A 54,601-nucleotide genomic window follows, 5' to 3' on the forward strand; every position below is an offset into this window, starting at 1 on the left:
CCAGCACCGCAAGCCAGATCATGCGCATCATCGCGCTGCTGCCGCCTGCCCGGCCGGGAATTGCAATTGCCTGTGGCTGCACGGATCTACTCCTTGTCACTTCTAATTCTTCTTGTCCGCCCCGGACCGGCGCAAACACCAGGGTAGCCGGGCAGAGTCTTATGGACCCAATGTAGGAACTTCCGCCCGCCCCGCAACAAATGTTGCAAGGAATAAAGCCGCTGTGACCGGGTTTTCAGCCCGCAACGGCACGCGCCCGTCCTGCTGCAGGCTATTCTAGCAGGGAAAGTCTGCATTTTCGCTGAAAATCTAGGGGGAAAACGGTGCCTTCAGACCCCAAAGCGGAACGCCAGCCAGACCAGGATCAGACCCAGCGCCAGCGCCGCCAGCCCGGCATTGCGGCGCTGCTCCTCGCTCAAGGCGCGCAGCATCTCCAGCAGGCGCTCCACAAGCGAAGGGGCCAGTGCGTACACCAGCCCCTCTGCAATCAGTACCAGCCCAAGGGCCAGGAGGATGAACCCCATTACTGCCCGGCCGGCTTGCCGTCCGAGGACTTCAGGTAGTTGAAGAACTCGTTATCCGGCGACAGCACCATGGTGGAATTCCCCGCCAGCAGCGAATTCGCATAGGCATTCAGGCTGCGGTAGAATTCAAAGAACTCCGGGTCCGCACCATAGGCCTGGGCAAAGATCGCGTTGCGTTCGGCATCCGATTCACCGCGGATGATCTCGGCTTCGCGCTGTGCTTCGGAAACCAGCTCAACCACGGTCCGGTCGGCCTGCGCCCGGATCCGCTGTGCGGCCTCATTGCCGCGGGCGCGTTCGTCGGTGGCTTCGCGCACACGCTCGGCCCGCATCCGCTCAAACGTCGCATCCAGGTTTTCCGACGGCAGGTCAGTGCGCTTCAGACGCACGTCGATGATCGCAATGCCCAAAGCGCGCGCATCGGCAATGGCGCCGTTGCGGATCCGCAGCATCAGCGCCGCCCGGTCCGAAGACAGGATGTCGTTGGAGCTGACCGAACCGAGGATCTCGCGGGTCTGCGCCCGCAGGATCGAATCCAGCCGGTTTTCCGCAGTCGCAATACCGCCGGCGCCAACCGCCTGACGGAACCGGTTCACGTCCACGATGCGATAGCGCGCAAAGGCGTCAACCACCAGGCGGCGGTCGTCCGACGGGGTGATTTCCAGCGGGTCAATGTCGCGGCTCAGGATGCGGTCGTCATAGCGCACCACTTCCTGGATCACCGGGATCTTGAACGCCAGGCCCGGATCTTCCTTGACCGAGACCACCCGGCCGAACTGCAGCACCAGCGCCTTTTCACGCTCGTCCACAATGAACACCGACGACAGCGCGGCAATCGCAGCGATCACCAGCACCGGCAGCAAAAGAGTTGTCTTACGCATCAGTTGCTTCCTCCGCGGCGCAGTTCATTCAGCGGCAGATAAGGCACGACGCCCTGGCCTTCGCCGGATTGCTCATCGAGGATGATCTTGTCGACCCGGCCCAGCACCTTTTCCATGGTTTCCAGGTACAGGCGCTTGCGGGTGACTTCCGGAGCCTTCTGGTATTCGGTCAGAACCGCGCTAAAGCGGCTTGCCTCACCCTGGGCTTCGTTGACAACGCGCGCACGGTAGCCTTCGGCCCGTTCCAGCAGCTCAGCCGCCTGGCCGCGGGCTTCAGCCAGCGCATTGTTGGCATAGGCGTCCGCTTCGTTCTGGCGCCGGTCGCGTTCCTGTTCAGCAGCCTGAACATCGCGGAAGGCGGCAATCACCGACGCAGGCGGATCCGCCTTGTCAAAGTTGACGCGGATGATGTTGATGCCGCTGTCATAGTCGTCCAGCGTGAACTGGATCAGCTCCTGCAGCCGCGAGGCGATCGAGCCACGGTCACGGTTCAGGATCGGCGCCAGTTCGGACTGGGCGATAATCTCGCGCATGGCCGATTCAGACACCGCCCGGATGGTGGTGCGGGCATCGCGCAGGTTGAACAGGAACTTCGCCGGATCGTTGATGTTCCAGACCACCTGGAAATCGATATCGACGATGTTTTCGTCGCCGGTCAGCATCAGCCCGGCTTCCGAACTGCGGCCGCCGCCGACACCGATGTCTTCGGTCTGTTCACGGGTGACCGGCAGGATTTCCTTGGTCACCAGCGGCCAGGGCGCAAAATTCAGGCCCGGCTGCCCGGTCGAGGAGTATTCGCCCAGGAACAGCTCAACCGACTGTTCTTCCGGCTTCACGGTATAGAAGCTGGCAAAGCCCCACAGCACGGCTGCAGCAACAACGGCCAGCCCCAGCGTGCCCTTGGTGAACAGCGGTCCGCCGCCGCCGGAGCCGCCGCCGCGGCCGCCCCGTCCGCCGGACCCGCCGCGCCCGCCCATCAGGACGCGCAGCTGCTCCTGGCCTTTCTTGACCAGCTCATCAATCTCGGGGATCTGGGGGTCCTCCGGCTTGCGGCCGCCGCCGCCGCCATTGTTGCCGCCGTTATTGCCCCGGTTGCCTCCTCCGCCGCCAGAGGAGCCACCGCCCCCCCATGGGCCACCGCTATTGCCCGCCATTTGTCTCCTATCCGTATGCTGCCGCCCATGATTTTTCACATTGGGCGGCATGAGGTCTAAATTATTGCCGGTCTGCCCGATCAGGTCGTGCACACCGGAGTCTTCAGCGTTACCAACTCTTCCGACATTGTCGGGTGGACCGCAACCGTACGGTCGAAATCTTCCTTGGTTGCACCCATCTTTACGGCAATTCCGGCCAGCTGGATCATCTCTCCGGCACCCGGCGCAACGATATGGCAGCCCAGCACCTTGCGCGTGGCCTTGGACACCACCAGCTTCATCAGCACCTTCTGGGCGCGGCCCGCAAAGGCCTGCTGCATCGGCTTGAAGGAGGTCGAATAAACCTCGATCGCTTCCTGCTTGGCCGCGTCTTCTTCGCTCAGGCCCACGGTGCCCATTTCCGGCTGGGTGAAGATCGCCGTCGGGATCAGTTCGTGGTCGGGGCTGGTCGGGTTGCCTTTGAACACAGTCTCGACAAAGGCCATGCCCTCGCGGATCGCCACCGGGGTCAGGTTCACCCTGTCGGTCACATCCCCGACAGCAAAGACAGATGGCACCGCAGTCTGGCTGTAGGCATCCACCGCGATGGCGCCGCCCTTGCCGCGTTCAACACCGATTTCCTCAAGCCCCAGATTATCCGCATTGGGCGCGCGGCCCGTGGCATACATCACCTTGTCGAACAGATGGGTGTTGCCGTGGGTATCGGTCACCCGGATCTTGCCGCCCTCTTGGCGCATTTCCGTGACATTAGTGTTCAGCTGCAGGTCCACCCCAGCCTCCACCATGCCTTCGGCGATCACGCCGCGTGCTTCCTCGTCAAACCCGCGCAGGATCTGCGGGCCGCGGTAGAATTGCGTGGTCTTAACCCCCAGCCCGTTCATGATGCCCGCAAATTCAGACGCGATATAACCGCCGCCGACAATCAGCAGGCTTTCGGGCAGCTTATCCAGGTGGAAAATCTCGTTCGAGGTGATCGCCAGCTCTGAGCCCGGAAATTCCGGCACCGTCGGCCAGCCGCCGGTGGCGACCAGAATATGCTTGGCAGTCTTGCGGGTGCCGTCGGCCAGCTCAACCGTGTGGGCATCGGCCAGCTTGGCGCGCTGGTCAAAGCTTTCAACACCGTTGTTTTTCAAGATACCCCGGTAGATGCCTTCCAACCGGTCCAGTTCGGCGTGCAATTTGCCCTTGAAACTGTCCCAGTTGAACGCACCTGGCTGGATGTCCCAACCGTAAGCCTGGGCATCCTTGGCCATGCCGGAATACTCAGAGGCAAACACCATCAGCTTCTTCGGCACGCAGCCCCGGATCACGCAGGTGCCGCCATAGCGGTCCTCTTCGGCCAGCGCGACCTTGGCACCTTCCTGTGCCGCAACACGCGCCGCCCGCACCCCGCCCGAGCCGCCGCCGATGACAAACAGATCGTAATCAAAGCTCATGAAATCCCGCCCTTTGCATTTCTTGATCAGGTGTATCCCATAACGGACCACCAAACGCCATATGCCCAAGTGGGCGTTCCTGCGGCGCATTCAACCTTTTGCATTGAATTTGCACAGGGTTGTGAGGCGAAAGGTCCCACACAGAAAGCGCAGGGCAGCGCCCGGCCTGCCGGCCGGGCGCAACTCAATCCTGCAGATCGGTGAACAGGTTGTCGTTCTCGACAAAGTCCAGCTTGTCCTTTTCAACCGTGCCTTCGTTGATGTCGCGCACCTCAACCCTTCCGTCGCCGAAACCGATCACCACGGTGTCGCAGATGTCGATGAACAGCCCGTTCTCGATCACGCCGGGGATCTGGTTCATCACCAGCGCCAGCTGGCGGGCATTGCCGATCCGTTTCAGGTGCAGGTCCAGAATGTAATTGCCCTCATCGGTCACAAACGGCGCATCGCCGTTCATCCGCAGCGTCGTGGTGCGTCCCATCACATCCATCGACACCAGGGTTTCCTCGATCAGCGCCTGGCTGCTCTGCCAGCCGAACGGCAGCACTTCAACCGGCAGCGGGAAGGCACCCAGGGTCTCAACCGACTTGCTGGCATCGGCAATCACCACCATCTGGTCCGAGGCGGTGGCCACGATCTTCTCCTGCAGATGGGCGCCGCCGCCGCCCTTGATCAGGTTCAGATCGGCGTCGAACTCATCGGCGCCGTCAATGGTCATATCCAGCCATTTGGCCTCGTCCAGCGACACCACATTGATGCCCACATCCCGCGCCAGCGCGGCAGTGCGGCTGGAGGTCGGCACCGCGGTGATCTTCAGCCCGTCGCGGCTCACCATCTCGCCCAGGCAGCGCACCAGCCAGGCCGCGGTGGAACCGGTGCCAAGGCCGACACGCATGCCATCCTCAACCATTTCAGCCGCTCGTTTGGCAGCAACGAATTTCGCCTTGTCGATGGGCGACAGCTCTCCGGTCATCAGGTGACTCCATGAATACGCATTTGCCGCGGTTATAGGCGGTTTGCCGCCTCTGTGCGAGGGGGCTTGCAGCGGATTCCGGGACTGCGGCTGGAAATGCGCCGCAGCCGGGCTATTGATTTTCAACTTGGGGGATCAAAACCATGCTGCAATTCGACGAGGAAACCGCCCGCGTGCTGGAAGACGCCTATCAGGGCGCCGATGTGTCGCAGCGGCGGAGGGCCAGTTTCGACGCGCTGACGCCCGAACCGGGCGACCGCATTCTGGATCTGGGCTGCGGCAACGGGCTGCTGACACAGGAATTGGCCCGCGCTGTCGGCCCCGCCGGCCACGTGACTGGCTTGGACACCAGCCCCGACATGCTGGCTGCCGCCCGCAACCGGCTGGAGGCGCGCGCCAATACAACCCTGACCGAGGGCGATGCGGCCCGGCTGCCGTTTGAACCGGCAAGCTTTGACAAAGCCGTTTCACTGCAAGTGTTCGAATATCTGACCGACCGCCGCCTGGCCCTGCGCGCCTTGCACAAGGTGCTGAAGCCCGGTGGGCTGCTGGTGGTTGGCGACATGCATTGGGACACCCTGGCCTGGCACAGCGACAATACCACCCGCATGAACCGGATGCTGGAGGCCTGGAGCCGCCACATGGCGGTGCGCGATTTGCCTGCAAAACTGCCCTCCGAGCTGCGCAGTTGCGGATTCGAAATGCAGCGGATGCAGCCGCTTGCAGTCTGCGACACCACCCTGCGCCCGGACGGGCTGGCGGCAATGATGATCCAGCTGATCCGCGCCTTTGCGGTGGATATCGGCGCCACCGACCAAGACGACGCCGCCGCCTGGGCACAGGAACAGCAGGAACTGGCCGCCGAGGGCAGATTCTTCATGTCGCTCACCCATTTTGTCTGCACCGCCCGGCGGCAATAGCCGCCTGAAGCGCAGGCAGGACACCGCCATCCGGCACCCCGGCAGCGAAACCTGCATCACAAAGGCGGGTTTCCTATTGGAAACGCCGGAAACGGACACATATTCCAGGCGTCCGCGTCATAATATTGCGTCATGAAACCCGAATACCGCCTGCACTACGCCCCCGACAATGCTTCACTGGTCATCCGGCTGGTGCTGGAGGAACTTGGCCTGCCGTTTGACGCCGTCCTCGTCGACCGCAAGGCAAAGGCGCAGCGCAGCGCCGAATACCTGGCGCTTAATCCGGGCGGGCTGATCCCGGTGCTGGAAACCCCAGATGGTGCGCTGTTTGAAACCGCCGCCATTCTGCTGTGGCTGTCCGGCCGGCACGGGGCGATGGCCCCGGCGGCAGGCACTGCGGACTACGCACCGTTCCTGAAATGGCTGTTCTTTGCCTCCAACACCCTGCATGCTGATCTGCGGATGCTGTTCTATCCGCAAAAATACATCGGCGATGACCCGGCCCGGCAGGCGCAGCTGCAGTCCGTCACCCGTCAGCGGCTGCACCGGCATCTGACCAGCCTGGACCATGCCGCCGCCGGCCGCCCCGCCTGGCTGGCAGCACCCCAGCCCTCGGTTCTGGACTATTACCTGGCCTGCCAGATGCGCTGGATGGCGCTGTATCCTGCCGATGCGGACAGGTCCTGGTTCCGCATCGCCGCATACCCCAGCCTGCAGCGCCTCTGCGCCGGGCTGGAGCACCGCACCGCCGTGACCACCGCGCGCGAGGCCGAGGGCCTCGGCGCCACCCCGTTCACATCCCCTGCCTATGCCAATCCCCAGAAGGATCAGCCACCTGATGTTCCTCTCCGTTTTCGACATGTTCAAAGTGGGCATCGGCCCGTCCTCCTCGCACACCATGGGGCCGATGGTCGCCGCTGCGCGCTTCCTCGATATGATGCGCGCCTCGCCGTTTGAATTCCACGGTCTGCGCGCCTCGCTGCACGGCTCGCTGGCCTTCACCGGCGTCGGCCACGCCACCGACCGCGCCACCATCCTCGGGCTTGGCGGTTTTGTCGCCCATGACTATGATGACGCCAAGGCCACGGCCTTCCTGGCGGAGCTGGACAAGACGCACACCATGCAGCCCGAAGGCCTGGGCGCGCTGCACTTTGATCCCAAGGCCGACATGATCTTTGACTATGATCACGCGCTGCCGGGCCATTCCAACGGCATGATCCTGATGGCCACCGACGCCCAGGGCGACGTGATCCTGAAACAGGTCTACTATTCGATCGGCGGCGGCTTTGTCGTGACTGAGGAAGAACTGGCCCAGGGCAAGGCGACCGACGAAGGCGATCCCGTCCCCTTCCCGTTCAAATCCGCGGCCGAGATGCTGGAGATGGCTAAATCCAGCGGCAAATCCATTGCCGGCATGAAACGCGCCAATGAAATCGCCCGCGGCTGCGAGGTCAGCCTCGCCAAAGGCACCGCCCGCATCTGGCAGGTGATGAACGACTGCATCAACCGCGGGCTGGAGCGCGACGGCATCCTGCCCGGCGGCCTCAAGGTCCGCCGCCGCGCCAAGGGCATCTATGACGCGCTGATGGCCGAACGCGGCATGAACCTGACCGCACCGCACACCATCAACGACTGGATGAGCGTCTATGCGATGGCGGTCAACGAAGAGAACGCCGCCGGCGGCCAGGTTGTGACCGCGCCGACCAATGGTGCTGCCGGCACCCTGCCGGCCGTGATCCGCTATTACCTCGACCATGTGCCCGGTGCGTCGGAAAGCCATGTCGAGGACTTTTTGCTGACCGCCGCCGCCATCGCCGGCCTGGTGAAATTCAACGCCTCCATTTCCGGCGCCGAGGCAGGCTGTCAGGCCGAGGTCGGCTCTGCAGCCGCGATGTCCGCCGCGGGCCTCTGCGCGGTGATGGGCGGCACCCCTGAACAGGTGGAAAACGCCGCCGAGATCGCGCTGGAGCATCACCTCGGGATGACCTGCGACCCCGTTAAGGGCCTGGTGCAGGTCCCCTGCATCGAGCGCAACGGGTTGGCGGCGATCAAGGCCGTCTCCGCCGCGTCCCTCGCCCTGCGCGGCGACGGCCAGCATTTTGTGCCGCTGGACGCCTGCATCGAGACCATGCGCCAGACCGGCGCCGACATGCACGACAAGTACAAGGAAACCTCGCTCGGCGGTCTGGCGGTGAACGTGCCGAACTGCTGACCCGGCGCTGGAAGCCCTCGCCCGAGCTTGAAAATCCATGGCGCCCCGCCTAGCGTGGCGCCATGACACAGGACCGGCCCCTCCTCGGCATTGCCCTGATGCTGGGCTTTTGCATGGTGATCCCGCTGGGGATGCCATCGCAAAACTGCTGACCAACCGGGTGCCGGTGGCCCAGATCGTCTTTATCCGGTTTGCCGCCCAGGCCGCAATCCTGCTGCCGGTGGCCCTGGCGATGCGGCTGCCGCTCAGCCTGTCGCGCCGGGTGGCACCGCTGCTGCTGCTGCGCACCCTGCTGCAGATGGGCGGCATCGCCGCGATGTTCACCGCCTTTCGCTACCTGCCCCTGGCTGATGCCGTGGCAATTGCCTTTGTGATGCCGTTCCTGATGCTGTTGCTGGGAAAATACGTGCTGAAGGAACAGGTCGGCCTGCGCCGCCTTGGCGCCTGCGTGGTGGGCTTTACCGGCACCCTGCTGGTGATTCAGCCCAGCTTTGCCGCGGTCGGCTGGAACGCGCTTTGGCCGCTGTTGGTGGCGGTGATCTTTGCCCTGTTCATGCTGGTCACCCGCAAGATCGCCAAGGAGACCGATCCCATTTCCCTACAGGCCGTAGCCGGCGCCATGGGCACGGTGCTGCTGGCGCCAGTGTTCCTGATCGGCGATGCCGCCGGCCTGCACGCCCTCTCCATCACCGCGCCGCCGCAGGACACCTGGGCGCTGCTGGCCGCCGCCGGCGCCCTGGGCACCGTCGCGCATCTGATGATGACCTGGAGCCTGCGGTTTGCCCCGACCTCCACCCTCGCCTCGATGCAATACCTGGAGATCCCGGTGGCCGTGTTCTTCGGCTGGCTGTTCTTCTATGAACTCCCGAACACCCTCGCGGCCTTTGGCATTCTACTGACCATCAGTGCCGGTCTCTATGCGGTGCTGCGCGAACGCAAGGCCGCCGAGATCGCAGAACGGATCAATCCCGCCTGACCGCCGCCGCCACCGCAGCCAGCAGCCGCCGCGGCACGATCACCAAGAGCCCCGGCCCCTCCGGCACCAGCCGCAGCGGCCCGGTGGCCCGGTTGGAGGTGCCGATCCGCCCCATCGGCGACATCCGCAAGCCATCAATGGGCCACTCCAGCCCTTCAGACCGCCCCTGCACCGCCCGCATCGGAAACAGCGAGATAACCTCCCCCGCCGCCGCCGGCAGTTCCACCGCATGGGTCAGGTGAAACATCACTTCGGTCTCACCAATCAGCACACAAGGGGTCTGATGCCCCTGCACCAGCGTATTGAACGCCGCCAGCTGGTGATCCACCCGCCCGCCTAAAAACCCCACCGCCAGCACCACCGGCGCCGCAATCCCCCGCAGCGCCTTGTCAAAATCGGTACTGTCCTGCTCGGCCACCGGATGCAGACACTCCGGCGGCAGACGATCCCGCACATCCTGCGGCAGCGAGTCAAAATCGCCGATCACCGCACTTGGAACATGCCCCGCCGCCAGCACCGCAGCGGCCCCGCCATCCGCCGCCACCAGCACTGGTGCCAGCGCCAGCGCCGCCGCCAGATCGTCAGACCCAAGCCCACCGCCGCCAACCAGGGTGATTGGTTCCAATTCCTCAACAATATGACGGTTCATGGGGTGCATTCCTGGCAGTTTTGGAAACAGGTCACATTCTGAACACAAAATGATACGATCAATTGCACGGATTCGAGCAAAATTGGTCCCTTCTGCCAATATGGTGAATGGCAACAAATGTGACGAAGACGAGCGAGCTGATGGTACATAACAACAAAGTCTTGACCGTATCCTATGGAACCTTTTCCTGCACTTTGGAAGGGTTTGAGGATTCCTTCGGCACCATGAAGGCGATTGCCGAGTATTTCCGCGACCTTGCGTCGGACGACAGGTATTTCGGGGCCGAGCCGCCGCAACCTGACGCCGACATGCTGGCACGCATCGCCCAACGCGAGATTGCCCGCCAGGTCGAGGCCCGCACCAGCGACGGAGGTATCCACCTGCGCGCCGCCACCCCGGCGCTTGGCACCGCTGCAGTTGAACCCCCTGCTCCGGCACAGGCTGCTCCGGCACAGACTGTCCCCGCACCGGCACCTGCCGCGGAACCGGCTGCAGAACAACCCGCCCCGGCAGAGGAACCTGCAGAAACTGCCGTGATCGAGGCCACCGCAGAAGCAACCGCAGCAGCAGAGACAATTGCTGCCGAAGCCTCCGATTCCGCCGCCGAGGCCGTTGCTGAGGGAGCCCAATCCGCACCAGCAGAGATTGAGGAAGCCGAAGCCGAAGCCGAAGCCGAAGCCGAAGCCGAAGCCGAAGCCGAAGCCGAAGCCGAAGCCGAAGCCGAAGCCGAAGCCGAGCCGAAGCCGAAGCCGAAGCCGAAGCCGAAGCCGAAGCCGAAGCCGAAGCCGAAGCCGAAGCCGAAGCCGAAGCCGAAGCCGAAGCCGAAGCCGAAGCCGAAGAAACCATCGCCGCTGTGCTGGAAACCGCAAGCGAAAATGCGCAGGCCGCAGAGGACAGCACCCCCGAAGTCGAACTGCTCGAAGTCAATGAAGCCGCTGCCGATGAGGTTACCTCCCCCAAGGAAGCAAAGGCCGAAGCCGCCCCGCGCACCGGAAAAGACGCCGGCGAAGACACCGTGCCGGCCGCAGACAGCATCGCCGCCAAACTGCAGCGCATCCGTGCTGTGGTGGCACAGACCCCGGACGAAGACTTCACCGAAGACGAGCATGCCGACGACGTTCTGGAAAGCGCCGCCGAGGACATCTCCAACGCGCTGCTGGACGATGACGCCGACGGCGCACAGGGCTTTGATGATGAAGACAACGATGCAATCGCCAAGGCACTGGACTGCCTGGACCTGAACACCGGGGCCGCCTCTGCAAGCGATGCCCCGGCACAAGACAGCGACAGCCTGTTTGCCGGCCTGCAGGATAAAGACAATGCGCCGACTGCTGCGGACGCCAGCGAAACCACAGACAGCCACGGCGCCGAAAACCTCCTGGCCGGCAACGCCGAAGACGAAGCTGCCGCTTCCAAACCTGCCCCCGCCCGTCCGGCGCGGGTGCGCATCACCAAGGTGAAACGCGCCGACTTTGACAAGGCCGTCGCGTCCGGCCGGCTGGAGGAATCCAAAGCCAGCGAAGATCCCGCGCCCGGGCAGCCGCCGCTGTCACAGGAAGACGAAGCCGACCTGATGCGCGAACTGGCTGAGGTGGAGGCCGAGATCCTGGCCGCGTCCGAAGATCAGGACGCCGGGGATTCTCCGGCCTTGTCCACGGCCCAGCCCCCCGCCCAGTCCACGGCCCAATCCGCAGCAGCCAGCCTGGCGGACAGCGATGTCTCCCGGCTGATGGCCGCCGCCGACGAAAAACTCGAGGACCCTGACACCGCCTCTTCCCGCGAGGCTTACAGCCAGCTGCGAGCCGCTGTCGCCGCCACCAAGGCCGAAGGCTCTGCCGGCGGCACCACCGGCAGCGATGGCGCCAAGCCTTACCGCGAAGACCTGGCCAGCGTGGTCCGCCCGCGCCGCCCGGAGTCCCGCCCGAACGCCTCGGAACGTCCGTCCGGCCCGGCCTCCCGCCCGGCCCCGCTGAAACTGGTGGCTGAACAGCGCATTGACGAAGGCAGCACACCGCAGCAGCCGGTGCGTCCGCGCCGGGTCTCGGCTGCGGTTCTGGGCGACGAGACCGAAGGCAACAGCGGTTTTGCCTCCTACGCCGCCGAACGCGGCGCCGCCGAACTGCATGAGCTGCTGGAAGCGGCCGCCGCCTACATGAGCTTTGTCGAAGGCCGCGACCATTTCTCGCGCCCGCAACTGATGAACAAGGTGCGCAGCGCCGGCAGCAGCGACTTCAACCGCGAAGACGGGCTGCGTTCTTTCGGCCAGCTCTTGCGCGACGGCAAGATCGAACGCTCCGGCAGCGGCCAGTTCACCGCCTCCGGCGACATCGGCTTCAAGCCCGGCAAACGCGCCGCAGGCTGAACGCCCCTGCGACCAAACCAAAAAAGGCGGCCATTGCGGGCCGCCTTTTCATTTTCCGAACCAGATCCTGCTTCATCTTTGCCGAAATACTCCGGGGTGAATGCGCCACAGGCGCAGAGGGGCAGCGCCCCTCTTCTATCACCCCTGCCCCTCACCTTATTCCTGTTCCGCGCCCGGATCTTCCTTGCCGACACCGCGGAACACAAACTTAAACGGCAGCACCCAGACAACCCCCAGCGCCACATAAATCAGCAGCTCCAGCCACAACGGCGGCCGGTCCAGCATATTCATCACCGTGACAGCAGCCACGATGTAAACCGGCATCCCGACCAGCAGGATCACCAGTGCCCAGCGCCGCCGGGCCTTATAGCTCAGGCCTTTTTCCTCAGCCATCAGTCGGCAAAGGGATCGGTCACCAGAATGGTGTCGTCCCGCTCCGGGCTGGTGGACAGCAATGCCACCGGGCAGTCAATCAGCTCTTCCACCCGTTTCACGTATTTGATCGCATTGGCCGGCAGGTCATTCCAGCTGCGCGCGCCTTCGGTGCTTTCGCTCCAGCCCGGCATTTCCTCGTAAACCGGCGTGCAGCGGGCCTGGCTGTCGGCAGCCGTCGGCAAGTAATCCAGGCGCTCGCCGTCCAGATCATAGCCTACACAGATCTTCAGGGTCTCGAACCCGTCCAGCACATCCAGCTTGGTCAGCGAAATACCGTTGATGCCGGAGGTGGCGCAGGTCTGGCGCACCAGACAGGCATCAAACCAGCCGCAACGGCGCTGGCGGCCGGTGGTGGTGCCGAACTCATGGCCGCGCTCACCCAGACGCTGGCCGTCCGCATCCGGCGTGCCATCGGCCTGCAACAGCTCAGTCGGGAACGGGCCTTCGCCAACCCGTGTGGTATAGGCCTTCACAATGCCCAGCACATAATCGATCGAGCCGGGGCCGATGCCCACACCGGTTGCCGCCTGGCCTGCAATCACATTCGACGAGGTCACAAACGGATAGGTGCCGAAATCAATGTCCAGCAACGCACCCTGCGCGCCTTCAAAAAGGATCCGCTTGCCCGCCTTGCGCTTCTCGTTCAGCACCTTCCAGACCGGCGCCGCATAGGGCAGAATCTTCGGTGCGATCTCTTTCAGCTGTTCAATCAGCGCGTCGCGGTCAACTGCGTCAACACCCAGCCCCTTGCGCAGCGGATCATGATGCTGCAGCGCCCGGTCAACGCGGGCAATCAGCGTCGCCTCATCCGCCAGATCGGCGACGCGGATCGCACGGCGGCCCACTTTATCTTCGTAACACGGGCCAATACCGCGGCCGGTAGTACCGATCTTGGTGCCTTTACTGGCCGCCTCTTCGCGCGCCCGGTCCAATTCGCCATGCAGCGGCAGGATCAGCGGCGTGTTTTCCGCGACCATCAGCGTTTCCGGGGTGATCTCAACACCCTGCGCCTGGACCGTGGCGATCTCTTTCATCAGGTGCCAGGGATCCAGCACCACACCGTTGCCAATGACCGACAGCTTGCCGCCGCGCACCACGCCCGAAGGCAGCGCGTGCAGCTTGTAGACCTTGCCGTCAATGACCAGCGTATGGCCGGCGTTATGGCCGCCCTGGAAGCGCGCGATCACGTCTGCACGCTCGCTCAGCCAATCCACGATCTTGCCTTTCCCTTCGTCGCCCCACTGGGCGCCGACTACGACGACATTGGCCATATCCGGTCCTTTACAGTCTTGGTTCAAACCCACGCTCATATAGCGATGCTGCGCCGGCAGGGGAACCGCAAATTCGCCGCAGTCAGACGCTAATTCACGGCGCGCGGCCCCCTCTCCGCCGCAAAACCCGTTCTCAGCCGGGCAGAGCCGGTCCGCGGGCTGGCGGCGGAACAGACCTGAAAGGCAGTTTACCGTGCCGGATCTGCAAAAGTTCGGTTGGCGGGCTTACCTGACAAAAGAGGCCGCCCGATGGGGCGGGCGGGCTCTGCCCGGCGGCGCTGCCATCCTTAACCGGATCAGCGCTCAGACCAATGAAAGAAGAAACCTGAACCGCCCGGACGGTCGGACGGCCCCGGCGGCCCAACTTGCTGCGCGGTCAATCGCTTAGCCGCACCGGTTCCCCATGCGGAGTCGCCAGATAGGCCGCTTCCCAGCGGCTGCGCATCACCTCGGCCTCCGCGCGCGATGCCGCCCCCTCCTCGGCCAGGAACATCTCCAGTGCCTCCAGCCAGGCGCGAAAATAATCCTCACCGCCATCCAGCTCACGGCTAAGGCCGTGGCGTCGCAAAGTGGCCGAGAACCGCACGACCCACGCGCCCCAGGTAAACCGCCCGGCTTCGTTCAGATGCACCGTCAGTGCAAAGACCTGCGCATGCCAAGGCTCGGCAAAGACCGGCTCCGGCGCGGCAACCTCAGAACACCCGCTCATAGTGGCTCCAGATAGCTTTGCCACAGGTCCAGCACCACCTCGTCCTCGGGATGTTCGGGATGCGCCCACAACATGCGCGCCGAAAACCGCACCGCATACAGCGGCTCCGGTGCTTCGCCCAATCCATGCGCGTTGCTGTCCGGCAGCACATGGGTGCCATGCAGCCGCAGGACATAGCCATGCGCCCCGGCGGCATATTGCGGCAGCCGCGTGTGGCCGCCATCGACCAGCGCGTTGTCAGCAGGGATTCGCACCCGCACCGCCTGCCCCGGATGAAACCGCGGCTTCGGCCCGCCCTCACGGGTGGCTGGACCGCCCTTGGCCAAGGCCCCTGCCACCGCATCCGCCTTCAGCGACCGCTCCGCCAGCGCATGCAGTCCGGCAGCACCCTGGCCCTGCAGGTCTTCGCGCGTCAGCACGCCTTTCTCCACCAGCAGATCCGCCAGCGCCGAGATCCATTTCTCGTAATAGGAAAACCGCGTGTAATCCTTCGGCGACAGCTTCTCCCGCGCATGGCGGGAGGTGTCGATATTCCACTGCCCCAGCGCGCCGCAGGCCAGCGTCACCGCCAGCGCCCGGGCATGCCAGTCCTCGGCAAAAACCGGCGCGTCCTCGGCTTCCGGCACTACCGGTCCGTCACCGAATCGCCCGCCCATGTCATGCACCCGGGTCATGCCGGCGCCTCCCCCGGCTGCCGTGCAAGGCCGGTGCCGATCATGCTGTCGCGGGTCACCAGCGCCGCCAGCTCCTCTGCGCTCAAACCCTCAGTGCCTTCAGGCCGCATCGGCAGCACCAGATAGCGGACCTCAGCCGTCGAGTCCCAGACCCGCACCGCGGTCCCCTCAGGCAGGGCCACGCCGAAATCCGCCAGAACTTTCCGCGGTTCGCGCACCGCGCGGGCGCGATAGGCGTCGGACTTATACCAGCCCGGCGGTATACCCAGCAAAGGCCACGGGTAGCAGCTGCACAGCGTACAAACGACCATATTGTGCTGCAGGGCCGTATTCTCCACCACCACCATATGCTCGCCCTGGCGGCCATAAAACCCAAGGTCCGCCAGCACCGGATCAGCATCCGCCAGCAGTGCTGCCTTGAACTCCGGATCGCTCCAGGCGCGCGCCACCACAAGGGCGCCGTTCTGCGGGCCGATCCTGTTTTGATAGGTATCAATGATCTCCTCCAGCGCGGCGGGATCAATCAGCCCCTTCTGAATGAGAATCGATTCCAGCGCCTTGACCCGCAAAGCAGGGTCGGGCGGCAAAAGGGCATGCGGGTGGTCGGGGTGATCATGAGGCATACCCCATGCTGCGCCGCTGCAGGGGGCCTGTCCAGTCATGTTTCATGATGCAAACATTCATGTTGCGTGACGTCCGGGACGGTTCGCGGCAAGGGCTGCAACTCCGCCCTTGCCCCCCGGTCAATCTTGCCTATTTACCGCCCGATACTCAGCCAACCGCCGCAGGGGCCCATGGAAAACGTTGTTCTCATCATCCATCTTCTTTTGGCTCTCGGCCTGATTGCAGTTGTTCTGCTGCAGCGCTCCGAAGGCGGCGGCCTTGGCATGGGCGGCGGCGGCGGCGGTGCTGTCTCCGGCCGCGCGGCAGCCACGGCGCTTAGCCGACTGACCTGGATCCTGGCCATCGCCTTTATCTGCACCTCGATCACCCTGACCATCATGGCCGCGCAGAAATCCGCAGGCGCCTCGGTCACTGATCGTCTGGCCGTGCCGCAGGCCGAAGAGCAGGGCGATGCTCCGGCAGCCCCGTTGGGCAGCGATCTTCTGCCGCCTTCTGAGGGCGACAACGCTCCGCTGGTTCCCAGCGCAGACTGACACACTACACCTTGAGAGGGTTTTAGGAACCGCAACAGCATCTTGCGGTTCCCTTGCGTTGTTTGCGCGAATCCTTTATATATGAAGTCCCGTGATGCTGCGGTTTTTGGGGTGATTCCAATCACCGCCGGGCAGCTGAAATCTGACTTCTCACGGGGCAGCCGAATACATATGGCGCGTTTTATCTTCATCACCGGCGGTGTTGTTTCATCCTTGGGCAAAGGCCTGGCTTCGGCTGCGCTTGGCGCCCTTCTGCAGGCGCGGGGCTACTCGGTCCGCCTGCGCAAGCTGGACCCCTATCTGAACGTCGATCCGGGCACCATGAGCCCGTTTGAACACGGCGAAGTCTTTGTCACCGACGATGGCGCCGAGACCGACCTGGACCTGGGCCATTACGAGCGGTTCACCGGGGTGCCCGCGCGCAAGACCGACTCGATCTCCTCGGGGCGGATCTACACCAACGTGCTGGAGAAAGAGCGCCGCGGCGATTACCTGGGCAAGACCATTCAGGTCATTCCCCACGTCACCAACGAGATCAAGGATTTCATCTCGATCGGCGAGGATGAAGTCGACTTCATGCTCTGTGAAATCGGCGGCACCGTCGGCGACATCGAAGGCCTGCCGTTCTTTGAAGCGATCCGCCAGTTCGCCCAGGACAAGCCGCGCGGCCAGTGCCTGTTTATGCATTTGACCCTGCTGCCCTATATCAAGGCCAGCGGCGAGCTGAAAACCAAGCCGACCCAGCACTCGGTCAAGGAGCTGCGCTCGATCGGCCTGGCGCCGGACATCCTGGTTTGCCGCTCTGAAGGCCCGATCCCGAAGAAAGAGCGCGAAAAGCTAGCGCTGTTCTGCAACGTGCGCCCGGATTCGGTGATTGCTGCGCAGGATCTGAAATCCATTTACGAGGCGCCGCTGGCCTATCACCGCGAAGGCATGGATCAGGCGGTTCTGGATGCATTCGGCATCTCCCCTGCTCCGAAACCGAACCTGGCCCGCTGGGAAGATGTGGCCGACCGCATCTATAACCCCGAAGGCGAAGTGAAGGTGGCCATTGTCGGCAAATACACCCAGCTGGAAGACGCCTATAAATCCATCGCCGAGGCGCTGACCCACGGCGGCATGTCGAACCGGGTGAAGGTGAAGATCGAATGGGTCGACGCCGAGCTGTTCGACAAGGAAGACGCCGCCCCCTATCTGCAGGGCTACCACGCGATCCTGGTCCCCGGCGGCTTTGGCGAGCGCGGCACCGAGGGCAAGATCAAGGCGGCGCAATATGCGCGCGAAAACGACGTCCCCTACCTGGGCATCTGCCTCGGCATGCAGATGGCGGTGATCGAAGCTGCGCGCAATGTGGCGGGCATCACCGAGGCGGGTTCGGAAGAGTTCGACCATGAGGCCGGCAAGAAACGGTTCGAACCGGTGGTCTATCACCTGAAGGAATGGGTGCAGGGCAACCACAAGATCAGCCGCAAGGCGGATGACGACAAGGGCGGCACCATGCGCCTGGGCGCCTATGACGCGGCGCTGACCGAAGGCTCCAAGGTCGCCGCCGCCTATGGCAGCACCCACATCGAGGAGCGCCACCGCCACCGCTATGAGGTGGACATCAAATACCGCGAAAAGCTGGAAGAATGCGGGCTGAACTTCTCGGGCATGTCGCCCGACGGCCGCCTGCCGGAGATCGTGGAATGGAAGGACCATCCGTGGTTCATCGGCGTGCAGTTCCACCCGGAGCTGAAATCCAAACCCTTTGCGCCGCACCCGCTGTTTGACGATTTCGTCCGCGCAGCCAAAGACACCTCGCGTCTGGTCTGAGCTGTTGTGCGGCAGGCGGGTGTCCTCCCGCCCGCTGCCTGGCTCACGGCACGTGAGCCGCACCCGTTGGGCCCGGCGCCGCTGCGCGGCGCAGGGAGAAACCGGAAAAAGGCGGGCCAATGGCCCGCCTTTTGCATTTTAACTGGTTGGTTTCAGGTTGGTTTCTGGCCGGATTCAGAACCCGTGCATCCGCTTGGCCCATTGATAAGCCACTACCAGCCCCTTCATCCGCGGCAGCATCACCAGCGAGGCCCCCACCGTGATCACCGACATGATGATCGCCAAGGTCCAGGGATCCGGACGCAACTGGGTATAAACAATGTGCAGCGCAAAGCCGAGAATGTGGCCAACCACCAGAATGGTCAGATAGGCCGGCCCGTCATCAGCGCGCTGATGGTGCAGCTCTTGGCCGCATTCGCTGCAGCTGTCGTTCACCTTGAGATAACTGTGCAAGAGCTTGCCCTCGCCGCAGTTCGGGCAGCGCAGCCGCAGCCCCTTCAGCAAGGCGGGTTTCATCTCCCGCTGGTCCTGTTGCAAAACATCCATCCCAGTCATCGCACGTCTCCTTGGGGTTTGCGGCCTGATACTGCGATTCCAGGATTGATTGCAATCAATTTGCAAACATGGATATTGCATTTATTGACGCAGTCAATCATTGAACCAAACAATCACCCCAGGAGATTCTGCCGATGAAGCAGTGGACCCCGGCCCGTCTGGCCAATGCAAAGCCCCGCTATCTGGAGTTGGCCGAGGCGATCAAATCCGACATCGACACCGGCGTGCTGGCGCCCGGCGACCGGCTGCCGCCGCAGCGGCGGGTGGCGCAGGATCTGGGGGTGGATTTCTCAACCGTGTCGCGCGGCTATGCCGAGGCGGTGCGGCGCGGCTATATCGAAAGCTTTGTGGGCCGCGGCACCTTTGTGAAGGCGCCGGACGCGCTGCCGGCACGCCCCGACCCGCGCCGGGCGCTGGAAGAAGACCCGATGATGAACATGCCGCCGGAGCCGGATGACCCGGCCTTGCTGGCGCGGATGCAAAAGGGGCTGGAGCATGTCTCGGCCAACCTGCTGCCGCTGTTGCGCTATCAATCGGTCACCGGCAGCCCGCAGGACCGGGCCATTGCGGCGGATTGGATGCAGGCAAACGGCCTGCCCTGCGCACCCGAGCGGCTGGCGGTCACGCCGGGTTCTCATGCCAGTCTTTATGCAATTCTGACGGTGCTGTGCGAGCCCGGTTCAACCGTGTTGTGCGAGGATGTGACCTATCCCGGGCTGCGCTCAATTGCGGCGCGGCTGGGGATCCGGCTGATCGGTCTGGCCGGCGACCGTGACGGCATCCTGCCGGAGGCGCTGGAAAAAGCGGTCACCGACCACTGGCCGGCGGCGCTGTACCTGAACCCGACGCTGCAGAACCCGACCACCCGCACCATGCCCAGCCACCGGCGTGAGGATGTGGCGGCCGTGCTGCAAAAACATGATCTGCCGCTGATCGAAGACGACGCCTATTGCTTCGTTGCCGAGGATGCTCCTGCCGCCATCAGCAGCCTGATCCCGGATTTGGGCTGGCATATTGCGGGCCTGTCCAAATGTTTCGGCGCCGGGTTGCGGCTGGCCTATACCACGGTGCCCAAACGCAGCCTGATGGGGCAGTTCTCACAAGCAATGCGGTCGATGCATGTGATGGTGTCGCCGCTGAACCTGGCACTTCTGGGCCGCTGGATTGAGGATGGCACCGCGGCGGAAATCCAGGGTTTCGTGCGCAAGGCCGCAGCGGTGCGGCAGGCGCTGGCGGCTGAGGTGCTGCAGGAATGCTTTACCATTGCGGATCCACTGGCCTTCAACCTGTGGCTTACCCTGCCCCGCGGCACTAGCCGGGCCGAGGTAATGGGCCGCATGGCAGGCCGCCAGATCGGCATCATGCCAAGCGATGCTTTCACCGTGACCGGCCTGCCCGAGGAAGCAGTAAGGGTCTGCCTGGGCGGCCCCATTGCATTGGGCGAATTGCACGAGGATCTGATTGCGCTGAATGACGCAGTCACCCGCAAGGACTGGCTGGGTTGAGCTGCGGCTGGTAGGATCCCGGCAGAAAACACGAGGCCGCCCATGATCCGCGCATTCCGCAATCTGATTGAACGGCAGCTGGCCAAGGCCCAGGCCGAAGGGCAGCTGCAAGGACTGGCGGGCCAAGGCAAACCCTTGCCCGACCGCAGCGGCGAGGCGCATGTGGATGCAGGCCTGGCGGCAGGAATGCGGATCATGGCGCAGGCCGGCGTGGTGCCGGAGGAGTTCACATTGAAGGAACAGCTGGCCGCGGCCCGCAAGGGTTATGCGGCTCTGACGGATGCGGCAGCACGCAAGGCGGCGATGGCGCGGATCTCGGATCTGGAAATGCGCTATAATATGGCGCGGGATGCGCGGAAATCCTTCTTCCGTTAGCGCAACACCCCGTTGTTTCCCGGCAGATTCGCGGTATAGACAGCGCCAAGACAGACCATTCCCAAGAAGAGTGACGCATCATGGCCAAAGACGCTTCCGTTCATCAGGAACAACTCGACCGTATCGCAGCCGGCAAAGGCTTCATTGCCGCGCTGGACCAATCCGGCGGCTCGACCCCGAAGGCGCTGGCGCTTTATGGCGTGACCGAGGACGCCTATTCCGGCGACGACGAGATGTTCGCCGAAATCCACAAGATGCGCACCCGCATCATCACCTCGCCGAGCTTTGGCAAGGAGCGTATCCTGGGTGCGATCCTGTTCGAGAAAACCATGGACGGCGAGATTGACGGCAAGCCGACCGCGGACTTCCTGTGGGGCAACTGCGGCGTGGTGCCGTTCCTGAAAGTGGACAAGGGCCTGGCCGATGAGGCCAATGGCGTGCAGATGATGAAGCCGATGCCGGAGTTGGACGCCCTGCTGGCGCGCGCCGGTGAGAAGGGCATCTTCGGCACCAAGATGCGCTCGGTCGTCAAGGAAGCCAATGCGACAGGCATCAAGGCGGTTGTCGCCCAGCAGTTCGAAGTGGGCCAGCAGATCGCGGCCGCCGGCCTGGTGCCGATCATCGAGCCGGAAGTGGACATCAACTCGGCCACCAAAGCCGAGGCCGAAGATGTCCTGAAGGCAGAGATCAAGGCACAACTGGACGCCCTGCCCGAAGGCACCAAAGTGGCGCTGAAGCTGACCATCCCGTCCAAGGCTGGCCTCTATGATGATCTGGCAGATCACGCCAATGTGGTGCGGGTTGTGGCGCTGTCGGGCGGCTATACCACCGATGACGCCTGCGCGCGCCTGTCGCAGAACGCCAAGATGATCGCCTCCTTCAGCCGCGCGCTGACCGAGGGGCTGAGCGTGTCGATGACCGATGCGGAATATGACGCTGCATTGGGCGCAAATATCGCCAAAATCTACGACGCGTCGCTCTAAGCCCGCCGCAGACCTGTTGAATAGAAAGCCGCGCCTGCACCGGGCGCGGCTTTTTCCTGGCCGGCTTTTAGGATCTACGGCCCAAAGGCCGGTATCACTGGACCCGCGTCGTTGGGCCGGTATCACCGGGGCCGGCAGGTCAGAGACCCGTGCGCCCGGCGCAGCAGACCGCTAGCACCAGCCCGGCGCCGCTGAGGAAGGGCAGCCAGAAAAACCGCAATGCAGTCAGGGTGAACCAGCCGGGCTGATCCTCGGCCGGCTGGCCTGCGCCGCCGAGCCAGGCCCAGAACACCAGCGCCGAGGCCGAGATCATCACCCCGCTGAAGGCGAGCAGCCAACGGGCCGAGCTAGGCATTGCGGCCTCCGCCGCCGGGGGCCTGCGGCTGGCGGCGAGCCATCCGCTCACGCTGCCTCGGTCAGCGACGGGTGCAGGCCGGTGCAGCTGACCTTGTTTTCATTGACCGCCAGGTAACGCTGCGCCTCCTCGCGGTTTCCAAAGCACAGGGCCTCGTCATAAAAATAGGTGATCCGGTCGCCGGTCCGGGACAGCAGGGCGCCGCTTTCGAACAGAATAAACCACTTCTTACGCACCAGTTGCATCAGCCTCACTCCTTTCTGAAGCCCGGCTGCAGCGCACTTCCTGCGCCAGCCGGTTCTACTGCATTTCATCAGGGTGCAAACACCCATCCGGCGCCCGTGCGAGCGTTCCGGCGGCAGGTTTCCAATTGATGGATTGGCCTGTTTTGCGCCCTGATGAAGGCAGAATTCGCCCGCAAATATTGCCAAATGGTTAACGGGCGTTTCTGTTGATTTTGCGCGGCATTTTTCTGCCGGCGGGCGGCGGTTTCCCGCTGGCATAGGCGGATTTTCGGAAAAATTGGCGAAAAACCGCTGTTGCAGTTTTCAAAGACCCGCCGGCGGCAAAGCGCCCGTTCCGGACGCTGCCTCCGGCGGGGATTTTTACAGCCGGAAGAAGCTGTTGGAATTCCGGTTCAGCACCACGCGGGCGGCGGCACGGGGCGGAGAAGAAGCCTCTCTGGCAGGGCTCAGCCGAAATCCGGCGGGCGCTTTTGCAGCTGCGCCGCGACGGCCTCCATCTGATCCGGCTTGCCGATCAGGTCCAGCTGTCCGGCGCTTTCGGCCAGCAGCACATCCGCCTGGGCGGCACCGCTTTCGGCATAAGCGATCATGCGCTTGGCAGCGCGGATGGCGGAGGGGCTTTTTGCTGCGATGACGGTGGCCAGTTCCTGGGCGCGGGTAAGCGGGCTGTCTGCCAGTTCGCTCACCAGCCCCCAGTCCAGCGCCTGCGGCGCGGCGATTTTTTCAGCCGTGTAAGTGAGCCGGCGCAAAACGTCCGAACGCAGCAGCCGCGGCAGCAGCGCCATGCCGCCCATGTCCGGGATCAGCCCCCATTTCATCTCCATCACCGACAGCTGCGCCTCGGGGTGGGCAATGCGGATGTCGGCACCCAGCGCGATCTGCAAGCCGCCGCCGAAACAGGCACCGTGAATGGCCGCGATCACCGGCACCGGCATCCGGCGCCAGACCATCGCCACCTCCTGGAACGCGTTGGCGTCGTGGTGGGTGCGCTCCATCACCAGGGTGCTGAGGTCACGCTGCGCAAATCCGGCCAAAGCGGCCATGTCGAGACCGGCGCAAAAGCTGTTGCCGCTACCTGCCAGCACCACAGCGCGGGCCTCCGATTCCGCCACCTCCTGCCCGGCGGCGATGATTGCCTCGATCATCTCCTCGTCCAGGGCGTTGTGCTTGTCCGGACGGGCAAGCGTGACATAGGCGATGTGGTCCTTGTAGCCGGTGGTGACTCTGGCCATGACATATTCCCCGTTGCTGGTTTGCCGCCAGCCTGCCCCGGCAGCGGATGGGATGCCAGTCCAACGTGGGGGAAGGGTCAGGGTTGCAGCGGCAGACGGGCGAACCAGGGCGAGTCGAGTGTCATCACGTAAAGCTGCCCGCCTGCCAGCTTGCCGCCGGTGGTGACGCCAAGGCGCCCGTCCGGGTCCTGCAGTGTGCGTAAGGTTTTGCCCTGCCCGTCGAACTGCATCAGCATGCCGCGATGCACCGGCGCCGGGCGCACCATTGGCCCCAGCCGCCAGATCAGTTTGCGCAAGAACGGATAGGGCATCAGTTTTTCCGACGGCAGGCGCGGGCTGGCAAAGGCCAGCCAATAGGTGCCGTCGCCCTGGCCTTCAAGGTTGTCGGGATAGCCGGGGAGGTTATCAAGGAAGACCTCTTGCTGGCCCGCCCTGTCCCCCGTGAGCCAAAGCCGATGGATACGGGCGCGGCCGGTTTCGTTGATCAAGAGGAAATCTTCGTCCGGGGACAGGGCAATGCCATTGGTGTAGACGAAGCCTGTGGCGAGCTTTTCTACGCTGCCGTCTGGCGCCAAGCGGGCGACGTAGCCGCTGTCCGACTGTTCCCAGATGGTGAGGATCGAGGTGGGTTTGGTGCCGCCCATGGTTTCCGGATCGAACCGGTCGGAGGAGTTGGAGAAATAGACGGTGCCGTCCTGTGCCACGTCGAGCTGGTTGGCGTAAATGATGGGCGTGCCATTGATGCTGTCTGCCAGCACCTTGAGCGTGCCGGGGCCGGACCAGCGCAGGATGCCGCGGAAGCTGTCGGCGATGTAAAGCGCGCCGTCCGGCCCGGCCTTCAACCCCAGCGGGCGGCCGCCGAGACGGTCGACCAGCACCGGCTCCGCCCCGTCGATGCGGTAGAGATTTCCGGAAAGGCTGGTGGTGTAGACCGCACCGTCCGCGAGTTCGGCCAGGTCTTCGGGGCCTGCTTCGCCATCCGGCAGTCTGATCAGCTCTGCCGCATCCAGGGCGCGGTTTTCAGCGTAGACGCCGGTAAACCCTGGCGCGGCGGGCGGGTCATAGGCGACCGGATCCACCGGCACCGGCCAGAACAACAGGTAGCCTAGGGCGGCGGCCAGCAAGGCCAGAACATTGCGCATGAAAGAATCCTCTGGACATCCGGGTGTAATCTGCGCGGCAGGGAACGGTGACGCAAGCCTTGCCCCGTTTGCGGGCTTGGGGTTATCTGCAGCCATGACTGGTCCCCGCTACACCCCGCTTGCGCTTTCCCTGCCTGCCGCCGTGCCGTTTGTCGGCCCCGAAACGCAGGAGCGTGAGCGCGGCGCGCCTTTTGCGGCACGGCTGGGGGCGAATGAGAACATATTCGGCCCTTCGCCCAAGGCGGTTGAGGCAATGGCCAAAGCGGCGGCGGAGATCTGGAAATACGGCGATGCGCAAAGCCATGATCTGCGTCAGGCGCTGTCGGCGCATCAAGGGGTGGACCCTGAGCATATCATCGTCGGCGAAGGTATCGACGGTTTGCTGGGCTATCTGGTGCGGCTGCTGATCGGGCCGGGCGATGCGGTTGTGACCTCGCTGGGGGCCTATCCGACGTTCAATTACCATGTGGCGGGGTTTGGCGGGGTGATCCACACGGTGCCCTACAAGAATGACCGCGAGGATTTTGAGGCGTTGTTTGCCAGGGCGGCGGAGGTGGATGCCAAGATCGTCTACCTTGCCAATCCGGACAATCCGATGGGCAGCTGGCGCAAGGGCGCCGATATTGCCGCCGCGCTGGACCATTTGCCCGCGGGCTGCCTGCTGCTGCTGGACGAGGCTTATGTGGAATGCGCGCCGGAAGGCACCGCGGCGCCCGTCAGTGCCGATGATGTGCGGGTGATCCGGATGCGGACGTTCTCCAAGGCCTATGGCATGGCCGGTGCACGGGTGGGCTATGCCATAGGCCACCCGGATCTGATCGCTGCCTTCAATAAGGTGCGCAATCATTTCGGCATGAACCGGGCGGCGCAGGCGGGGGCGCTGGCGGCCTTGCAGGATCAGGACTGGCTGGCGAGCGTGCTGGCGCAAATCGGCGGCGCGCGGCACCGGATTGCTGGGATCGCGGCAGAAAACGGGCTGAGCGCCCTGCCCTCGGCCACCAATTTCGTGGCCATTGACTGCGGTCACGACGGGGTGTTTGCCAAGGCGGTTCTGGATGGTCTGGTGGATCAGGGGATCTTTGTGCGGATGCCCTTTGCCGCGCCGCAAAACCGCTGCATCCGGGTGAGCTGCGGGCCGGAAGCGGAGCTGGACGCCTTTGCGGCGGCCCTGCCGCGGGCACTGGCGGCGGCGCGGGGTGGCTGAAAATTGCCAGCGCTCCCCGGATCGCGGCAGTTTTACCGGACATTCACCACTCCTGGACTACCATTTAGAAGTAGAACCGGGAGAATTGTCATGCGTGACCCTGAACTGCCGGCCAACATGCCGGATTTCTTCACTGCCGCAATCACCTTTGCCGGGATCAACCTGATGTGGATCTTCTTTGTGGTCTGGGTGATGTACGGAATGGTGCCTGTTCTGGTGCTGGCGGTGCTGATCAACCATCTTATCACCAGGCTGGATATCCGCCTGAATGCACGGAAGGCGTGAGCCGCGCCTACCGTTTGTGTCTGCCAGGCTGCTAGCGCGCGGCCAGGGCTGTTGCAGCCGCGTCCAGCGCGCCCGGCCCGTGCGGAATACCCAGCGCCTTGAGACCGGTGTCGATGCCACCCAGCAGGCCCATCGCCATATGGCCGTTCACATGACCCATATGGCCCAGCCGGAAAAACCCGTGCCAGTCCGGGCTGTTTGGCGCCGCCATACCAAGGCTGATGCCCAGCGTCAGGCCCAAGTGCTGTTCCAGCCACATGCGCAGTTCGGTGCCCAGTGGCAATCCGTTCGGCAATCCGGTCCAAGTCCCAGGGCGCGTGATTGCCGAAATCGTGAACCTCAACCTCGATGCCCAGCCCTTCGGCCATTTCCGACCAGCCGATCGCAAAACGACCCGAGGAAGGCACCAGCACCCGGCCGCCCGGCTGCAGCGTGTTCTGCAGTGCCGCCTCCCAGGCGCCGTGGCCGTTGGAGATTTAGATCGCAACCTGATGCCGGGTGCCGGCGATCCGTTGCAGATCCGGGATCAGGGTGGCGGTCATTTCGACCAGAGCACCGGCATAGATGTTGGGAGAGACCGGTGCATTGCCTGCAGCACCTGGTCCGGCAGCACCGATGCGCCCGGAATGGCCAGGTATGACCGGCCTGCCGATATGTTCACTGATCCGCTCATGGGCAATGTTCTTAGCAGCGCAAACGCCTTCGCGCACCGCGGTTGATCCTTTGCGGCGCAGTAGCCGGCGATCCCGCAGGGTCAATTCCACAGACCGCAGCGTCACGGCGAATTGCTTGCGCCCTGCAGCCGAGCTGCTTAAATGGTTGCGGCATGTCAGAAAAGGCGCGAAATGACCCGAACTCCCTGCCGGACCCTCCCCGTATGAGCCAGCCTCACAAATCCTCGCGCGAGCTGTTCGGCTGGCTGTGGCGCGGTTATCTGCGCCATTACATCGGCCTGTTGGGCATTGCCGCGATCTTTATGCTGCTGGAAGGCGCCACCATGGGCGCGCTTGGCTATATGATGCAGCCGATGTTCGATCTGGTCTTTGTCGCGGGCAATTCAGACGCGCTGGTCTGGGTCAGCCTGGCGTTTCTGGCGATTTTCACGTTGCGCGGCGTGTCCAGCGTCACCCAGAAGGTGCTGCTGAGCAAGGTTTCGCAGACCTCGGCCGCACATCTGCGCAAGGATATGCTGGCGCGGCTGATCCGCCAGGATCCGGCGTTTCACCAGCAGCACCCGCCGGGGCTGCTGATCCAGCGGATCCAGTCGGATGTCTATGCCATCAACGCGGTCTGGCAGGCGGTGATCACCGGCGCCGGGCGCGATCTGGTGGCGCTGGTGGCGGTGCTGGGCGTTGCCTTCAGCATCGACTGGCGCTGGACGCTGATCCTGCTGGTCGGGGTGCCGGTGCTCTTGCTGCCGATCTCGACCATCCAGCGTTATGTGCGCAAAAAGGCGTCGCGCGCGCGCGATCTGGGCGCTGATCTGGCAACCCGGCTGGACGAGATTTTCCACGGCATCGTGCCGGTCAAGCTGAACCGTCTGGAGGATTATCAGGTCCACCGTTTTTCCGAACGCACCGATGACTTTGTCCGCTCGGAAGTGAAGGCCGCCTTTGGCACTTCGTCGATTTCGGGCATGACCGACATCATGGCCGGTGTCGGTTTTATGGCGGTGCTGCTGTATGGCGGCAACGAGATCATCGCCGGCGAAAAATCCGTGGGCCAGTTCATGAGCTTTTTCACCTCGATCGGGCTGAGTTTCGAACCGATGCGGCGGTTGGCGAATATTTCCGGTGTCTGGCAGGGCGCGGCGGCAGCGCTGGAGCGGATCAAGGAGCTGCTGGATGCGCCGATCCTGCTGAGCGAGCCAGAACATCCGCAGGCCGCGCCGCAAGGTCTGCCCGCCATCAGCCTGAGCGGAGTTGAGCTGAATTACGGCGACGCGCAGATCCTGCACGGGCTGACACTGGAGGCCGAAGCCGGAAAGACCACCGCGCTGGTGGGGGCCTCGGGGGCTGGCAAATCGACCATCTTCAACCTGCTGACCCGGATGGTGGATCCGCAGGCGGGATCCGTGACCGTGGGCGGGGTTGAGGTCACCGGTCTGAACACCGCAGATCTGCGCAGCCTGTTTTCGGTGGTGACGCAGGATGCGATGCTGTTTGACGAAACCCTGCTTGAGAATATCGTTCTGGGCCGCACCGATGTGAGCGACGAGGAACTGCAAGCGGCGCTGGAGGCCTCGCATGTGGCGGATTTCCTGCCCAAGCTGGAGCATGGGCTGGAAACCCGCGTGGGGCCGCGCGGATCAGCCCTGTCGGGCGGCCAGCGGCAGCGGGTGGTGATTGCCCGCGCCTTGCTGCGCAATACGCCGGTGCTGCTGCTGGACGAGGCCACCTCGGCCTTGGATGCGCAATCCGAGAAGGTGGTGCAGCAGGCGCTGGACAAGCTGGCCGGCGGGCGCACCACGCTGGTGATCGCGCACCGGCTGTCGACCATCCGCAATGCAGATAAGATTGTGGTGATGGACCGCGGCCGGGTGCTGGACCAGGGCACCCACGAAGAACTGCTGGCGCGCGGCGGCACCTATGCCGATCTGTACCGGCTGCAGTTTCAGGACGGCAAGACAGTGGTGGATACTGCCGGCATCGCCGCCCAAGCCGAGCAAGTGCCGGGTGGCGCCGCAAGCGGCAAGGAACGCTGGTTCCGCCGGTTCTCGCGCAAGGTGTTCGGCTGAGTATCTTTGAATGTTTCGCCCGGCCGAAAGGTCGGGCAACGCCCGTCCGCCCCGGTCAAACCAAAGGTTTGCCTCCGGCAAAACGGCGGGCGCTTCGCTTCCGCCCGCGGAAGAACCCTGCTCTCTCTTCTATTTCCGGTAAGAAGCAGCCAGCTTTCCCGTATCCCGCCCCAGAAAATACCGCATCAGCGTCCACAGGTTGCGTGCTCCGCGCCGCAGCCAGCCCGCGCGCTGGTAGCGCGCGGCGCTGGTCAGCGCCGCGCTTGGCAGAATCGTCATGCCCTGCAGGCGGCGCACCAACGCCACGTCCTCCATCAGCGGCTGGTCGGGATAGCCGCCTGCGGCCTCATAGGCCGCGCGCCGGATCAGCAGGCCTTGATCGCCATAGGGCAGCCTGAACAGCCGCGTCCGCAGGTTGGCCCAGCCCGCGACCCAGGCCGGCATCAGCCCGCGCGCCCGGAAGCGCAGGCGGAAACAGGCGGGGCTGCCCTGCCCCGTCTGCAGATGCTGCGCCACGGATTTGGCCCAGCCCGGTTCCAGGCGGGTGTCGGCGTGCAGGACCAAAAGCCAGTCGCCCTTGGCCGCCGCACAGCCACGGCGCAGCTGGCCGCCGCGCGAGGGCGCGCCGCTGATCCATTCTGCGCCCGCACCCTCAGCGATAGCGCGGGTGGCGTCGGCGGAGCCGCCATCCGTTATCACCAGTTCGCGGATCAGACCCGCGGCCAGCCCCTCCATCAGATGTTCAAGCGTGGCAGGCAGCTCTTCGCTTGCGTTCAAGGCGGGGATCACGATGCTGACCGGCGCGGGCATGGGTGGTTTTCCTGTTTTCTTCCGCCCTGCTTCCTATATCACTGGGCGGAACTATGAAACGTCCTCTGAGAAACACCGGAGACATGAAATGATCGACCGCCGCATCCTGCGCCTGAGTGGTGCCGACGCCCGCAGTTTTTTGCAGGGGCTGGTGACCAACAATGTCGACCGGCTGGACGATGGGCTGGTCTACGCAGCACTCTTGACGCCGCAGGGCAAGTATCTGGCGGATTTCTTTCTGGCCGCCGATGGCGATGCGGTGCTCTTGGACGTGGAGGCGTCGCTGGCCGAAGGCCTGCTGAAGCGGCTGAACATGTACCGGCTGCGCGCTGACGTGCAGGTGAAACTGACGGATCTGCAGGTGAAACGCGGCACCGGCGATGCGCCTGAGGGCGCGCTGTCCGATCCGCGCCATGCGGATATGGGCTGGCGGCTCTATGGCGCTGAAGGCGGCGATGACGGCAGTGATTGGGACGCGGTCCGGGTCGCCCATTGTATCCCTGAGACCAGCGTCGAGCTGGGACCGGAAAGCTATATTCTGGAGGCGGGGTTTGAAGCGCTGAACGGGGTGGATTTCCGCAAGGGCTGCTATGTGGGCCAGGAGGTCACCGCGCGGATGAAACACAAGACCGAGCTGCGCAAGGGGTTCCGGACTGTGGAGGTTGAGGGCACGGCGCCGGTTGGCACTGAAATCACCTCGGGCGGCAAACCCGTGGGCAGGCTGTTCACCCAGTCCGGCGGCAGGGGCATTGCCTATCTGCGGTTCGACCGCGCCAAGGAGGGGATGCTGGCCGGAGAGGCCCTTGTCACCTGGCAGGTGTGAGCGGGCTGGAGGAAACGTTTCTTTCCCTATTGGGCGCTGAAGTCGCACGCGCCCGCCCGCTGCATGGCGGTAATTTGTCCGAGGTGCAGCTGCTGGAGCTGACGGATAGCCGCCGGGTGGTGGCCAAGACCGTGACGCTGGTTGCCGCGGAAGCGGCTATGCTGCCGGCCATTTGCGCCGCTGGCGCGCCTGCCCCGGAGCTTCTGGGCGCAGCGCCGCCTGCTAGCCGTTCCCGACGCCCTGCCCCAGGATCTGCGATCGCGGTTTAAGACCCTTTGCGACAGGTTGCCGGATCCGCTGCCTGCTGCCCCGCCAACCTCTCTGCTGCATGGCAATCTGCGGGCTGCCAATGTTTTGTTCCGCGGCAGCTACGCCTATCTGATCGACCCTGGGTGTTACTAAGGGGATGGAGACGTGGATCTGGCGATGCTGCATCTGTTCGGCGCACGGCCTGAAGCGTTTCACGAAAGCTATGGCGCGCCGGAGCCGGGGCATGAGGTGCGCCGGGCCATCTATCAGCTGTGGCCTGCGCTGGTGCATCTGCGGCTGTTCGGTGCCGGTTACCGCAGCATGGTGGAGACACGGCTGGACGCGCTGGGGTTTGACAAGCCTCTGTTCACCTAATTGGGTTAGGGTCGCCGTCAGGATTGCTGAAAGGGTATTTGATGCGACTGATCCTTGGTGCTTGCCTGGCCGCGCTGGCGGCCTCCCCTGCTTTGGCAGACTACTGGAATTACAAGGACTGGCATGCCGCCACTGAACCGCATGAGACCGAGCAGGACAACTACCTGACCTGCCGCGCCTGGACCGGCGGCGATGGCGACCCGATCCTGGCGTTGGAGGTGTTTTCCGGCGACGGCGGCCCGCCGGATTTTTACCCGATGGCCAAGGTGCAGGAATATGCGCCACGCCATTACCCGACGCTGATGCAGCGGGGCGGCACTGTGGATTTCATCTTTGACTTTGACCGCAGCTTCTCAGTTTCTGCCGGGATCAATTCCTGGATCAACGAGGAAGGCCTGGCCGAAGCTGAAAGCGCGCTGCAGTCTCAGGATCACCTGCCGATGCTGCAAGCGATGAAACAGGGAAGCTGGGTAGAGATCTGGGCCGGGAACGACATGTTCTATGAGGCGTCGTTGAGCGGATTTACCGCGGCCTATGGCAGGATGATGGATGAATGCGGCTTCAACCTGGCGCTGCCTGCTAAGTGATACTCCCGTCCCGCCGGCTGGCGGCGCAAAAGTTTTCGAGAACTTTTGCAAAAGTCTTGAGATCCGCCCCAAGACCTGAAAAAGCCGCCCCCGAGGGAGGGCGGCCTTCGCTTTTCCGGGACGCGGCCTGGATCAGGCGCGTTCGGAATATTCCATGGTCTCGGTGTTCACCACGATCATCTCGTCCTGGCCGACAAAGGGCGGCACCATGACCTTGACGCCGTTGTCCAGAATCGCGGGCTTGAAGGAGTTCGCCGCGGTCTGGCCTTTGACTACCGGCTCGGTCTCGACGATCTGGCAGGTCACTTTCTGCGGCACGGTGGCGTTCAGCGCCTCCGCTTCGTGGAATTCCACAACAATGGTCATGCCGTCCTGCAGGAACGGGCGGCGGTCGCCCAGCAGCTCTGCCGGCAGTTCGATCTGCTCGTACGTCTCGGTGTCCATGAACACCAGCATGCCGTCGCTCTCGTAAAGGAACTGCTGGTCTTTCTGTTCCAGCCGGACCTTCTCGACCTTGTCCGCCGAGCGGAAGCGCTCGTTCAGCTTGGAGCCGTTGCGCAGGTTGCGCATTTCGACCTGGGCAAAGGCGCCGCCCTTGCCGGGCTTGACGTGATCGACCTTCACCGCTGCCCACAAACCGCCATTATGTTCCAGGACGTTTCCGGGACGGATTTCGTTACCGTTGATCTTGGGCATGGGAAAATGCCTTTCAGATGGTTGTTGAAAACTTGCAAGACCCTATATCTGGCAGGCTGATCGCTGGCAAGACAAGGATATGGTATGGAGACTGTGTGAATAAGGTATGCGCAATTTGCATGAAAGCTATGCATCTGCGCTCTATCCGAATCGTCACAATTCCGCCATAAGCAGCGCTACGCCGAAAATTGCAATAGCAAGAACAACAAGGGATACGAGATGCGAGATTTCGTAGACGGCACCGCTTATAATAACGAGCAAGGCAACCGCGCCCGCAAACTGTTTGCAGCCGTTGTCCTGGCCGCACTGGATGATGCCATCGCCGACGACAAGAAATACGGCAATGGCCCGGAACAGATTGCCCGCTGGGCACGTTCGCGCGATGGCCGCGAAGTGCTGTCCTGCGCCGGTATCGACCCGAACGAACGGGTTGTGGAAGGCCTGATGGACTTCGTGGGCCGCGGTGTGCGGACCTCGGTTGCACTGTCGCGTGAAGAAAGCGAACGCCGCAACGCTGCGCAGGCAGAAGCCGCCTGAAAGGCCTCTGCCCCGCATTGCCGAAAAGCGCGCCCTTTGGGGGCGCGTTTTTCTTTTGCGCACCAAGGTTTCCGCAGGGTCAGGCTGTCGCGTGGCAGCTGCCGCGGGACGCTTGCGGCACAGCGCCCATAGACGGCGCTGCCTAAGCTGCTATGCAGACGCCTGACACAGGGGCGCAGGCAGGGAGATGGCAGCAGGATGACACGGGCGCGTTCGATCATGATCCAGGGCACCGGCAGCAATGTCGGCAAGTCGCTTATCGTGGCGGGGCTGGCGCGCGCCTATGTGCGGCGCGGGTTGAAAGTGGCACCGTTCAAGCCGCAGAACATGTCGAACAACGCCGCGGTGACGCCCGAGGGCGGCGAGATCGGCCGGGCGCAGGCGCTGCAGGCGCGCGCCGCGATGCGGCCTCCCCATACAGATATGAACCCGGTTCTGCTGAAGCCCGAGACCGACACCGGCGCCCAGGTGATCGTGCAGGGCAAGCGGCGCGGCACCCAGGGTGCGGGTTCCTTCTTGCGCGACAAAACCGGCCTCTTGGAGGCCGCGCTGGAAAGCTACCGACGCTTGGCCGCTGACGCCGATCTGGTGCTGATCGAGGGCGCGGGATCGCCTGCCGAAACCAACCTGCGCAAGAATGACATTGCCAATATGGGCTTTGCCTGTGCGGCAGAGGTACCGGTGGTGATTGCCGGCGACATTCACCGCGGCGGGGTGATTGCGCAGATCGTCGGCACCCACGCGGTGCTTGAACGCCATGATCTGGAGCGGGTCGTGGGGTTCATGGTGAACCGGTTCCGCGGCGACCTCAGCCTGTTTGATGCAGGCCGGGACGATATTGCCGCGCGCACCGGCTGGCCCAGCTTAGGCGTGGTGCCGTGGTTCTGGGACGCCTGGAAACTGCCGGCCGAGGACATGATGGACATCGCCTCGCGCCAGGGCGGCGCCTGCAAGGTGGTGGTGCCGCAGCTGGAACGGATGGCGAATTTCGACGATCTGGACCCGCTGGCAGCGGAGCCGGAGGTGACGGTGGAGATCGTGCCGCCGGGCCGCGCCCTGCCCGGCGATGCGGATCTGGTGATCCTGCCCGGCAGCAAATCGACCATCGGCGACCTTAATTACCTGCGCGACCAGGGCTGGGATATCGACATCCAGGCGCATTACCGCCGCGGCGGCCATGTGCTGGGCTTGTGCGGCGGCTATCAGATGCTGGGCAAGACCATTGACGACCCCGAAGGTGTCGACGGACGCCCCGGCAAGGTCGACGGGCTGGGCCTTTTGGATGTGCATACGGTGATGGCGGGCGAAAAGCGTGTCACCCTGACCGAGGCGGTGACCCGCGACGGCAATCTGCCGGTGAACGGTTATGAGATCCACATGGGCCGCACGGCTGGTGCCGATTGCGATCGGGCCTGGCTGAGCATCGGCGGGCGCGCCGAGGGCGCGGCCTCAGCCGATGGCCGGGTGAAAGGGTCTTATCTGCACGGGCTGTTTTCCTCGGATGCCTTCCGCGCCAGCGTGCTGGCGGGGCTCGGGCATGAAAGCCAGACGGGGTATGAAGACGGTGTCGAGGAGACGCTTGATGCGCTGGCGGACCATCTGGAACGCTTTATGGATCTGGACCAGCTGCTGGAGCTGTCCCGGCCGGTGACGTTCTAAGGCCCCTGCGGGCAAGGCAAGTCCTCCCGCGTCCGCAGCCTGCCCTGGCCACGGCCAGACCCGTCTGCGGTCTTGGGCCCGGCGCCGCGCTTGGCGCGGCGCCGGGCCCAACGGGCGGAGGGCTTTGCCAAAAGCCAGACGCCGGGCGGGAGCAGCCCCAATGAAAAAGGCGCACCAGAGTGCGCCTTTCGGTAGGTCATCCCTTCGACGGGCAGCCTTCGCGGGCAGCCGCCGGGTCTAGAGCAGATCATGCGCGGCAAGCGCGCGGTGGATTTCGCGGCGGACCAGTTTGCGCACATTGCGGGTGATGCGTTCGCCCAGCGGACCCTGCAGCTCCTCGCGCACGATACTGGCCACCAGATCGCGCAGGCTGTCCTCGTCCAGGTAGCCATCACCAGTCTCGGCCAGAGTTTCCAGCGCAGCCCCGGCCATAGCAGCTTCGGCCAACGTTTCTGCTTTCGCGACCGCACTGCCGTCGTTGACGCCAGGTCCTGCCAAAACTTCCGCTCCCGCGTCCCGGGGCGTATCAGCAGCGGCAGATGCACCGGCCTCGTCTTGCGGTGCGGCACGGCGGGCGGAGAGCGGTTCGTCACGCCATTCGATGGTGTCAGTGACAGTGCTGGCAAACGGAGCCTCCGTCTGACTGTCCGGCTCCCATTGCTGCGGTTCCTGCGCCTGCCCGCGCGTACTGCGGGCCTCAAGCTCGGCAATTTTGCGCACAACTGACGCCGCACGGGCCCCGGCAGTTTCAATGGCTTGACTGTCTTGCAGGGCTTGGCTGTCTTGCGGGGCTTGGCTGTCTTCCGGGGCCTGACTGTCCGCTGGAGTTTCGGCATCAAGATTGCCGGTACCGTCTGCCGGCTGCTCCGCACCTGCGGCGGCGGCAAACAGCGTGGCATTGGGATCACCCCAGGGAGCGTCTGTCACGGCACCGGGCGTGCCTTGCGATTGCTGGTGTTCCGATCCTGCATCCGGGTCTGAATTCAGGTGATCCGCATCCAAGCGGTCTGTGCCCAAGTATCCTGCGTCCAATTGGCCCGGGTCAGGCTGGACGGCCTGCAAACCAGTGTCCTGCTCCGCCTCTGCTTGCTGATCATCCGAGGGCAATCCGGTTTCAGCCGCGCTGCTGCGGTGCCGGAAGGCTATCGGGGCTTCCGCTTCCAGAAGGGACGCGCCCTCCCCGGCCCCCGCCATCGCTGAAGGGCCGGTTGTGCCCTCAGCCAGGCTGCCGGTCGCAGCCCCGGGTGCCGCCGCTGCAGGGTCGTCCTTTGCAGGATCATCAGTTGCCGGGGGCTGTCAGGACCGTCCTCCTGCACCCGCAGCGCAGGCGTCAGGACCAGCCGGGCTGCAGGTTCCGGGGCCGCAGGCCCGCTGCGGCTGTCATCACTCACCAAGCGGCGGATTGAGGACAATACATCTTCGATCTCAGCATGGGTAACTGGGTCGGACATTTTATAAACCACTCTTGCCTCTTGAAACAGAGTGTAGCGGCCTTCCCGTCACCGCACAACCGATAGGATGAATTGTCAGTTACGTCCCAAGGCCTTGAGCACCCGGTCCAGATCCTTGCCGCGCTTGCTGTATTGCGCAGGCGCACCCTTGACCAGATTGTAATAGAGCGTCGGGTCGTAAATCTCGACCGCCAGCCCCAGATGCTCGGCGGTGAGCAGCCCCTGCGCCTGCAACAGCTGATAAGCCGCAATTGCCTGGTCGGCGCGTGCATTCACTTCGCCTGTCTGAGCATCGAGATATTCTTGCTCAGCCTGCAGCACGTCCAGCGTCGTCCGTGCCCCCAGGGTGGCCTCTTCGCGGATGCCGTCAAAAGCAACCTTGGACGCGCGCACTCGTTCATTGGATGACACCAGTGTCGCCCGCGCGGTTTCCACATTGAAAAACGCCGAGCTGACATTCTGGCGCACCGCGCGCTGGGTATTGATCAGGGCACCGCGTTCCGTGTCGGCACTGGCAATGGCCCGCCGCCGGGTCGCCGCGTTGCGGCCGCCGGCATAGAGATCTTGTGTCAGCGTCACCGAAGCCGAAGCATCCGAGTCGGTACCGGTGCTGTCATTCAAGTCTTCGCTAAAGCCCGCAGTGGCCCGGAAGCTGACGCTTGGCCCCAAGGCTTTGGTCGCCGCCCGGATCAGAATATCGGCGGATTTGACCGAATGCTGCTGCGCCAGCAGGTCCGGCTGGTTGCGCGCCGCAATGGATTGCGCCCGGTCGATGGACACAGCCCGCGACGGCAGTCGGGGCTGGCCGGCAATCGCGCCCGGCGCGTGGCCGACAATTTGCAGATAGGTAGCGCGGGCCGTCAGCAGGTTCCCTTCGGCGCCCGTCAGGTTGGCGCGGGCCGCTGCCACCTGGCTTTCAGCCAAGGCGACGTCAGTGCGGGTCACTTCGCCCACTTCGAACCGGTCTTGCGCCGCTTTCAGTTCTTCCAGCAGCAGACGCAGGTTGTTGCGGCGCAGGGCGACATTTTCCTGCCCCTGCAGGACCCCCACATAGGCCTGAACGGCAGATATCAGCACTGATTGCTCAACACTCAGCAGTTGCTGGCGCGTCGCGAGCACCAGTTCCTGGGCTGCCTGCTTGCGCAATCGCGTTTCGCCGCCGTCATACAGCAGCTGGGTCAGCTGGATCTGGGTGCCGAGATCGTTGTTTGTGAACTCGTTGAAGTTGCCGAACTGGTTGACGCTGCGGGAATAGGTATGGCTGGCGGTGAGCGTCCATTGGATCAGCGGCCGCAGCCGGGACACGGCAATCGCCACATCCTCATCCGCGGCCCGCAGCAGCGCCCGGTTCTGTTCCAGCAGGCCGCTGGTCTTATAGGCGCCGATCATCGCGTCGGACAAGTTGTCCGACGCGGCCTTCAGTGGCAGCAGCGCCGTGGCTGTCACGCCGCCAGCAAATACAAAAGCCTTAAACACACTCGCCGGAAATTTCATTCGCATCGGTTGCCTTATCTTTTGCCGCGCCGCCAGCCGCGGTGGTTTTTATCTGCACTCCGGGCGCTCCTTTGCGCGGCGCCCGGCCTCTTGTTCAGTCTAACGGCAGCGGCCCTTGGGACGCAATGCCGCGCCCTGCGGGTCAGAGCGCGAATTCACGCGCGGCTGCAAACCCCGGAAGCACCGGGGCGCTGGCATTGAAGGCAAACCGCCAGGAAATCCGGGCGCCGCTTTTATAGCCGATTTTCACCTCGCCAAGCGCGCCGGTCATCATCAGAGCCGCGATCCGGCCGCCGTCCTTAAGCTGGTCAAGCAAACCCGCAGGCAGCTCCTCGGCGCCGCCCTCAACCAGGATCACGTCATAGGGGCCGTGTTCCGCCGCGCCCCCGGCCAGCGGGCCGGTATGCACGATTGCATTATCTGCGCCGGTTTCCGACAAAAGCTCCTGCGCGTCAGCGGCCATGTCCGCGTCTTCTTCGACGCCGATCACCATCTGCGCCACACGGGCTGCCACAGCGGTGGAATAGCCCAGCCCGCAGGCCACATCGAGCACCAGCTCGTCGTTCTGCAGATCCACCGCATCCAGCATCTTGGCCAGGGTGCGCGGCTCCATCAGCACCCGGGAGCCGCCCAGTTTCACGTTCTGATCCGCATAAGCCGCCTCGCGCTGCGAGTCCGGGACAAACTGTTCCCGCGGGACTTCCAGCATCGCCTCGATGATCGGGTATTTGGTGACATCCGACGGACGGATCTGGGTGTCCACCATCATGCGGCGGCGCTCAGTGAAATCTGGCATCTGCTAAACTCATTTGTTCAGTCGGTCAGGCAGGTTGTGACATATCCCGGCCGGCACGGCAACGGGGGCTTTTGCGCGAAGCCCTGAAGTAGTGCAGAGCTGCAGCAGGACAACGGCTGCGGTTCAGAACCGGCTTCAGCCAGCGGGGCGGCTGCCCCCTGGCTGATGCAGATCCCGGATCTGCCTGTGGATTTATAGGGCGCCGCCGGGGCCAGCCTGGTGCAAACTGTCAGAGCGCGCAGCTTTTGCAAAAGGGCGACGCCGGGCGCTGGTCCAGCCAGTCATCGCTGATGTTGTCGCCGCAAATCCGGCAATAGCCGTAAGACCCTTCGCGCAGGCGGGCCAAAGCGGCATCAATGCGGCGCAGCTCGTCCAGGCCAGACTTGGCGGGGACCGCAATGGATACGGCGCCGGCATGGGCAGTACAGGCCTGCCGGACAGAGCCCATCTGCGCTGCGTCCGGCGCAAGACCGGCATTTGCCAGGGTGCCTGCCAGCTGCATCCGGCGCACCTCAAGCGTTTGTTTTCTGGTGGAAAAGTCCATAGTACATGCCCTCCAGCTCAAATTTCGCATAACTTGCCGCGGGGTCAAAGCTACAGCCTTGATCCAGGTCAAGTTACTCGCGATTTTCGGGGATTGCACTATCTTATAAGTTGCAATTTTTGGTAAACCGCATTGCAGGCACCGCCCTGCTCCCGGCAATACCGCTGGCCTGCGCCGGGGCGGCTTGCTAGATATCCCCGCAAAGAACCGGGCAGAGATAAGGAGCCTTAGACGATGATCAGGATTTTTGCGTGTGTGCTGATGCTGTTGGGGCTGGCCGCCTGCGAGACTACCAAGGGCGCGGGGCGCGACATCTCCAAAGCCGGCCAGGCGATCAGCGGCGCCGCGCAGGATGTGCAGGACGCGCTGTAAGGCCGTCGGGTTTGTGACAGGACCGCCCGGCCCCGCGCCGGGCGTTTTGCTGTGCGGTCATTCGATCCCCAGCATCTCCTTGGCCTTGGCCAGGGTTGCCACCGACCCGTCATGGTCGCCGCCTTCATGCAGCACCTGGCCCTCGTCGCGCCAGTCATGAACCTGGTCCAGATCGGCCTCGGACAGATCGGTTCCTGCGGCCAGGGCCGCGTCGATGGCGGCCATGTCGACAGGGCAATTATGCGCAAACGCAGGCGCGCTCAGCAGGGTCAGCGCCGCGACCAGAGTGGTGAGTTTCACTGTTTTGGGTGTCATGAGGCCATCCTCCGAAAGTTTGGCTGAGCGGAGGATAGCACATGGGGGCCGGGTTTTCAGCCGCGGGGATGGCCGGAGTGCGGAACCGGCGGAGGATGGCGCATGGGTTTGGGTGGGTAGTGGCCGGGGTGGTTAGGCCGGTGCGGTCAGCAACGGCCGGCCGAATACCCGAATTCGGTAAGGTGCGATCTAAACGCGGAGGGCAGCGCCTGACCCTGGGTGGGTGCGAAGCGCCCTCCCCCCGTTTGCCGGAGGCAAACCTGCGGTTTGACGGGAGGGTCGGGCGCTGCCCGGTCTGGCGACCGGGCGGGTAAGGTGATTGTAATTTTAAATAATGAGCCTGTCAGTCGAGGCGACCACGCTTGTTCGCCTTTGCCGCGATTTTACGTGCTACTTTCTTCACTTGTGAACGCGAAGCCAGACGAACTTCATTATAGTCTGCAAGAGCATGAGCTGGGTTGAGATCAATAGGATCAGCTTTGCACTCAATTGAATGCTCATCAAATTCAGCCTCAGTAACTCCAAAAACTGCCGCCGACTCCAAGCCGAAAACAGTTTCATGTCGTTTTCTGCTCTCCGGAGGAGAGGACATTGATGCAAAATCAACACTCAAGCAATATTCGTGCTCATCGGTCGGCGCGAAGCCGCCGCTACCAACACGTCCATTGTCGTAGAAGTGTGGATGAATGTTCCGCAAAAACAACTCGTCCTGATTATCACTCATCCACAATTCCATTATCACTTAATAGCATTCTTAGTAATCCCGGAGAACAACCTCGGAAGCGTCTAACAACAGACTCATCGTCATCCAAACTCATCACTTCCACTATGACGTGTGTATCCTTAATCGCAATAGTCCATTCAAAATCATTGCGAGCGTATTCAATTTGAATTTCACCTTCAACGGAGGGAAATATCCCGGCAGATCCCTCAAAGGCTGAGATAAATCGGGCGATATCTTTACTTGTGATGACAGTGAGTTGCGAAATTTCCTCACCTTCCCCATTGTACCAACCTGCCTCAAGCCCAGCGAGTTCGCTGACTCGTGATGCAGCCTTCGCCATTGAGTTGTCATCTTTCACAAGGCTAAATGCGTTCACTCCCTCAGTTCGCTTAATGAATCCATCATAGTCGACCACAGCATTAATATTGAAGTCTACGAGACGTCCATTCTGTCCGTTATACGTCAATCGGGCAGTTTGAAAATTGACGTCAATCCTGATGGCACCGTGTTCCGAAACCACCGAAATGGAGGGTGGCGTTTCAGAAACTCCGGAAAGAACTCCAAATCCGGAAATATTCTTTATTTTTTCTTCGCGGATTTCTCGAGTAATTCTCTCTCTTGTTGCCGCCGATATAGGATGTCGATCAACATCGCGGCTCAGCCGCCCTCGGGTGACAACTATATTCTCCGACGAACGCAGGTTCTTTCGTAACTGACGGAGTTCATATCTAACGGCGGGACTCAATCGAGGTAGCGGCTTGTTGTCGTTGGCAGCATCGATGATATTGACTAATTCATCTTGAGCCTTGTCGAAGATGTCACCCGGAGCCATCGAACCAAACAGCTCCGGCAAGTCCTCTTCGAAGCGCGGGAGATGAGCAACCGCACTACCTTCTTCGATATCACCAATTTGAAGCTGAAAATATCGTTCGAAATTACGTGGAAGGCGTAGTCTGTTTGGGTTTTTCTCTCGCCAAATTTGCTTGGCGAGCTCCACCAAGACCTTCTGATAGATAGAGATATTTACCGACGCATCCGCGGGCAACCTTGCTCCGTTAAACCGTGAACCAGCGAAGGAAAGTTTGACAAACGGCACTTTTTCCAAATTCTAACTGTCCATTTTCAATGCAGAGATGAATGCCTCCTGAGGAATATCAACTTTTCCGAACTGGCGCATCTTCTTTTTTCCCGCTTTTTGCTTGTCCAGCAGTTTGCGCTTACGCGTCGCGTCGCCGCCGTAGCATTTGGCGGTCACGTCCTTGCGCAGGGCCGACAGGGTCTCGCGCGCGATCACCTTGCCGCCGATGGCCGCCTGGATCGGGATCTTGAACATGTGGCGCGGGATCAGCTCTTTCAGCTTTTCGCACATCGCACGGCCGCGCATCTCGGCGCGGTCGCGGTGCACCATCATCGACAGCGCGTCCACCGGCTCATCGTTGACCAGCACCGACATCTTGACCAGCGCATCCTCGCGGTATCCGGTCATCTGGTAGTCGAATGAGGCATAGCCCTTGGTCACCGATTTCAGCCGGTCGTAGAAGTCGAACACCACCTCGTTCAGCGGCAGGTCATAGACCACCATGGCGCGGGTGCCGGCATAGGTCAGGTCTTCCTGAATGCCGCGGCGCTCCTGGCAGAGCTTCAGGACATCGCCGAGGTAGTCGTCCGGCACCAGGATCGTCGCCTTGATGCGCGGCTCCTGGATGTGGTCGACCTTGGACATGTCGGGCATGTCGGCGGGGTTGTGCAGGTCGATCTGCTCGCCGTCTTTCATGTAGACGTGGTAGATCACCGAGGGCGCGGTGGTGATCAGCTCGATGTTGTATTCGCGCTCAATCCGGTCGCGGATCACTTCGAGGTGCAGAAGCCCCAGGAAGCCGCAGCGGAAGCCGAAGCCAAGTGCTGCGGAGGTTTCCATCTCGAAGCTGAAGGAGGCGTCGTTCAGGGCCAGCTTGTCGATGGCATCGCGCAGGTCTTCGAACTCGGCTGAATCGACGGGGAACAGGCCGCAGAACACCACCGGCTGGGCGGGTTTGAAGCCCGGCAGCGCGTCTTCGGTGCCGTTGCGGTCATTGGTGATGGTGTCGCCGACGCGGGTGTCGCGCACCTGCTTGATCGAGGCGGTGAGGAAGCCGATCTCGCCGGGGCCCAAAGAGTCGATCATCTGCATCTCGGGGCGAAACACGCCGATGCGGTCCACATGGTGCAGGGTGTCGTTGGACATGAACTTGACCCGCATGCCCTTTTTCAGGGTGCCGTCCATCACCCGCACCAGCACGATCACGCCAAGATAGGCGTCATACCACGAGTCCACCAGCATCGCCTTCAGCGGCGCGTCGCGGGTTCCTTTGGGCGCGGGCAGATGCTGCACGATGCTTTCCAGCGTTTCGCGGATGCCCTGGCCGGTCTTGGCCGAGACCCGGATGGCGCCCGAGGCGTCGATGCCGATCACATCCTCAATCTGTTCCGCCACCCGGTCGCAGTCGGAGGCCGGCAGGTCGATCTTGTTCAGCACCGGCACGATTTCGTGGTCGGCCTCCATCGCGTGATAGACATTGGCCAGCGTCTGCGCCTCGACCCCTTGCGAGCTGTCGACCACCAAGAGCGAGCCTTCGACCGCGCGCATCGAGCGGGAGACCTCATAGGCAAAGTCGACGTGGCCGGGGGTGTCGATCAGGTTCAAGACGTATGTGTCGCCGTCATCGGCGGTATAGTCGATGCGGACGGTGTTGGCCTTGATGGTGATCCCGCGCTCGCGCTCGATATCCATCGAGTCGAGCAGCTGTTCCTTCATATCGCGGTCCTTCACCGTGCCGGTCTCCTGGATGAGCCGGTCAGCGAGGGTGGATTTGCCATGGTCGATGTGGGCGACGATGGAGAAATTGCGGATTTTGGCGAGCTCAGTCATGGTGAGGCATATGATTTGGATTCGGGGTTTGGTCAAGCGGGCGTGTTGCTTTGCAACCAGAATTTTAACTCGGAAAAGTTTAGAATGGCACGTTTATCAAGAATAGCTTCAAACGAAGACCTTCACACTTGGTTGCGAGGGCAAAGCACTCAGCTTTCACGACAACTCGCTTGCCGCATTTCACTCAGAAGCCTACCGAGTGCAATGGAGTTAACCACATCAGATATGGACGACGAGCACTTATTGTTGGATTGTTTTCGCTCGAGCGTCTGCGCACTGCTGGTCGCCAGCAATCCAACATACCAAAACGCAGCTTTCAGTCGCAGCAATGTACTATCGACCCATGTGTATCTATCTTCGCCAAAGGAGCTCGGTGACAGTATCTACTATGCGATCACTGCGTCGCACGCTGCTCTAGACTTTGAAGGGAGAACAAGCGCAGATGCCACGCTTGAGGTAGCTGCATTCGCTGTCACATCTGTTGGCGCGATGCAGCATTCCGGGAAGGCGGTCCGCGATGTCTTGCGCAAATCCTTGTTCATCGATGCAGCGGTGTCCACAAATGCCCAACTTCTGGGAAACAAACTGTGGAATAACGATGCTCCCATACTGCAACTACAAGTTCAGTGGGATAGGTTCATTGAGCATTGCAAGAAACATAGTCATTGGCTCTTTTGGCGCGACTGGTACCAAGGCATCCTAGATGGCAAGCCGCTCGACTGGGAACTCCAGCGCCGCGTTGCGCTGATCGACGATGCGATCTGGGACGCAGGCCCCGAAGCCGTTGCCGCCGAGATTGAGCGCATCAAAGCAGGAATGCTCTCCGAACACCTGCCGATGGCAGAGACCATCGAGCTGAACCCGGAGACCGGCAAGTTCCGCGCGGTGCCGATCCCGGTTGAGAACGCGCCCTATATGTTCGCGCTGCTGTCGCAGATCGAAGACGCGCTGGAGGATTGCTTGGGCGGCCACAACGGGTTGTCGGAGCGCGCAGGCGATGTGCGTAAGCTCAACCGGGTGCTGACCAAATACAGGGACGACCCGCAGAATGCGGAGCTGACCCTGACCCGGGTGGCGGGCAGCCTGCGGGCGCAACTGCATAACAGCCGCGAGCTGCCGGACAATGAGGACAACCTCGCCCTGCTGAACGCGGTAGAGGAAGGCGTGCGCGGCATCCGCGCCAATCATCCGGACGTCGCCGCGAACCGGGAGCAGCTTGCCCAGCAGGCGCTGAAGGCGCTGACGCCGGAAGACAAGCAGGTTCTGGACGAGGCTTTGCCGATGCTGGCCGCGATCAGCGAGCCGGCTCTGGCAGAGAATTTCGAACAGGACATTCCCGAACTGATCAACGATGCGCTGCTCCCGCTGCCTGATGGCGCGCCGCCTTTGCCGGGGGCAGATGCTGTGACGCGGATATTCAGCCGGGTATCTAAAATTGCCTTACTGCAAGAACAGTATGACAAACTGACCCGCAAAGGTGCGGAGTGGTTCGATAGCGACATCCGAAAGACTGTCCAACTTGCAGGCATGGCTGGCGGTGCTGTCGTTACGGCGGCGATTTCCATCGGCCCCAAGCTGCTTGAGCTGGTGCAAATCGGACTTCGGATTCTCGGCGTCCTCTAGTCGATTTCCCGCCCGGCGGCACCGCCGGGCAGCGCCCGTCCGCCCCCATGGGCGGGCGCTTCGCTTCCGCCCGCGGACCGGCACTGCCCTCACCATGATCTGCAAACACCTCCGCCCCGCGCAGCTCAAAACCCCGTCAAATTCTCCGCGCTAACTGCGCGCCGCCGCGAAATGCGCTATACTCGCCTCATTCCGCGAAACGCGCAGACCTCTGGTGGGAAACACAGCAAAGGAGGACGACCCGCATGGATGCAATCAAAGCGACCGAATATGCCCGCGCGCTGTATAGTGCGCATGGCGACAAGGCCGAGCTGGAGGCCGCGCAGAAGATGCGCAGCTGCGAAGCAGCCGGCAAAGACGATGAGGCGGCGGACTGGAAAGCCGTGCGCCAGGCGATCCGCGCAATGCGCGGGCCAAACCAGACCTGAGACCGGCAGCCGCTGGAGTGCCGGCAACCGGCGCTCCAGCCCTGCTGAACACTGGCCTTCTAACCACCCCGTTTACCACGATTGAAACGCGCCTTGGCATTTGGCATACTGCGGGCAATTCCGCGGGCATCAGATCCGCTTGCCAAAAAACGGGGCACGAGCCAGATGAGATTTTTCCTGACCGCCGCGCTTTGCGCCGGATCTCTTGCAGCATTGGCACCTTCGGGGCCGAGGCCGACGCGATTGAACGCGCCTGCCGCCAGTCGGACCGCACCGCGGCCTCGCCCGGTTTGTGCAGCTGCATCCAGAAGGTGGCCAACCGCAGCCTGACGCGGGCCGAGCGCAAGACCGTGTCGAAATGGTTTTCCGATCCGCACCAGGCCCAAGTGGTGCGCCAGTCCTCCAGCCGCACGGACGAGCGGCTGTGGCTGCGCTACAAGGCCTTTGGAGATCATGCAGCGCGCAACTGCGGCTGAGCCTGCCTTCGTCATTTCCCCAAGCTGCACGGTAAAGCAAAGGCACCCCATGGGTGCCTTTGACCGTTTTGATACATCTGCGCTGCGGCATTTTCGCAAGGGGGAAAGGCTGCGCCTTTGCCCCCCTTGACCGGGCTGCAGCAAAGCGGAACAAACGGCGTAAGGTATTGGAGCGATTGCATGTTGATCAAAGGTGTTACCCTGCGCGGGCTGGAAGTGTTCGAGGCGCTGGCCAAGACCGGATCAGTGGCGCAAGCGGCAGAGATGACCGGCCTCAGCCAGCCCGCCGTCAGCCAGCAGATGCGCAACCTGGAAAAGGCACTGGACAGCGAGTTGATCGACCATGGCCGCCGCCCGATGGTGCTGACCGCCGCCGGGCGCAGTTTCCTGGCCCGGACCGAGGCGGTCTTGTCGGAGCTGCGGCTGGCCCAAAGCGAGCTGACGGTGATGGATCTCAGCCACTTGCAGGCGCTGTCGATCGGTCTGATTGATGATTTTGACAACGACCTGACCCCGCGGCTGGCCACAATTTTAGCGGACAGCCTGACACAGTGCCGCTTCAAGATGATCACCGCCTCCAGCCATGACATCGTGCAGGCAATGGAGGCCCGCGAGCTGCATATTGCCGTTGCCGCCACCGCCGGCGGGCTGCATGAGGGGCTGGTGGAATACCCGCTGGTGCGCGATCCCTTCATTCTGGTGGCGCCGCGCGGCGCCTTGTCCGATGCGGCACAGGCGGCGGAGCAGCTGCAGGACTTGCCGTTCCTGCGCTACGCGCGCGAGCAGCTGATCTCGCAGCAGATCGAGGGACTGCTGGTGCGCCAGAAGCTGGAGTTCGAGGACCGGTTCGAGGTCGGCTCGCATCTGGCGCTGATGGCGATGGTGGCACGGCGGATCGGCTGGGCGGTGACAACGCCGCTGGGATATATGCGGGCAGCACGGTTCCACGACCAGATTGATGCGTTCCCGCTGCCCTTTGGCGAGATGTCGCGGACAATTTCACTGTTTACAGCGGCTGATTGGGCCGACCGGGTGCCGCGCGACGTTGCGGAAACCCTGCGCCGGCTGGTGCAGACCCAGATGATTGATCCGGCGGTGCAACAGCTGCCTTTCCTGGCAGGCGGTTTCCGGGTGATCGCCGAATAAGTCAGAGGACCGCTTTGAGGCCCTTGGCAGCAGCCTCGATCAGATCCAGGCAGCCGTCGAAATCGCGGGTATAGTAAGGGTCCGGCACATGGTCGGCACGTGATGCCGGAGCGTAGCCCGTGAACAGGCGCACCGGGGTTTCATTGCCTACCGGACGCAGGGCCTCGATATTCTCCAGATTGCTGGCGTCCATTGCAATGATCAGATCGAAATCTTCGAAATCACCGCGCCGGAACTGCCGCGCCCGCAGGTCCGAGATATCCAGCCCCCGCGCCTGCGCTGCTACCTGCATCGGGCCGTATGGCGGCTCGCCTGCGTGATAGGAGGCCGTGCCGGCACTGTCGGTTTCTACATCCGGGCACAACGCGCGGAACACGCCTTCGGCCGCCGGGGAGCGGCAGATGTTTCCTAGGCAGACAAACAGAATACGGGTAGGCATGCGTCTATGGCTCCTGTGAATAGGGTCAGTGATAGGAGGTTCCGCGGCGATGGGAAAGAGTGCGAAGATTGTCATCCTGACCGGCGCCGGGATTTCCGCCGAAAGCGGGCTGGGCACCTTCCGCGACGAGGGCGGCCTCTGGGCGCAGCACCGGATCGAGGACGTGGCAACACCCGAAGGTTTTGCCCGCAACCCGGATCTGGTGCATCGCTTTTACAATGCCCGCCGCGCCCAGGCGGCTGAGGCCAGGCCTAATGCGGCGCATCAGGCGTTGGCGCGGCTGCAAAGGGAACATCCGGGCGAGGTGGTGATCGTTACCCAGAATGTGGACACCTTGCACGAGGCCGGCGGCGCGGCGGATGTGCTGCATATGCACGGCAGGCTGGAAGGCGCTGTTTGCGCCACGTGCGGCCATAGCTGGACTGCACCGATGGAAATGCAGACCGGACACCCCTGCCCCGCCTGTGCGGCGCCTGCGGGCCGGCCCGGCGTGGTCTGGTTCGGCGAGATGCCGTATTTCATGGAAGAGATCTACACCCATCTCGCAGATGCGGATCTGTTTGCCGCCATCGGCACCTCGGGCGAAGTCTACCCGGCGGCGGCCTTCGTCGATGAGGCGCATCTGGCGGGCGCCCATACGGTGGAGCTGAACCTGGAACCCTCTGCCACCGCCTCCCGCTTTGCCGAGCGCCGCTTTGGCCCCGCCAGCAAAACCGTGCCGGCATGGGTGGCGGAGCTGCTGGGCTAGCCTCAAGCGGCAAAAAAGCCCGCCAATCAGCGGGCTTTGGGCGCGAAGGAGGGCTGCGGCGCAGCCTGACGCCGCGCCCGCCGTACCCTATCGTGCCCGGGTTCAGTTTGAGTGGCTGCCGTGGCCTTCGGCCTTGCGCTCCAGATCCACGGGCACTTCGATTTCGACCTCGCCGGCGTTTTCGAACACCAACGTGACTTTGACCACATCGCCATGGTTCAGCGCCTGGTTCAACCCCATGAACATGATGTGGTCGCCGCCGCGCTTCAGCATATGGGTGTCGCCCTCGGCAATGGCAAAGCCTTCTTCGACATGCATCATCTTCATGACACCGTCATCACCTTCCTTGTGGGTGTGCAGCTGCACCCTGGCGGCCACATCCGATCGGACATCGATCAGCCGGTCATCCGCATGGGTCTGGTTCATGATCGCCATGAAAGCAGCACCGGCCTTGGCGGTGGGCGAGGACACCCGCGCGTATTGGTCATGGACCATGATCTTGTGGGCGCCGTCTGCAAAAGCGGACCCGGCCAATGCGGCTGCCGCAGCGGTGGCAAGGAATACAGATTTCAGGGACATTTTGTGCCTCCTCATAAGAAACGATTGAATTTTGGGGAAATGGGCTGTCTGCAATCAGGCCGCAGGCGGCGAACGTGCGCTGGCCCTTGGTTTGAAATAGCTGCCAATGGCGGCCTTATGCGAAACCGCGTGCACACGGCCCGCCGACTGCCCGGAAACCGGCAGCGTGGCAGGCGGCGCCACGGCGTCCAGCAGATGCATCACGCAATCAGGGCAGCTGTGCGGCGGCTGGACCGGCTGGCCTTCGCTGTCCACATAGATAACTTCCGGCCCCAAACCTGTGCAGATCACCATCTGCCCGGCCGCATCGCGCATACCCTGCCGTGCAGCAGCGCTATGGCCTGTCAGGGCAACCGCAAGGGCCAGGAACAGGCCAAGGTAAAGGCGCAGAATGTGTTTCATCACAGGCAGATATGCCCGCCCTGTACCGCCGCCGCAAGAGCCATCACCGCGGCAGATTGCGCAAACGCAAACACCGCGCATGATTGCTCATGCGCGGTGTCTGTAAGTGTAGCTGAAATCCAGTGAAAGGATCAGGCCAGTTCGACCAATCCAGGCATATCAGGCCTCGGCGGCTTGTGCCTTGGCGATCTCTTTTTTCACTTTCAGGGCGGTGTCGGACAGCTCTTCGTTCTTGGCTTTTGCCAGGAAGGCGTCCAGACCGCCACGGTGATCAACCGAGCGCAGGGCTGCTGCGGAGATCTTCAGCTTAACGCCGCGGCCCAGGGTCTCGGACTGCAGGGTCACATCATTCAGGTTCGGCAGAAACCGGCGGCGGGTTCTGTTTTTCGCGTGGCTGACATTGTTGCCAGTCATCGGGCCTTTTCCGGTCAGTTCGCAACGGCGCGACATATCATCATCCTTCGTTTTTCGGAGGTCCGGAGCAGATCCGGACCAAATCACAAGGGGCGCTGCCATTGGCTGCGCCCGAAAACTGGTCCGCTGCTCATACGATCAACCAGCAACAGCGTCAAGTGATTCAACTCAGCTTTCTTGAGGCGCTTACTGCCCGTTTTCCTGTTCGGCTGCAAGCCTTTCAAGCCGGGCGTCCGCCGCGGCGCCAAGCTGCGGCCTGCCGCACTGGCGCGCAACCCGCGCCAAGCGCCGCCAATAGGTCTGCGAGCGCCTGCGCCGCTCTCTGTGCAGGCCCAGAACCCGCGCCGCAGTCAGCGGGCCTGTGTGCAGCATCGACTGCAGATCCCAGAAACTGCCGCCCTCGCGGATCACCTGGCTGGCGGGATGGCCGCCGCAGGACAGCCGGCACAGCTGCAGGTCCGGAAACACCGCCTGTATGTACAGCGCGTGGTTCAGATCCATCTTGCGGAACGGATCGAACAGCACCACCCCTTTCACGCCGTGGCGGCCATAACGGATCAGGTCGCCCAGCGCTTCATCGAAAGCGGCCGCTTCCTTGCGGCGGCGGTCATGCGGCACCGCACCTTGCGCAATGGTGTATTGCGGCGAGACAGCGATCAGCCGCTTCAGGTTCAGCGCCGAAGAAAACCGCAGCGCCCCGTAGCCGCCCATGGAAAACCCCATGGCCGCCGCGTCCCTATAGCCCTTGGTCAGGTCTTTCAGGCTGCGCGACAGCGCCTGGGTTTCGCTGTTCACATACCAGTCGTTGTCGCGGCACTGGATATGCAGATGCGCATAGCCGTGCCGGGTCATGTTTTTCACCGGGCCGCGGTCTTCGAATTCGCCCGCCACGGCAACCCGCTGACGGAAGGTCGCAAACAGGCGCTTTGCCCCCGCGTTGAACAGCGAGGCGCGCAATTTTTCGCCGTCAAAGACCCGGATCTCCTGCATGGCGGTCAGCCCTTCAGATGGTCCTGCAGCATCTGCTGCGCCGCCGCCGCCGGGGTCAGCGCACCCTTGGCCACCTGGCCGGACAGCTCTGCCATGGCGGATTGGGCACTGGCGGTATGCAGCCGCGCCAGCAATGCCTGGCGCACTTCCTGATCGAACCAGTAGCAGGATTGATCCGCGCGCCGCCGCTCCCAATGACCGTTGTCACGGCGCCAGGCGGTCAGCGCCTGCATCTCCTCCCAGGCTTGCTCCAGCCCGTGTTCCTCGACTGCCGAGACCATCAGCGCCTTGGGGAAACCCTCGGGATCCTGCGGGCGCTTGCGCAACAAGCGCAGGGCACCGGCGTAGTCAGCGCAGGTGCGGGTCGCGACCGGTTTCAATGGGCCGTCGGCCTTGTTGACCAGGATAAGGTCGGCCATTTCCATGATACCGCGCTTCACCCCCTGCAGCTCATCACCGCCGGCGGGTGCCAGCAGAAGCAGGAACAGGTCCGACATCTCGGCCACCACGGTTTCCGACTGGCCGACGCCGACGGTTTCAACCAGCACCACGTCAAACCCTGCCGCCTCGCACAGGGCCACCGCCTCGCGCGAGCGGCGGGCGACGCCACCCAGGTGGGTCTGGCTGGGGGACGGGCGGATAAAGGCGTTCTTGTCGCGGCTGAGGCGCTCCATCCGGGTTTTGTCGCCCAGGATCGAACCGCCGGAGCGCGCCGAGCTGGGGTCCACCGCCAGCACCGCGACGCGCAGGCCCAGCGCTGTCAGCATCATGCCGAAGCTTTCGATGAAGGTGGACTTACCCACCCCCGGTGTGCCCGACAGGCCGATGCGCAGCGACTGGCGTTTGTGCTTTGCCAGCTCCGACAGCAGTTCCTGCGCCTTGGTACGGTGATCCGCACGGCCGCTTTCCACCAGGGTGATGGCGCGGGCCAGGGCCCGGCGGTCGCCGGCCAGGATCTTCTGCTTCAGCTGTTCGGTATCCATGCGTGTCTTCCTGTCGTGATGGGCGGACCTTGGCGCATGCGTGGCTGCAAAGTCCAGTCCCTGCCGTTTGCCGCACAACCTACATCAGCCGGTGCCGCAGAAAAGGCGGCAAATCCGCCGCGCTTGATCCGGTTTGCGCAGGCTCTGCCCCGGCGGACTGGCCGCTGGACCTGACCGCCGGCTTTAGCGATAAGGCGGCATGACCAGATTGCCGATCGAAGACGCCCTCCCCGAACTGCTGGACGCCCTGCGCGGCCATCGCCGTGCCGTGCTGCAGGCGCCGCCGGGTGCAGGCAAGACCACGCGGGTGCCGCTGGCGATGCTGGAGGCGGCGTTGACCCAGGGCCGCATTGTGATGCTGGAACCCCGCCGCTTGGCCGCCCGCGCCGCCGCCGAACGGATGGCGGAAACGCTGGGCGAGAAATCCGGCCAGACCGTCGGCTATAGGGTGCGAGGCGATGCCAAGGTTTCCAGGTCCACCCGGATCGAGGTGGTGACCGAGGGCATCCTGACCCGGATGCTGCAGTCGGACCCGGACCTGCCCGGCATCGGCGCGGTGATCTTTGATGAATTCCACGAACGCTCGCTGAACGCCGATCTGGGGCTTGCCCTGTGTCTTGAGGTGGCGGGCGCCCTGCGCGATGACCTGATCCTGATGGCAATGTCGGCAACGCTGGACGCGGAACCGGTGGCGGCGCTGATGGATGCACCGATGATCACCTCCGAGGGGCGCAGCTATCCAGTAGAGACCCGCTGGCTGGAACGCCCTCTGCCTGCCCAGGCCCGGCGCGGCGACGCACTGACGGATCTGGTGGTGCAGGCCGAAAGGGACACCCGCAGCGCAGACCGGGATCAGGGCGGCGGCATTCTGGTGTTTCTGCCCGGCGAGGGCGAAATCCGCCGCGCCGCCGGCGCCTTGGCCAAACGCCTGCCCGGCCATTGCCATATCCGCCCCTTGTTCGGCGCCCTGCCCTTTGCCAAGCAGCGCGCCGCCATTCAGCCCGAGAAGGAAGGGCGCAAGGTGGTGCTGGCAACCTCGATTGCCGAAACCTCGCTGACCATTCAGGATATCCGGGTGGTGGTGGATATGGGGCAGTCCAGGCGGGCGCGGTTTGACCCCGGCTCCGGCATGTCGCGGCTGGTGACCGAGAAAGTGACCCGCGCCGAGGCGACCCAGCGCCAAGGTCGCGCGGGGCGGGTTGCGACGGGCATCTGCTACCGGCTGTGGACCAAGGGCGAGGAAGGCGCGCTGATGGGATTTTCCCCCGCGGAGATCGAAAGCGCTGACCTCACCGGTCTGGCGCTGGAGCTGGCCTTGTGGGGCGCAGCGCCGGAGGATCTGTCGTTCCTCAGCCCGCCGCCTGCCGGCGCGCTGAGCGAAGCGCAAGCGCTGCTGCAGATGCTGGGCGCGTTGACTGGGCAGGGGCGGATCACCGAACACGGCAAGGCGCTCTCATCCCTGCCGCTGCATCCCCGCCTTGGCCACATGCTGCTGACCGCCGGCCCGGCTGCGGCGCCGCTGGCAGCCCTCCTGGGCGAGCGCGACCCGCTGCGCGGAGCCCCTGCCGATCTGTTATTGCGGCTGAAAGCGCTAAAGGATCCCAAGGGGTTTGAACGCGCCTGCCCCTATCAGCTGAACCGCCCGGTGGTGGAACGGATCAAAAGCGAGGCCCGGCGGCTGGAACAGCAGGCCGGGCGCGGCACCGGTACTGTTACGGGTACTGGCACGCTGTCCCCGGCAGCGATGGCGGCACTTGCCTATCCCGACCGCGTTGGCCAGCGCCGCAAGGGGGACGCGCCGCGGTTCGTGCTGTCGGGCGGCAAGGGCGCCATTCTGGATGGCGGCGACACGCTGGCGGGCGCGCCTTTCATCGTGGCGCTGGACACCGACGGCAACCCGCGTGAAGCCAGGATCCGGATGGCGGCGCAAATCTCCCAAAGCGAAATCCGCGAGCTGTTTGCGGATCAGATCGCTTGGGATGATATGTGCGAGTGGTCAAAGCGTGACCGCCGGGTGACGGCCCGCCAGAAGGAGCGGCTGGGTGCCGTCGTACTGGATGACCGGATCTGGAAGGACGTGCCGCCGGACGCGGTGGCGCGGGCGATGCTGGACGGGGTGCGCGACCTGGGCCTGCGGCTGACCGGCGCCGCGGCGCGGCTTGCCGCACGGGTGGAGCTGGTGCGCGGCGAAGGACATGATTTGCCGGATTTCTCCCTCCCCGGCCTGACGGATACGCTGGAAGACTGGCTGCTGCCGATGCTGGACGGGGTGAATTCTGCCGGGGACTGGAAACGTTTCGACCTGCTGCCCGCGCTGCGTGCCGCCCTCAACTGGGAGCAGACGCAGCTTCTGGACCGCGAGGCGCCGGGCAGTTTCATCACGCCGCTGGGGCGCAAGATCCCGATCAGCTATGACGGTGAAGTGCCGGAAATCTCCGTCCGCCTGCAGGAACTGTTCGGCGTCAGCCGCCACCCATGCGTGGGCGGCGTTCCGCTGAAGATAGCCCTTTTGTCCCCGGCACAGCGCCCGATTCAAATCACCCGCGACCTGCCAGGCTTTTGGGCGGGGTCTTACGCGGACGTCCGCAAGGACATGCGCGCGCAATACCCCAGGCACCCCTGGCCCGAGGACCCCACACAGGAAGATCCGACATTGCGGGCAAAACGGCGCAAATAGCCACCCGCAGTGCGCCGCAAGGCGCGCTGCCCGGCCCAACGGCCGACGGCGCATCTGTGATGCGCTGTCCTGGCGGCGGGAGCCCTGCCCGCCCAGGGCTGCCCTGCACCCGAAGCGGCGGCACCGCGACGCTTCGCGGCGAACGCAAACGGTGCATAAATGCGGCGGCCTGCGCGCCGCCCCCGGCGGCATATCTCAGGCCGCGGCCTTGAAACTCCGGGCATTCAGGCTTACTTTCCCACAACTCCACACAAAACACGGGACCAACCCAACCACAAAGGCTGAGCATATATGACAAGCACTCTGATCCGCGCCTGGGAAGAAATTCTCAAGCCGATGCTGAAACGACCAAACCGCCTGCAAGTCGCCGCGCTGTGCTGCCGCACCGGCGAGGACGGCAAAGAAGTGCTGATGATCACCAGCCGTGGCACCGGCCGCTGGATACTGCCCAAAGGCTGGCCGGTCGAGGGCAAGGACGGACCGGATTCCGCCCTGCAGGAAGCCTGGGAAGAAGCGGGCGTCCGCGAGGCCCGCATCTCGCAAAAGCCGATCGGTGAATACAACTACACCAAATACCACGACAACGGCAC

The 54,601-nt window shown here is 63.4% G+C and carries 57 protein-coding genes and 4 pseudogenes (2 of these 61 cut by a window edge); 27 read left to right on the top strand and 34 right to left on the bottom strand.

Features of this window, described 5'->3' with window-relative positions; translation table 11 throughout:
* From ETW23_RS12980 to rpiA, 6 genes are all read right to left on the bottom strand, one after another.
* Positions 1-31, bottom strand: partial view of a Do family serine endopeptidase gene (locus tag ETW23_RS12980; RefSeq protein ID WP_237457139.1) — the 5' portion only. Its footprint begins 1,412 nt before the window's first position; 31 of the gene's 1,443 nt are visible here — the first part of the coding sequence; it begins with the start codon at positions 29-31; its stop codon lies off the left edge, out of view.
* A 298-nt stretch (positions 32-329) separates the two neighbouring features.
* On the bottom strand, positions 330-524 hold the full coding sequence (locus tag ETW23_RS12985) for a DUF2065 domain-containing protein (protein ID WP_134830231.1): 195 nt from the start codon (positions 522-524) through the stop codon (positions 330-332).
* Positions 524-1,405 (bottom strand): protease modulator HflC, encoded by an 882-nt coding sequence (gene hflC, locus ETW23_RS12990; RefSeq protein ID WP_129370318.1) that lies wholly within the window; start codon positions 1,403-1,405, stop codon positions 524-526. The genes ETW23_RS12985 and hflC overlap by 1 nt, the downstream gene beginning before the upstream one ends.
* Positions 1,405-2,559, bottom strand: a complete 1,155-nt coding sequence (gene hflK / locus ETW23_RS12995) for an FtsH protease activity modulator HflK (RefSeq protein WP_129370317.1) — start codon at positions 2,557-2,559, stop codon at positions 1,405-1,407. The genes hflC and hflK overlap by 1 nt, the downstream gene beginning before the upstream one ends.
* 80 nt (positions 2,560-2,639) lie before the next feature.
* Positions 2,640-3,995 (bottom strand): glutathione-disulfide reductase, encoded by a 1,356-nt coding sequence (gene gor / locus ETW23_RS13000; protein ID WP_134830232.1) that lies wholly within the window; start codon positions 3,993-3,995, stop codon positions 2,640-2,642.
* A gap of 184 nt (positions 3,996-4,179) precedes the next feature.
* Positions 4,180-4,968 carry a ribose-5-phosphate isomerase RpiA gene (rpiA, locus tag ETW23_RS13005; RefSeq protein ID WP_027259609.1) on the bottom strand — a complete coding sequence of 263 codons (789 nt, stop codon included), beginning with the start codon at positions 4,966-4,968 and terminating at the stop codon, positions 4,180-4,182.
* 143 nt (positions 4,969-5,111) lie between these two features.
* On the opposite strand from rpiA, the gene ETW23_RS13010 reads away from it, so the two are divergent.
* From ETW23_RS13010 to ETW23_RS13025, 4 genes and pseudogenes are all read left to right on the top strand, one after another.
* Positions 5,112-5,888: a methyltransferase domain-containing protein gene (locus tag ETW23_RS13010; RefSeq protein WP_134830233.1), complete on the top strand. Its 777-nt coding sequence runs from the start codon at positions 5,112-5,114 to the stop codon at positions 5,886-5,888.
* 132 nt (positions 5,889-6,020) lie between these two features.
* Positions 6,021-6,713, top strand: a pseudogene (locus ETW23_RS13015) (glutathione S-transferase family protein); the annotation flags it as partial.
* Positions 6,714-6,726: 13 nt separating this feature from the next.
* A complete protein-coding gene (locus ETW23_RS13020) occupies positions 6,727-8,100 on the top strand; it encodes an L-serine ammonia-lyase (protein WP_129370313.1) in 1,374 nt (457 codons plus the stop codon).
* Between the two features lie 62 nt (positions 8,101-8,162).
* A pseudogene (locus ETW23_RS13025) lies at positions 8,163-9,076 on the top strand (DMT family transporter).
* Here the strand turns inward: ETW23_RS13025 and ETW23_RS13030 are convergent.
* Positions 9,063-9,725, bottom strand: a complete 663-nt coding sequence (locus ETW23_RS13030; RefSeq protein WP_134830235.1) for a thiamine diphosphokinase — start codon at positions 9,723-9,725, stop codon at positions 9,063-9,065. The pseudogene ETW23_RS13025 and the gene ETW23_RS13030 overlap by 14 nt on opposite strands.
* Positions 9,726-10,740: 1,015 nt before the next feature.
* Here ETW23_RS13030 and ETW23_RS25170 point away from each other — a divergent pair.
* The gene (locus ETW23_RS25170) at positions 10,741-12,087 is read left to right on the top strand and encodes a hypothetical protein (RefSeq protein ID WP_167738115.1); all 1,347 of its coding nucleotides are present in this window, start codon (positions 10,741-10,743) and stop codon (positions 12,085-12,087) included.
* Positions 12,088-12,243: 156 nt separating this feature from the next.
* On the opposite strand, the gene ETW23_RS13045 is transcribed toward ETW23_RS25170, so the two are convergent.
* From ETW23_RS13045 to nthA, 5 genes are all read right to left on the bottom strand, one after another.
* Positions 12,244-12,480 (bottom strand): DUF2842 domain-containing protein, encoded by a 237-nt coding sequence (locus ETW23_RS13045; RefSeq protein WP_129370307.1) that lies wholly within the window; start codon positions 12,478-12,480, stop codon positions 12,244-12,246.
* Complete coding sequence (locus ETW23_RS13050; protein WP_129370306.1) at positions 12,480-13,793, bottom strand: adenylosuccinate synthase; 1,314 nt, start codon at positions 13,791-13,793, stop codon at positions 12,480-12,482. The genes ETW23_RS13045 and ETW23_RS13050 overlap by 1 nt, the downstream gene beginning before the upstream one ends.
* Positions 13,794-14,169: 376 nt before the next feature.
* On the bottom strand, positions 14,170-14,502 hold the full coding sequence (locus tag ETW23_RS13055) for a nitrile hydratase accessory protein (RefSeq protein ID WP_134830236.1): 333 nt from the start codon (positions 14,500-14,502) through the stop codon (positions 14,170-14,172).
* Positions 14,499-15,176 carry a nitrile hydratase subunit beta gene (gene nthB / locus ETW23_RS13060; protein WP_134830237.1) on the bottom strand — a complete coding sequence of 226 codons (678 nt, stop codon included), beginning with the start codon at positions 15,174-15,176 and terminating at the stop codon, positions 14,499-14,501. Before nthB ends, ETW23_RS13055 begins: the two co-directional genes overlap by 4 nt.
* Positions 15,173-15,799, bottom strand: a complete 627-nt coding sequence (gene nthA, locus ETW23_RS13065) for a nitrile hydratase subunit alpha (RefSeq protein ID WP_129370303.1) — start codon at positions 15,797-15,799, stop codon at positions 15,173-15,175. Before nthA ends, nthB begins: the two co-directional genes overlap by 4 nt.
* A 171-nt stretch (positions 15,800-15,970) precedes the next feature.
* Between nthA and secG the strand changes: the two genes are divergently transcribed.
* Both secG and ETW23_RS13075 read left to right on the top strand, forming a co-directional pair.
* Positions 15,971-16,333, top strand: coding sequence for a preprotein translocase subunit SecG (gene secG / locus ETW23_RS13070; RefSeq protein WP_129370302.1), 363 nt, complete (start codon positions 15,971-15,973; stop codon positions 16,331-16,333).
* Between the two features lie 171 nt (positions 16,334-16,504).
* Positions 16,505-18,148, top strand: coding sequence for a CTP synthase (locus tag ETW23_RS13075; RefSeq protein ID WP_129370301.1), 1,644 nt, complete (start codon positions 16,505-16,507; stop codon positions 18,146-18,148).
* Between the two features lie 174 nt (positions 18,149-18,322).
* Here ETW23_RS13075 and ETW23_RS13080 read toward each other — a convergent pair whose 3' ends face one another.
* Positions 18,323-18,703, bottom strand: a complete 381-nt coding sequence (locus ETW23_RS13080; protein ID WP_129370300.1) for a DUF983 domain-containing protein — start codon at positions 18,701-18,703, stop codon at positions 18,323-18,325.
* Between the two features lie 134 nt (positions 18,704-18,837).
* Here ETW23_RS13080 and ETW23_RS13085 point away from each other — a divergent pair, with 134 nt between their 5' ends.
* From ETW23_RS13085 to ETW23_RS13095, 3 genes are all read left to right on the top strand, one after another.
* Positions 18,838-20,208 carry a PLP-dependent aminotransferase family protein gene (locus tag ETW23_RS13085; protein ID WP_134830238.1) on the top strand — a complete coding sequence of 457 codons (1,371 nt, stop codon included), beginning with the start codon at positions 18,838-18,840 and terminating at the stop codon, positions 20,206-20,208.
* 42 nt (positions 20,209-20,250) lie between these two features.
* Complete coding sequence (locus ETW23_RS13090; protein WP_134830239.1) at positions 20,251-20,583, top strand: DUF1992 domain-containing protein; 333 nt, start codon at positions 20,251-20,253, stop codon at positions 20,581-20,583.
* An 80-nt stretch (positions 20,584-20,663) separates the two neighbouring features.
* Positions 20,664-21,566 carry a fructose bisphosphate aldolase gene (locus ETW23_RS13095; protein WP_134830240.1) on the top strand — a complete coding sequence of 301 codons (903 nt, stop codon included), beginning with the start codon at positions 20,664-20,666 and terminating at the stop codon, positions 21,564-21,566.
* A 139-nt stretch (positions 21,567-21,705) separates the two neighbouring features.
* On the opposite strand, the gene ETW23_RS13100 is transcribed toward ETW23_RS13095, so the two are convergent.
* The 4 genes from ETW23_RS13100 to ETW23_RS13115 form a co-directional block, all read right to left on the bottom strand.
* Positions 21,706-21,921: a hypothetical protein gene (locus ETW23_RS13100; RefSeq protein WP_129370296.1), complete on the bottom strand. Its 216-nt coding sequence runs from the start codon at positions 21,919-21,921 to the stop codon at positions 21,706-21,708.
* Between the two features lie 47 nt (positions 21,922-21,968).
* Positions 21,969-22,166: a hypothetical protein gene (locus tag ETW23_RS13105; protein ID WP_129370295.1), complete on the bottom strand. Its 198-nt coding sequence runs from the start codon at positions 22,164-22,166 to the stop codon at positions 21,969-21,971.
* A gap of 446 nt (positions 22,167-22,612) precedes the next feature.
* Positions 22,613-23,398, bottom strand: a complete 786-nt coding sequence (locus ETW23_RS13110) for a crotonase/enoyl-CoA hydratase family protein (RefSeq protein WP_134830241.1) — start codon at positions 23,396-23,398, stop codon at positions 22,613-22,615.
* Positions 23,399-23,475: 77 nt separating this feature from the next.
* On the bottom strand, positions 23,476-24,540 hold the full coding sequence (locus tag ETW23_RS13115; RefSeq protein WP_134830242.1) for an SMP-30/gluconolactonase/LRE family protein: 1,065 nt from the start codon (positions 24,538-24,540) through the stop codon (positions 23,476-23,478).
* Positions 24,541-24,634: 94 nt separating this feature from the next.
* On the opposite strand from ETW23_RS13115, the gene ETW23_RS13120 reads away from it, so the two are divergent.
* Together ETW23_RS13120 and ETW23_RS13125 are read left to right on the top strand one after the other, a co-directional pair.
* Positions 24,635-25,744 (top strand): pyridoxal phosphate-dependent aminotransferase, encoded by a 1,110-nt coding sequence (locus tag ETW23_RS13120; RefSeq protein ID WP_134830243.1) that lies wholly within the window; start codon positions 24,635-24,637, stop codon positions 25,742-25,744.
* A gap of 90 nt (positions 25,745-25,834) precedes the next feature.
* Positions 25,835-26,029, top strand: coding sequence for a histidinol phosphate aminotransferase (locus tag ETW23_RS13125; RefSeq protein WP_129370291.1), 195 nt, complete (start codon positions 25,835-25,837; stop codon positions 26,027-26,029).
* Positions 26,030-26,060: 31 nt separating this feature from the next.
* On the opposite strand, the pseudogene ETW23_RS13130 reads toward ETW23_RS13125, so the two are convergent.
* A pseudogene (locus ETW23_RS13130) lies at positions 26,061-26,702 on the bottom strand (hypothetical protein).
* A 204-nt stretch (positions 26,703-26,906) separates the two neighbouring features.
* Here ETW23_RS13130 and ETW23_RS13135 point away from each other — a divergent pair.
* Entirely contained in the window at positions 26,907-28,766 is a 1,860-nt protein-coding gene (locus ETW23_RS13135) for an ABC transporter ATP-binding protein (RefSeq protein WP_134830244.1), read from the top strand.
* A 129-nt stretch (positions 28,767-28,895) separates the two neighbouring features.
* On the opposite strand, the gene ETW23_RS13140 is transcribed toward ETW23_RS13135, so the two are convergent.
* Positions 28,896-29,576 (bottom strand): TIGR04283 family arsenosugar biosynthesis glycosyltransferase, encoded by a 681-nt coding sequence (locus ETW23_RS13140; protein ID WP_134830245.1) that lies wholly within the window; start codon positions 29,574-29,576, stop codon positions 28,896-28,898.
* An 88-nt stretch (positions 29,577-29,664) separates the two neighbouring features.
* On the opposite strand from ETW23_RS13140, the gene ETW23_RS13145 reads away from it, so the two are divergent.
* From ETW23_RS13145 to ETW23_RS13155, 4 genes are all read left to right on the top strand, one after another.
* Positions 29,665-30,399 carry a folate-binding protein YgfZ gene (locus ETW23_RS13145; RefSeq protein WP_134830246.1) on the top strand — a complete coding sequence of 245 codons (735 nt, stop codon included), beginning with the start codon at positions 29,665-29,667 and terminating at the stop codon, positions 30,397-30,399.
* 141 nt (positions 30,400-30,540) lie between these two features.
* The gene (locus ETW23_RS26785; protein WP_368075838.1) at positions 30,541-30,801 is read left to right on the top strand and encodes a phosphotransferase; all 261 of its coding nucleotides are present in this window, start codon (positions 30,541-30,543) and stop codon (positions 30,799-30,801) included.
* A gap of 12 nt (positions 30,802-30,813) precedes the next feature.
* Positions 30,814-31,023 (top strand): fructosamine kinase family protein, encoded by a 210-nt coding sequence (locus tag ETW23_RS26790; RefSeq protein ID WP_348773149.1) that lies wholly within the window; start codon positions 30,814-30,816, stop codon positions 31,021-31,023.
* 41 nt (positions 31,024-31,064) lie between these two features.
* Positions 31,065-31,610 (top strand): hypothetical protein, encoded by a 546-nt coding sequence (locus ETW23_RS13155; RefSeq protein ID WP_134830247.1) that lies wholly within the window; start codon positions 31,065-31,067, stop codon positions 31,608-31,610.
* Positions 31,611-31,742: 132 nt separating this feature from the next.
* On the opposite strand, the gene efp is transcribed toward ETW23_RS13155, so the two are convergent.
* A complete protein-coding gene (gene efp / locus ETW23_RS13160) occupies positions 31,743-32,306 on the bottom strand; it encodes an elongation factor P (RefSeq protein WP_129370286.1) in 564 nt (187 codons plus the stop codon).
* A 219-nt stretch (positions 32,307-32,525) separates the two neighbouring features.
* Here efp and ETW23_RS13165 point away from each other — a divergent pair, with 219 nt between their 5' ends.
* Complete coding sequence (locus tag ETW23_RS13165; RefSeq protein ID WP_008556013.1) at positions 32,526-32,843, top strand: DUF6280 family protein; 318 nt, start codon at positions 32,526-32,528, stop codon at positions 32,841-32,843.
* Between the two features lie 198 nt (positions 32,844-33,041).
* On the top strand, positions 33,042-34,502 hold the full coding sequence (locus ETW23_RS13170; protein ID WP_134830248.1) for a cobyric acid synthase: 1,461 nt from the start codon (positions 33,042-33,044) through the stop codon (positions 34,500-34,502).
* Positions 34,503-34,739: 237 nt separating this feature from the next.
* On the opposite strand, the gene ETW23_RS13175 is transcribed toward ETW23_RS13170, so the two are convergent.
* The 4 genes from ETW23_RS13175 to ETW23_RS13195 all read right to left on the bottom strand — a co-directional run bounded on the left by ETW23_RS13175 (position 34,740) and on the right by ETW23_RS13195 (position 38,787).
* Positions 34,740-35,696: a hypothetical protein gene (locus ETW23_RS13175; RefSeq protein WP_167738043.1), complete on the bottom strand. Its 957-nt coding sequence runs from the start codon at positions 35,694-35,696 to the stop codon at positions 34,740-34,742.
* 332 nt (positions 35,697-36,028) lie between these two features.
* Entirely contained in the window at positions 36,029-37,453 is a 1,425-nt protein-coding gene (locus ETW23_RS13185; RefSeq protein ID WP_129370283.1) for a TolC family outer membrane protein, read from the bottom strand.
* Positions 37,454-37,589: 136 nt separating this feature from the next.
* The gene (locus tag ETW23_RS13190) at positions 37,590-38,243 is read right to left on the bottom strand and encodes a protein-L-isoaspartate O-methyltransferase (RefSeq protein ID WP_134830251.1); all 654 of its coding nucleotides are present in this window, start codon (positions 38,241-38,243) and stop codon (positions 37,590-37,592) included.
* Positions 38,244-38,472: 229 nt separating this feature from the next.
* Positions 38,473-38,787 carry a TraR/DksA C4-type zinc finger protein gene (locus tag ETW23_RS13195; RefSeq protein WP_129370281.1) on the bottom strand — a complete coding sequence of 105 codons (315 nt, stop codon included), beginning with the start codon at positions 38,785-38,787 and terminating at the stop codon, positions 38,473-38,475.
* Between the two features lie 234 nt (positions 38,788-39,021).
* On the opposite strand from ETW23_RS13195, the gene ETW23_RS13200 reads away from it, so the two are divergent.
* Positions 39,022-39,159 (top strand): entericidin A/B family lipoprotein, encoded by a 138-nt coding sequence (locus ETW23_RS13200; RefSeq protein ID WP_134830252.1) that lies wholly within the window; start codon positions 39,022-39,024, stop codon positions 39,157-39,159.
* Between the two features lie 57 nt (positions 39,160-39,216).
* Here the strand turns inward: ETW23_RS13200 and ETW23_RS13205 are convergent, their stop codons facing one another.
* The 4 genes from ETW23_RS13205 to lepA all read right to left on the bottom strand — a co-directional run bounded on the left by ETW23_RS13205 (position 39,217) and on the right by lepA (position 43,106).
* Entirely contained in the window at positions 39,217-39,474 is a 258-nt protein-coding gene (locus tag ETW23_RS13205; protein WP_247676960.1) for a hypothetical protein, read from the bottom strand.
* A 343-nt stretch (positions 39,475-39,817) separates the two neighbouring features.
* Positions 39,818-40,198, bottom strand: coding sequence for a hypothetical protein (locus tag ETW23_RS13210; protein WP_134830253.1), 381 nt, complete (start codon positions 40,196-40,198; stop codon positions 39,818-39,820).
* Positions 40,191-41,303 (bottom strand): hypothetical protein, encoded by a 1,113-nt coding sequence (locus tag ETW23_RS13215; RefSeq protein WP_134830254.1) that lies wholly within the window; start codon positions 41,301-41,303, stop codon positions 40,191-40,193. Before ETW23_RS13215 ends, ETW23_RS13210 begins: the two co-directional genes overlap by 8 nt.
* Positions 41,304-41,306: 3 nt before the next feature.
* Positions 41,307-43,106 carry a translation elongation factor 4 gene (gene lepA / locus ETW23_RS13220; protein ID WP_134830255.1) on the bottom strand — a complete coding sequence of 600 codons (1,800 nt, stop codon included), beginning with the start codon at positions 43,104-43,106 and terminating at the stop codon, positions 41,307-41,309.
* Between lepA and ETW23_RS25955 the strand changes: the two genes are divergently transcribed.
* From ETW23_RS25955 to ETW23_RS13240, 4 genes and pseudogenes are all read left to right on the top strand, one after another.
* Positions 43,053-44,729: a hypothetical protein gene (locus ETW23_RS25955; protein WP_254695019.1), complete on the top strand. Its 1,677-nt coding sequence runs from the start codon at positions 43,053-43,055 to the stop codon at positions 44,727-44,729. The genes lepA and ETW23_RS25955 overlap by 54 nt on opposite strands.
* Before the next feature lie 245 nt (positions 44,730-44,974).
* The gene (locus tag ETW23_RS13230) at positions 44,975-45,157 is read left to right on the top strand and encodes a hypothetical protein (protein WP_129370277.1); all 183 of its coding nucleotides are present in this window, start codon (positions 44,975-44,977) and stop codon (positions 45,155-45,157) included.
* A gap of 165 nt (positions 45,158-45,322) precedes the next feature.
* Positions 45,323-45,633, top strand: a pseudogene (locus ETW23_RS13235) (hypothetical protein).
* Positions 45,634-45,813: 180 nt separating this feature from the next.
* Positions 45,814-46,779, top strand: coding sequence for a LysR family transcriptional regulator (locus ETW23_RS13240; RefSeq protein WP_129370275.1), 966 nt, complete (start codon positions 45,814-45,816; stop codon positions 46,777-46,779).
* 1 nt (position 46,780) lies between these two features.
* Here ETW23_RS13240 and ETW23_RS13245 read toward each other — a convergent pair whose 3' ends face one another.
* On the bottom strand, positions 46,781-47,218 hold the full coding sequence (locus tag ETW23_RS13245) for a low molecular weight protein-tyrosine-phosphatase (protein ID WP_134830256.1): 438 nt from the start codon (positions 47,216-47,218) through the stop codon (positions 46,781-46,783).
* A gap of 49 nt (positions 47,219-47,267) precedes the next feature.
* Here ETW23_RS13245 and ETW23_RS13250 point away from each other — a divergent pair, with 49 nt between their 5' ends.
* Positions 47,268-47,966 carry an NAD-dependent deacylase gene (locus ETW23_RS13250; protein ID WP_134830257.1) on the top strand — a complete coding sequence of 233 codons (699 nt, stop codon included), beginning with the start codon at positions 47,268-47,270 and terminating at the stop codon, positions 47,964-47,966.
* A 102-nt stretch (positions 47,967-48,068) separates the two neighbouring features.
* Here ETW23_RS13250 and ETW23_RS13255 read toward each other — a convergent pair whose 3' ends face one another.
* The 5 genes from ETW23_RS13255 to meaB form a co-directional block, all read right to left on the bottom strand.
* A complete protein-coding gene (locus ETW23_RS13255; RefSeq protein WP_134830258.1) occupies positions 48,069-48,545 on the bottom strand; it encodes a copper chaperone PCu(A)C in 477 nt (158 codons plus the stop codon).
* A 54-nt stretch (positions 48,546-48,599) separates the two neighbouring features.
* Entirely contained in the window at positions 48,600-48,947 is a 348-nt protein-coding gene (locus ETW23_RS25400) for a hypothetical protein (protein WP_205877372.1), read from the bottom strand.
* A 159-nt stretch (positions 48,948-49,106) separates the two neighbouring features.
* Complete coding sequence (gene rpmB / locus ETW23_RS13265) at positions 49,107-49,397, bottom strand: 50S ribosomal protein L28 (RefSeq protein ID WP_129370271.1); 291 nt, start codon at positions 49,395-49,397, stop codon at positions 49,107-49,109.
* A 150-nt stretch (positions 49,398-49,547) separates the two neighbouring features.
* A complete protein-coding gene (locus tag ETW23_RS13270) occupies positions 49,548-50,351 on the bottom strand; it encodes an alpha/beta hydrolase (protein WP_134830259.1) in 804 nt (267 codons plus the stop codon).
* Between the two features lie 5 nt (positions 50,352-50,356).
* Complete coding sequence (gene meaB, locus ETW23_RS13275) at positions 50,357-51,334, bottom strand: methylmalonyl Co-A mutase-associated GTPase MeaB (protein WP_134830260.1); 978 nt, start codon at positions 51,332-51,334, stop codon at positions 50,357-50,359.
* A 199-nt stretch (positions 51,335-51,533) separates the two neighbouring features.
* On the opposite strand from meaB, the gene hrpB reads away from it, so the two are divergent.
* Both hrpB and ETW23_RS13285 read left to right on the top strand, forming a co-directional pair.
* Positions 51,534-54,011, top strand: a complete 2,478-nt coding sequence (hrpB, locus tag ETW23_RS13280; RefSeq protein WP_134830261.1) for an ATP-dependent helicase HrpB — start codon at positions 51,534-51,536, stop codon at positions 54,009-54,011.
* 291 nt (positions 54,012-54,302) lie between these two features.
* On the top strand, positions 54,303-54,601 hold the 5' portion of the coding sequence (locus ETW23_RS13285; protein ID WP_129370267.1) for an NUDIX hydrolase. 160 nt of this gene lie beyond the right edge of the window; the window shows 299 of its 459 coding nt (coding positions 1-299); the start codon lies at positions 54,303-54,305; its stop codon lies off the right edge, out of view.

It is taken from the genome of Leisingera sp. NJS201 (assembly GCF_004535885.1).
Lineage (GTDB): Bacteria > Pseudomonadota > Alphaproteobacteria > Rhodobacterales > Rhodobacteraceae > Leisingera.

Bases quoted from the DNA above. Each gene is read 5' to 3' on its own strand.
- ETW23_RS25955 (WP_254695019.1), top strand. From the start codon at position 43,053: ATGGTCGATGTGGGCGACGATGGAGAAATTGCGGATTTTGGCGAGCTC.
- gor (WP_134830232.1), bottom strand. From the start codon at position 3,995: ATGAGCTTTGATTACGATCTGTTTGTCATCGGCGGCGGCTCGGGCGGG.
- ETW23_RS13110 (WP_134830241.1), bottom strand. From the start codon at position 23,398: ATGGCCAGAGTCACCACCGGCTACAAGGACCACATCGCCTATGTCACG.
- ETW23_RS13095 (WP_134830240.1), top strand. From the start codon at position 20,664: ATGGCCAAAGACGCTTCCGTTCATCAGGAACAACTCGACCGTATCGCA.
- nthB (WP_134830237.1), bottom strand. From the start codon at position 15,176: ATGACCCGGGTGCATGACATGGGCGGGCGATTCGGTGACGGACCGGTA.
- ETW23_RS13185 (WP_129370283.1), bottom strand. From the start codon at position 37,453: ATGCGAATGAAATTTCCGGCGAGTGTGTTTAAGGCTTTTGTATTTGCT.
- ETW23_RS13175 (WP_167738043.1), bottom strand. From the start codon at position 35,696: ATGGCGGGGGCCGGGGAGGGCGCGTCCCTTCTGGAAGCGGAAGCCCCG.
- ETW23_RS13140 (WP_134830245.1), bottom strand. From the start codon at position 29,576: ATGCCCGCGCCGGTCAGCATCGTGATCCCCGCCTTGAACGCAAGCGAA.
- ETW23_RS13100 (WP_129370296.1), bottom strand. From the start codon at position 21,921: ATGCCTAGCTCGGCCCGTTGGCTGCTCGCCTTCAGCGGGGTGATGATC.
- ETW23_RS13210 (WP_134830253.1), bottom strand. From the start codon at position 40,198: ATGAGTGATAATCAGGACGAGTTGTTTTTGCGGAACATTCATCCACAC.
- efp (WP_129370286.1), bottom strand. From the start codon at position 32,306: ATGCCCAAGATCAACGGTAACGAAATCCGTCCCGGAAACGTCCTGGAA.
- ETW23_RS13030 (WP_134830235.1), bottom strand. From the start codon at position 9,725: ATGAACCGTCATATTGTTGAGGAATTGGAACCAATCACCCTGGTTGGC.
- ETW23_RS13240 (WP_129370275.1), top strand. From the start codon at position 45,814: ATGTTGATCAAAGGTGTTACCCTGCGCGGGCTGGAAGTGTTCGAGGCG.
- ETW23_RS13170 (WP_134830248.1), top strand. From the start codon at position 33,042: ATGACACGGGCGCGTTCGATCATGATCCAGGGCACCGGCAGCAATGTC.
- hflC (WP_129370318.1), bottom strand. From the start codon at position 1,405: ATGCGTAAGACAACTCTTTTGCTGCCGGTGCTGGTGATCGCTGCGATT.
- ETW23_RS13245 (WP_134830256.1), bottom strand. From the start codon at position 47,218: ATGCCTACCCGTATTCTGTTTGTCTGCCTAGGAAACATCTGCCGCTCC.
- ETW23_RS13010 (WP_134830233.1), top strand. From the start codon at position 5,112: ATGCTGCAATTCGACGAGGAAACCGCCCGCGTGCTGGAAGACGCCTAT.
- ETW23_RS13230 (WP_129370277.1), top strand. From the start codon at position 44,975: ATGGATGCAATCAAAGCGACCGAATATGCCCGCGCGCTGTATAGTGCG.
- ETW23_RS13270 (WP_134830259.1), bottom strand. From the start codon at position 50,351: ATGCAGGAGATCCGGGTCTTTGACGGCGAAAAATTGCGCGCCTCGCTG.
- ETW23_RS13255 (WP_134830258.1), bottom strand. From the start codon at position 48,545: ATGTCCCTGAAATCTGTATTCCTTGCCACCGCTGCGGCAGCCGCATTG.
- ETW23_RS13050 (WP_129370306.1), bottom strand. From the start codon at position 13,793: ATGGCCAATGTCGTCGTAGTCGGCGCCCAGTGGGGCGACGAAGGGAAA.
- nthA (WP_129370303.1), bottom strand. From the start codon at position 15,799: ATGCCTCATGATCACCCCGACCACCCGCATGCCCTTTTGCCGCCCGAC.
- rpmB (WP_129370271.1), bottom strand. From the start codon at position 49,397: ATGTCGCGCCGTTGCGAACTGACCGGAAAAGGCCCGATGACTGGCAAC.
- ETW23_RS13205 (WP_247676960.1), bottom strand. From the start codon at position 39,474: ATGACACCCAAAACAGTGAAACTCACCACTCTGGTCGCGGCGCTGACC.
- ETW23_RS25400 (WP_205877372.1), bottom strand. From the start codon at position 48,947: ATGAAACACATTCTGCGCCTTTACCTTGGCCTGTTCCTGGCCCTTGCG.
- lepA (WP_134830255.1), bottom strand. From the start codon at position 43,106: ATGACTGAGCTCGCCAAAATCCGCAATTTCTCCATCGTCGCCCACATC.
- ETW23_RS13125 (WP_129370291.1), top strand. From the start codon at position 25,835: ATGCGTGACCCTGAACTGCCGGCCAACATGCCGGATTTCTTCACTGCC.
- ETW23_RS13090 (WP_134830239.1), top strand. From the start codon at position 20,251: ATGATCCGCGCATTCCGCAATCTGATTGAACGGCAGCTGGCCAAGGCC.
- ETW23_RS13080 (WP_129370300.1), bottom strand. From the start codon at position 18,703: ATGACTGGGATGGATGTTTTGCAACAGGACCAGCGGGAGATGAAACCC.
- ETW23_RS13135 (WP_134830244.1), top strand. From the start codon at position 26,907: ATGAGCCAGCCTCACAAATCCTCGCGCGAGCTGTTCGGCTGGCTGTGG.
- ETW23_RS13105 (WP_129370295.1), bottom strand. From the start codon at position 22,166: ATGCAACTGGTGCGTAAGAAGTGGTTTATTCTGTTCGAAAGCGGCGCC.
- hrpB (WP_134830261.1), top strand. From the start codon at position 51,534: ATGACCAGATTGCCGATCGAAGACGCCCTCCCCGAACTGCTGGACGCC.
- ETW23_RS13075 (WP_129370301.1), top strand. From the start codon at position 16,505: ATGGCGCGTTTTATCTTCATCACCGGCGGTGTTGTTTCATCCTTGGGC.
- ETW23_RS13155 (WP_134830247.1), top strand. From the start codon at position 31,065: ATGCGACTGATCCTTGGTGCTTGCCTGGCCGCGCTGGCGGCCTCCCCT.
- ETW23_RS13120 (WP_134830243.1), top strand. From the start codon at position 24,635: ATGACTGGTCCCCGCTACACCCCGCTTGCGCTTTCCCTGCCTGCCGCC.
- ETW23_RS13250 (WP_134830257.1), top strand. From the start codon at position 47,268: ATGGGAAAGAGTGCGAAGATTGTCATCCTGACCGGCGCCGGGATTTCC.
- hflK (WP_129370317.1), bottom strand. From the start codon at position 2,559: ATGGCGGGCAATAGCGGTGGCCCATGGGGGGGCGGTGGCTCCTCTGGC.
- ETW23_RS12985 (WP_134830231.1), bottom strand. From the start codon at position 524: ATGGGGTTCATCCTCCTGGCCCTTGGGCTGGTACTGATTGCAGAGGGG.
- ETW23_RS13020 (WP_129370313.1), top strand. From the start codon at position 6,727: ATGTTCCTCTCCGTTTTCGACATGTTCAAAGTGGGCATCGGCCCGTCC.
- ETW23_RS13165 (WP_008556013.1), top strand. From the start codon at position 32,526: ATGCGAGATTTCGTAGACGGCACCGCTTATAATAACGAGCAAGGCAAC.
- ETW23_RS13085 (WP_134830238.1), top strand. From the start codon at position 18,838: ATGAAGCAGTGGACCCCGGCCCGTCTGGCCAATGCAAAGCCCCGCTAT.
- ETW23_RS13195 (WP_129370281.1), bottom strand. From the start codon at position 38,787: ATGGACTTTTCCACCAGAAAACAAACGCTTGAGGTGCGCCGGATGCAG.
- ETW23_RS13115 (WP_134830242.1), bottom strand. From the start codon at position 24,540: ATGCGCAATGTTCTGGCCTTGCTGGCCGCCGCCCTAGGCTACCTGTTG.
- ETW23_RS13200 (WP_134830252.1), top strand. From the start codon at position 39,022: ATGATCAGGATTTTTGCGTGTGTGCTGATGCTGTTGGGGCTGGCCGCC.
- secG (WP_129370302.1), top strand. From the start codon at position 15,971: ATGGAAAACGTTGTTCTCATCATCCATCTTCTTTTGGCTCTCGGCCTG.
- rpiA (WP_027259609.1), bottom strand. From the start codon at position 4,968: ATGACCGGAGAGCTGTCGCCCATCGACAAGGCGAAATTCGTTGCTGCC.
- ETW23_RS13145 (WP_134830246.1), top strand. From the start codon at position 29,665: ATGATCGACCGCCGCATCCTGCGCCTGAGTGGTGCCGACGCCCGCAGT.
- meaB (WP_134830260.1), bottom strand. From the start codon at position 51,334: ATGGATACCGAACAGCTGAAGCAGAAGATCCTGGCCGGCGACCGCCGG.
- ETW23_RS13190 (WP_134830251.1), bottom strand. From the start codon at position 38,243: ATGCCAGATTTCACTGAGCGCCGCCGCATGATGGTGGACACCCAGATC.
- ETW23_RS13055 (WP_134830236.1), bottom strand. From the start codon at position 14,502: ATGAGCGGGTGTTCTGAGGTTGCCGCGCCGGAGCCGGTCTTTGCCGAG.
- ETW23_RS13045 (WP_129370307.1), bottom strand. From the start codon at position 12,480: ATGGCTGAGGAAAAAGGCCTGAGCTATAAGGCCCGGCGGCGCTGGGCA.